Source organism: Methanoculleus sp. UBA374 (assembly GCA_002508705.1).
GTDB classification, from domain to species: domain Archaea; phylum Halobacteriota; class Methanomicrobia; order Methanomicrobiales; family Methanoculleaceae; genus Methanoculleus; species Methanoculleus palmolei.
This window is the reverse complement of sequence record DAYL01000002.1, coordinates 1-50,097: the sequence shown is the minus strand read 5'-3', so window position 1 is coordinate 50,097 and position 50,097 is coordinate 1. Positions and strand designations below refer to the sequence as shown.

Sequence of the window (50,097 nt, the reverse complement as noted above, 5' to 3'; positions counted from 1 at the left end):
GGGACCGGCCGTGATATTCGGCCCCTCCCGGAGCGCACGTACAGAGGTCGTACTTAGCCGGAGAACAGCAGGGCGGGCTTAAAAGAAGAAATTTTCCAGACCCACACAGTATAAGTGGTTATAAAACCAATATATACTGTGAGTTTTGCTGTGATTCTGGACGCCGCCTGTTTTGCGGAGGTCATAGATGACTGATACCTACGATGCTTCTCATATCAAGGTACTGGAAGGTCTGAAGCCGGTGCGGGAACGCCCCGCCATGTACATCGGCAGCACGGATACCCGGGGGCTGCACCACCTGGTCTACGAAGTTGTGGACAACGCCGTAGACGAGGCTCTCGCCGGGTTCTGTGACCTGATACTGGTTATCATTAACCGGGACGGCTCGATAACGATCGACGACAACGGGCGAGGTATCCCGGTTGACATCATGCCCCATTACGGCAAGAGCGCTCTTGAGATCGTCCTCACCGTGCTCCATGCCGGCGGAAAATTCGACAAGAATACCTACCAGGTATCCGGCGGTCTGCACGGCGTCGGTGTCTCGGTCGTCAATGCTCTTTCAACCTGGCTCGATGCGACGGTCTTCCGGGACAGCAGCGTCTATACGATGCAGTTCCGGCAAGGCCTGGTCGCGAAGCCGCTCGTGAGCCGCCCGGAGACCGAGCGCGAGATGGAGATACGGTATGAGGAGCGGTACGGCAGCCAACCCGGGCAGCAGCTCGACTACGAGCGCCTCCAGGGGACCCGGGTCACGTTCCTGCCCGACCGGTCGATATTCGAGACCGTCGAGTTCGACTATGACGTGCTGGACCACCGGCTCCGTGAACTTGCCTACTTAAACAGCGGCCTTACGATCGTCCTCCGGGACGAGCGCACCGGCGATTCGGCCGCCTACTGTTTCGAGGACGGCATCCGGCAGTTCGTCGCCCACATCGGTGAGGGAAAAGAGCGCCTCCACGACGATATCATCTACTTCCAGAAGAGCGACACCGAGAACATGGTCGAGGTTGAGGTGGCCCTGCAGTACAATAACTCCTACACGGAGACGATCTACACCTACGTCAACAGCGTGAATACCCGGGAAGGGGGCACCCACCTCGAGGGCTTCCGGAGCGCTCTCACCCGTGCGATCAACAACGCCGCGCACCGTAACAACCTCCTCAAGAACAACGATGCCCAGGTCAAGGGTGAAGATGTCCGGGAAGGGCTCGCCTGCGTCATCAGCACCCGGGTGGCGAACCCGCAATTCGAGGGGCAGACCAAGATGCGCCTCGGGAACAGCAACGTCCGGGGCATTGTCGACTCGCTTGTCTACTCCTCGCTCACCGAGTACTTCGAGGAGCACCCGGGAACTCTCAAGGTGGTCGTGGATAAGGCAATGACGGCTGCCCGGGCCCGGGAGGCCGCCCGGACCGCACGTGAGCTCGCACGGCGGAAGAGTACGCTCGAGTCGGCCGGCCTTCCCGGAAAACTCGCCGACTGCCAGGAGCGGGACCCGGCGAAGAGCGAACTCTACATCGTGGAAGGAGATTCTGCAGGCGGTTCCGCAAAGCAGGGCCGGGACCGGAAGTTCCAGGCGATCCTCCCCCTGCGAGGAAAGATCCTGAACGTCGAGAAGGCGTCGGAGCACAAGATCCTGAAAAACGCCGAGATCCAGGCGCTGATATCGGCTATCGGTACCGGAGTAGGGGACAATTTCGACGTGGAGCGGGCCCGCTATCACCATGTCATCCTGATGACCGATGCGGATGTCGACGGTGCACACATCCGGACGCTCCTCCTCACGTTCTTCTACCGCTATATGATGGAGATCATCAAGAACGGATACGTCTACATTGCCCAGCCGCCGCTCTACCGGATCGCCAGAGGCAAACAGGCGCAGTACGCCTATCGCGAGGAGGAACTGCGGGAGATCGTATCCGCGCTGGGCGAGAAGAGCATCACCATCCAGCGCTACAAGGGTCTTGGTGAGATGAACGCGGAGCAGCTCTGGAGCACCACGATGGACCCGGAAAATCGGATCCTCAAACAGGTGAAGATCGAGGATGCCGCCTACGCGAACGAGATATTTGAGAAACTGATGGGAGAGAACGTTGATGCCCGGAAGGACTTCATCCGCCGGCATGCAAAGGAGGTGAACAACCTTGACATCTAAGCGGGTCGTTCCGGTTAATATCGAGAACGAGATGAAATCATGCTACATCGACTACGCGATGAGCGTGATCATCGGCCGCGCCATCCCCGATGCGAGAGACGGTTTGAAACCGGTTCACCGCCGCACCCTCTACGCCATGTGGGAGATGGGCAACACGAGCGACAAGCCCTACAAGAAGAGCGCCCGTGTTGTCGGAGACGTGATGGGTAAGTACCATCCCCACGGCGATGCGGCCATCTACGATACGCTCGTGAAGATGGCTCAGCCGTTCTCCTACCGCTATACGCTGGTCGACGGTCAGGGGAACTTCGGCTCAATCGACGGGGACTCCGCTGCCGCCATGCGGTACACGGAGGCGCGGCTCACAAAGGTCTCGGAGGAACTCCTCGCCGATATCGACAAAAAAACCGTCGATTTCGTTCCGAACTTCGACGAGTCGCTCCAGGAGCCCAATGTCCTCCCGGCACGGGTTCCGAACCTCCTCGTCAACGGTTCAAGCGGGATTGCGGTCGGCATGGCGACGAACATGCCGCCCCACAACCTCCGGGAGGTCTGTGAGGCAACCTGCCGCGTCATCGATGAACCCGGCGTATCCACGGAGGAACTGATGCAGATCATGCCCGGTCCGGATTTCCCGACCGGCGGGGTGATCATGGGCACCGAAGGAGTCCGTGACGCCTACCTTACCGGGCGCGGGAAGTGTGTGGTCCGGGGCGTTGCGGAGATCGTGGAAGAGGGCCGGACCCAGCAGATCATCATCACCGAGATCCCCTTCCAGGTGAACAAGGCGCGACTGATCGAGAATATCGCCGGCCACGTCCGCGAGAAGAGGGTCGAGGGGATCGCCGACATCCGCGATGAGTCGGACCGCGACGGCATGCGGGTCGTGATCGACCTCAAACGGGGTGCCGCACCCCAGGTGGTGCTGAACTTCCTCTACAAGCACACGGCCCTTGAGTCCGTCTTCGGGATCATCAACCTCGCGATCGTCGACCGTCAGCCCCGCGTCCTGAACCTCAAGGAACTCGTCCACGAGTTCCTCAAGCACCGGGTGAACGTGGTCAGGCGCCGGAGCGAGTTCGATCTCGCGAAGGCGGAGGAACGGCGGCATGTCCTCAACGGCCTCCTTGTTGCGCTCGACAACATCGACGCCGTCATCGCAACCATCCGGGCTTCCGCGACGACCGAGGAGGCTCAGACGGCGCTGATAACGAAGTTTGCCCTGGACGAGGTGCAGGCGGACGCCATCTTAAAGATGCAACTCCGGCGGCTTGCGGCACTCGAACACCAGAAGATCCTGGACGAGCGCGACGCCCTCGGGAAAGAAGTGGAGCGGCTGAGCGATCTTCTCGGAAGTGAGGCGAATATCCTCGCCGAGATCAGAAAGGAACTCGTTGATATCAGCGCCCGTTACGGCGATCCCCGGAGGACCGAGATCGGGCACGCGACCGAGACGATCGAGAAGGACGACCTCATCGAGGATAAACCGGTGCTGGTCTCGCTCACCTCTTCGAACTATATCAAGCGGATCGACCTCGACACCTACCGGAACCAGCGGCGCGGGGGTCGCGGCATCATCGGCATGGCCACCAAGGACGATGACGGCGTCGAGAACGTCTTCGTTGCGAGCATGCTTGAGACGCTCCTCTGCTTCACCGACAGGGGAAGGGTCTACTGGCTGAAGGTCTACGACCTCCCGGAGGGGCAGCGGACGGGCAAGGGCAAGGCCCTCGTCAATCTCCTCTCCCTTGACGGGGAGGAGCGGGTGACCGCGGTGATCCCGGTCAGGGAGTTCCGTCCTGACCGCTACCTCTTCTTTGCGACGAGAAGGGGAACGGTTGCGAAGATGGCGCTCGACGAGTTCTCGCGGCCGCGGCAGACCGGGATCAACGCCATCAACCTCCGCGACGGCGATGCCCTGGTCGACGTGAAGGCGACCGACGGGGGCCAGGAACTGCTCCTGACGACGAAGTTCGGGCAGAGCCTCCGGTTCCACGAGGAGACCGTCCGCCCGGTCCGCCGGAACGCGATGGGGGTGCGGGGGATCAACCTCCGCAACGGCGATGCCCTGCAGGCGATCTCCGTCGTCGAGGGGGACCACCTCCTCACCATCACGGAGCAGGGCTTCGGGAAGCGGACGGATTTCGATGAGTTCCGCGGGCACGGCAGGGGCACGATGGGCGTGCGGAACATCGTCGTCGATGCCCGGGGCGGCGGTGTCGTCGGGTCGATGGCGGTCTCCGACGACGACGAGATCATCGTGATGAGCGCGTCCGGCATCGTGATCCGGACGAAGGTCTCGGAGATCTCGGTCCAGAAACGGGGCACCCGCGGTGTCCGGATCATGAAACTTGACGACGGCGACCGCGTCATCGGGTTTGCGATCCTCAACGCCGAAGACCGGGAAGCGGCGTAGCCGGCTTCTCCCCTCTTTTTTCACGTTCGCCCTGTTTGCACCTCCCGCATCGAATTCTGTCTTTTGCGATCACTCCGGAAGCGCAGGGACCGGACGATGATCCTCTGCGACCGCCTGACCAGGGTCTACCCTTGAGGTGTCCACGCGGGCGAGGTCTTCGGGCCCCTCAGCCCGAACGGCGTCGGCAAAACACCACCATCCTGATGCTCGTCGGGCTCATCCAGCCGACCTCGAGCGCGTGTTCCATCGACGGGACCGAGGTCGCCGCCCACCCGATCGAGGTGAAGAAGATCGGCTACATGCCCGAAGACGTCGGGTTCTACGCCGACCGCACCGCCGAAGAGAACCTCGACTATGCAGCGAGGTTTTACGGGTTAAAGGAGAGAGAACGACGAACGCGGGTCGACGAACTCCTCGCCCTCGTCGGGCTGGACGGTGTCGGGACAAAGGTCGGTGGCTACTCGAAAGGGATGAAGCAGCGCCTCGGCATCGCCCGGGCGCTCATCAACGATCCCGCCGTCGTCATCCTCGACGAACCCACGGCAAACCTCGACCCCCGGGGAGTGCTCGATTACCACAGGATAGTTAAGGGTCTTGCCGACCGGGGAACGACCGTGCTCGTCTCCTCTCATATCCTCTCGGAGGTCGGCATCCTTGCACGCGGAAGACTCATCGCGTCCGGCGACCGGGAGATGCTGTCGCGCGCCGCAACGCAGGACCGGGTGGTGATCGACGTCGAGACCCTGACCCCGATGCCCCGGCTCACGAACCCGGAGGTCCTCTCCGCAGAGTATTCGCAGGACTCCTGCTCCGCCCGTATCGTCGCGAGAAAGGATATCAGCAATCTCGTCGCAGAGACCCTGTATGCCGAAGGCGTCCTTCCCCGGCGGCTCGCGATCGAGAAGCCCGACATGGAGGAGATCCTGCTCTCGTATTACACGGAGGAGACCGCATGACGCGGGCGGCTTTGCACATCATCGGGGGCAAGGAGTTCTCCGACCATCTCCGGAGCAGGCGGTTCCACCTGCTCTTCGCGATCCTGGTCGTCATCGCCGCCGTCGGCATGATCACCGGGGCGACCCAGTACTCCAGAGACCTCTCCGATTACAACGCGGTCCAGGTGCTTGCCCAGAACGAAGACGACCCGACGCTCGCCGGCAACCTTGACGGTTGAAACCCTCCATCCTCTCGGCGTACTCCCAGATGGGGGTGCTGATGGCCGGTATCGGGGTGGTGCTCGGGATCGCGATGGGGGTCGATCTGGTGACCCGGGAGAAAGAGAGCAAGTCTTTGAAAAGCCTGCTCGCCTATCCAGTATTCCGGGACGAGATGATCAACGGAAAAGCCCGGGGGGGCGTCGGCGCACTCGCGATGGGGGCCGTTCTGGTCGTCTCCCTTGCGATCATGACCCTGTTCGGTATCATCCCGAATTTTGACGAGTTCATCCGCATCCTGATCTTCGGGGTGATTTCGTTCCTCCTCGTCTTCACGTTCTTTTCCCTCGCTCTCCTGATGTCGACGGTCACGAAGGACAGCGGAAGCGCTCTCCTGTACTCCCTGATCGTGATGATCGTCCTCTCTTCGTTCATCCCGATCTTTGCTTACGGCCCGGCCTACTCGGCTGTCTTCGGCGACCCCCCGACCCCGCCGGGCATGTCCACCTACTCCTACCAGCAGAGTTCTTCGGCCTACTCGGTGACATCGGTCGCGGTTGCATACAGGTCCGACGATCCCGTAGACCCGGAAGAACTCGCGGAGTACGAGCGGGCGTCGAGAGCGTATACGGAGCAGAAACGGATGATCACCGATCTCGTCACGCTCGTCTCTCCGACCGGCAACTACCAGACGGTTCTCGGCGCCGCATCACAGCCTGCAGGGGATAATGCACCGGGCCTTTCGAGCCTCCTCGGCGCCCTCACCTGCAACATCATCGCCCTGCTTGCGATGCTGCTAGCCTTTTTCGGTCTGGCATGGGCCCGGTTCATGCGAGAAGATATCCGGTGACGGGGTCCGCTGCCTGATCCTATTTATCCTTCCGCGGGTTTTATCCGGATAGGGGACAACAGGACATTTCGACGAGGTATCCGTAATGTTTTTTCATACGACGATTCAGGTAGATACGCACGGTGAGGGAGATGTCGTCAACCTCACACCCCATATCGAGCAGGCGGTCGCCGGGAGCGGCGTGCGGGAGGGGCTGGTGAACATCTTTGCCACCGGCTCGACCGCCGCCGTCACCACCATCGAGTATGAGCCCGGCGTGCTCGCCGATCTTTCCCGGGCGCTCTCGGTCCTCGCCCCAGCCGATATCGCCTACGCGCACGATGCGGCATGGGGCGACGGCAACGGGCGGTCCCATGTCCGGGCGGCGATTGTCGGACCGTCGCTCTCCGTTCCGGTTATCGATGGCAGGCTCGCGTGCGGCACCTGGCAGCAGCTCGTTCTCTTAGAACTCGATGTGCGGGAAAACCGTCGGAGAACGGTCCACGTCACCGTCCTCGGCTGAACATGGGAAATAAGGAGGACTCAGGGCGCCGTGCAACGAGCAAGAGGTGATACGGTGCAGATAGGCGCCGTAAAATATCACTCTGCTCGGATGTTGCCGGAATCGTTCAAGAATAAGCGGCTCAGTCGAGAGGTACCGTTTCCAGCTGCGATACCAGTTCCCAGATGCGGGTCCGTGCGTGGACCGGCATGTTCGGGTCGTTGCTGATCTCATCGATCATAGAGATTGCGGTTGCGGCGCGCAGACCAATCGTCCGGGATTCGTCCTGGAGAACCGCCTTCGTCTCATCTGCGACGCGCCGGATATTGCGTGGGATGGTGGAATCCTCGCTGATATTCTGCAGCATCTGGATACAGAGCCGTATTGTTTCGTCTGGACTTGCCATTGCATTTACCCCTCTATTATTAATGGCATCCAGACATATATAAGTTCATTAAGGGTGTTCGACGAAATGGCGGCTGATAAGGCTGACGAAGTCATGGCTGAGTATCTCCTGAAGGGCGGAAAGATGCTCGCGAAATCCTGTAAAGTCTGCGGGTATCCCCTGTTCGAGTACAAGGGAAAGACACAGTGCGTCATCTGCCCGCTCACGACATCCGAAACCTCTCTTTCTGCACCGGCCTCCCCCGAGCCGACGCAATCACCGTCGCCTGCACCGGCTGTCCCGACACCTCAAAATCAGGTTGCCGCGGAGATCGAGCAGACGATCATCCGCCTCTGTGAGCGCATCCAAAACGAGCAGAGAGCCGATGAGTGCCTGGCCCTGATGACAGCGGTCGAGAAGGGCGCAAAGGCGCTCAAGAGACTGGGTCAGCGATAAGGCCTGCGGGCAAGGTCCCATATGCCGTGTGCGGTCTTTTCCCCGATCCCGTGCACGGATGCCAGTTCTTCCGGCTCGGCATCGATGATTGCCTTGAGCGACCCGAAGTGTTCGAGCAGGAACCGCGCACTCTTAAGACCGATGTTCGGGAACGCAGCAAGTGCGTACTCCTGCTCTTCGCGGACCGACCGGTAGGACTTCTTCGGATGCACTTTGTGTTCTCCCCGCTCGCTCCTCTCCCGCTGTGCGAGGACGTAGAGCACCTCGGCGGTGTCGTCGGCATCCTTCGTGCGCAGCAGCGCGACCCCCATATCGACCGTGATGGCGGCAAGCGTGCCGCGGACGGCGTTCGGGTGGATGTTCCGCACCGCATACAGGTCGTCTTCCCCCTCGATGATCAGGACGGGACGCGGCACCGCCTCGGCCATGGCCCGGATCTGCCCGAAGAGATCCCGTTCGACAAGGGTGTTCATGAAGTCCTGCACGGTCTTGCGCTCGACGAGGATACGGTCGCCGATGGCGTAGTCGCCGGATTCGAGACGCTCGATCGTTATCGACGCCCCGAGTTCGTGCAGGCGGCTGGCGACCCTCGATGCCGTCTCCCGGTCGTCGACGGTGATCGCCGGCCCTGCGGGAGCAAACTCCAGGATATTCACCTGTCTGGTAGCAGCCGGGACGGCCGGTGCGGGTGCGGGCGCCGTGCTCATGCTCCGGATCCCCGTCACCATGGCCCGCTCCCGGGTCTGGCTCACGTACCGAAACGCCTCGTCCGACGTGCCTTTCGTCACCAGAACGACGATTGTCCCGCTGCCGCTTCGTCCGGTCCGCCCCTTCCGCTGAATGCTCCGGATCTCCGAAGGGACGGCTTCGTAAAAGATCACCATGTCCGTCGAGGGGACGTCGAGCCCCTCCTCGCCCACCGAAGTCGCGATCAGGCACTTGAACGCACCCTCCCTGAACCGGGCGAGACTCGCGATCTGCTCCTTCTGTGAGAGGCCCCGTTCCGCATCCCGGGAGGCCTGGCCGACGAACCGTTCGCAGGCAATCCCGTCCGCGGAGAGGGCGTCGACAAGCGTCTGGACCGTGTCGCGGTAGGTGGCAAAGACGATGATCCGGCTGTCCGGGTGCGCCGCAAGTTGCGCCCGCACCAGCTCGCGGACGATGCCGACCTTGGGATGGAGTTCCTCCTTCCAGCCGCCGGCGACCTCGACGAGGTGCCGGTAGGCGGGGTCGCCGACGAGCCGCCTGCTCGCCTTGCTCCCGGAACTCGAAGCCCCTTCCGAACCGAGCCGGGCGAGGTAGAGTTTGAGCGCCTCGCTCCCTTGAGTTTCAGTAAGCGATATGGCGTGGCGGAGTTTCATGCACTCGGCGTGCAGGGACGCTGCGATGAACGCCGAAGGGTCGCGTGCCCGAATACGCTGCTGGATCTGGGCATTGAGGGCGTTGAGCGCCTTTATCGAGAGGTGGTCCGGTTTCGGGACCCGGAAGTGAAGGTTCTCGAGCCGGGTAAGGCGCGACTCCACGAGCCCCCGGAGGACGACCAGCGCCGCCTGCAGTTCTTCGGGCAGGTAGACGTCGACGTAGTGGATATCGCGCTCGTGGATGTAGGGACGGACGTCCTCGTCGGTCTCGACCCGTGTCTCGACCGCCCCGATATGGAGGTTGCTGCAGACCTCCTGCACCTTCGCCGGGTCGCCGCCGGGAGAGGCGGTCATCGCGAGCAACAGGGGATCCCTCGCCGTGGTGCAGTAATGGTCGGCGAGGAAGACGTAGGCGTAGTTCCCCACCGCCCGGTGGCACTCGTCCACGACCAGCAGGACGACGTCGGCGAGGCTGTACCGCCCTGCCAGGCAGTCGTTCTTGATCACCTGCGGGGTGGCGAAACAGACCCGGCACGCTTCCCAGGCCCGGGTCCGCTCCTCCGGGGAAGTGTCCCCGGTGAACATGGCAAAATAGGTCTCTTCCGGCTCGGAGCCGTCGGGAGAGAGCAAGAACTGCTTGAAAAAACGGAGGTGTTGCTCGACCAGGGGCTTTGTGGGCGCAAGCATGAGCACTCTCCCCGGATGAGAATGAAGGCGGGAGGCAGCGACGATGAGCGCGACGGCGGTCTTCCCGAGACCGGTCGGGAGGACGACCATCGTGTTCGCGTCAAGCGCCCGGAGCGCAATGGAGAGTTGGTATCGCCGTTCCTCAATGCTTTCCGACCGGATCAGCGGGTGAGAGAGATAGGTCATGCCTTGAGTTCATGGAACGTGGCGGCGCCGGAGATAAGTGCGGAGAGGATCGCGGGCAGGCGTTCGATAGGCACCCGGACCTGCTCCATGCTGTCGCGGTCCCTGACGGTGGCGGTGTTGTCCTCGAGCGTATCGTAGTCGACGGTGACGGCAAAAGGCGTCCCGACCTCGTCCTGTCTCCGGTAACGCCTGCCGATGGCACCGGAATCGTCATACTGCGCGAGGACGCGGCACCGGGCGAGCCTTTCCGTGATCGTCTGTGCGATCGTATCGAGACCGTCCCGGTTCATCAGCGGGAAGACGGCGACCTGGACGGGCGCCACCGCCGGCGGGAGCCGGAGCACCTTCCGGGTCTCGCCTTCGACCTCCTCCTCGGCGTAACTGTGCTCCAGCGCAACGTAGATCATCCGGTCGATCCCGTATGACGGCTCGATGACGTGGGGCATCACCTCTTCGCCGCGGACCTCCACCTCCTCCTCCCGGACCTGGTAGAGGTCGGCGGGGATGAAGATCTCTTCGCCGTCGACGGTGACCCGCGCGCCGTCCTCCCCGGGGTCCGAAGCGGCCAGGGCATCCGCAATCGCCTTCGCTTTGCCGCGGTACCGGGGGCCGAGGACACCCATATCGGCTACGATCCGCCGTTTCGTGACCCGTTTCGGCTCGTCGTAGGGGATGAAGACCGTCATCGAGGTGCCGGAGTGCTCCGCGTGCGAGCGCAGGTCGTAGTTGGTGCGGTCGGCGATGCCGACGACCTCCACCCACCCGAACCGCCCGGAGTAGACCTCGGCGTCCCAGCAGTCGGCCGCATAGTGCGCCCGTTCGTCGGGAAGGTGCTGGCGGAACCGGAGTTTTGCCGGGTTCACGCCGATGGCGGTCAGGAGCTGGTGCGTGAGCGCGACGTAGTAGGCGACGTACTCGTTTGCGATCAGCCTTTCGGCCACGGCGGCGCGCATCGTGGTGGCGGCCGGCTCCTGGCCGGCAAATTGCCGCGCGATGGTGAGGAGGGGCACTTCATAATCCGCGTAGCGGTGGAAGGCGGGGTGGTTCTTCTCGTCGGGGTGGACGAAGATCTCGGCCTCGGCCTGGGAGAACTCCCTGAGCCGGATCATACCCTGACGCGGAGAGATCTCGTTCCGATAGGACTTCCCGATCTGGACGGCGCCGAAGGGGAGTTTGTCCCGGTAGAAACGCAAAAGCCGGGGGAAGTCGGTGAAGATGCCCTGGGCGGTCTCGGGGCGCAGGTAACCCTTTCGTTGCGACCCCGGACCGACGGTGGTCTGAAACATCAGGTTGAACGCAAAGACGCCCGCATCTCCCAGCCGCTCCTTGCATGAGGGGCAGGGCAGTTCATAGAGTACCGCCTGAAGCGCCTCCGCCGGGAGCGTGCCGGCATTCTCGATGCCGTTCTCTGCCGCGACGTGATCAGCGCGGAGGTACTCGCCGCAGTGGGGGCACTGCACCATCTTATCGGCAAATTCTTTAACATGACCGGATGCGACGAAGGTTGCTTCACTCCCAACGGTGGGGCATTCGATCTCGTAGTAGCCTTCCTGAAAGACGTAGAACGACCGCCAGAGGTTCTCGATGTTCCTCTTCATCATCGCGCCGAGAGGGCCGTAATCGATGAACCCGGCAACTGACCCGTATATTTCGGATGACGGCCAGACAAAACCGCGTCTTCTGGCTACTTCCATGACTTTCTCGTAGATATCGCTCATCTCGGCCATAGTTCTGCAGTACACTTGAGCGCCGGTGCTAATAAAGAATGGTTCTCCTCCGCGCGAGATCACAATCATCCCGGAAACGGGGTGAATATGGAGTTTCTTTTTCACGGTCGGCAATATCCCGGAAGAAATAATTACATCGACCGAAATGATCTTTCTCTTTCAACGGATTAGATAGCAAGTTTTAAATGTTAGCGATTGTAATGTAGGGAACGTTACGCCCCCGGGTGGGGAGAAACTATATATACTTGAGATGGTCCATGACTGGACCCTCAGGACCAGACGGCGGAATACAGGACGAGAGAGACACGGACATGGCAGAAGACACCCGCAAGCAGCAGCTCCTTGAGCTGTTCACGACCATCACGAACAAGAAGAAAATCGTTGAACCGATGAGGAAGGTTCACGGTACTCTCCGGGATCGCGACGCAGTTGAGCGTGAAATTGCCCTGATCATGCGGGAGATTCTCGATCAGGGGTATTTCAAGACCAAACTGACCCCCCGACAGCTCGCAAAACTCGTGGTTGCGTATTATGACGGCAAGAACGATACCGAGATTGCACGGGCGCTCGGCGATGAGAAACTAAGCAAGACCGTGGCACGCGCCCGGGTCCGCCTCAAACTCTTCAGGGAGCTCGATTTCAAGATGCCGTTCGATCAGCGGGCGGTGTCGGACCTTCTTGATTCGGGGAAGACAATGAAGGAGATCAGCGAGGAACTTGACGTGAGTCCCTCCACACTTCGTGAGTATCGTCATGTGATCGAGCAGCAGAAGGACACCACACTCGACCCGTATCTGGAGCGGATCCGGGACGTGATGGAAGACCGTGATCTTTCCGAAATGATGACGCGCGGTGTCGCCAACGATGGCCTTTCCGAGGCGATAGACATCACCGAGGCGATCGATCTAGGGGAGTTTTAACCTCCCCGGTCCACCCTCCTGCTTATTCTCCTGAACATTTTTTAACGGACAAGGTCGATCTTTTCTCCATGATGTTGACCTGGCTTGGCCACGCATGCTTCTCGCTCGCCGGATCGCGGACGGTCCTCATCGACCCCTTCATCCCGGGAGGCTCGCTCCCCGTGGAGCCCGATATCGTTGCTGTGACGCACGCCCATGCCGATCATCTGGGCATTGCGGCACAGTTGAGAAAGAAGACGGTCGCCATCAACGAGGTGGCGAAGTACCTGGCAGCGAAGGGCGTTCCTGCCGAACCCATGAACATCGGCGGCAGCATCTCCGTCGACGGCGTCCGGTTCACGATGACCCCCGCGCTTCACTCCTCATGGCTGGAAGACGAGGGGATGGGCTTTTACGGCGGTGCCGCCGCGGGGTTCGTCATCACGATGGACGGCACCAGCGTCTATCACGCCGGTGATACAGCGCTCTTCTCGGATATGCAACTCATCCGGGACCTCTACCGACCAGATGTGGCGCTCCTTCCCGTCGGGGGGCGCTTTACGATGGGCCCCGAGGAGGCGATGGTCGCGGCCCGGTACACCGGGGCGCGGCTGGTGATCCCGATGCACTACGATACCTCCCCCGCCATCCGGCAGGACCTGGAGAACTTCAAACGGACCATCGAGCGGACGACGGCGATCCGGGTCAGGATTCTCTCGCCCGGGGAGAGCATCGAGATCAGCCCGGAGACCTCCGGGGCGTGAGGGAGGGTTTCAGTTTTCAGGTTTGTTGAAACCGCCTGCCTGCTCCGGATGGTCGCAGTCTGAAGGCATTACGAGGCTTGCGTACCTCCGGCGCCCCTGCTCTGACCCTGCGGCCAGCCGCAGTTCGAAAACGCTTTGCGTTTTCTCAAGTTCCTGCCCTGCGGCCAGTCGCATATCGCCCCGACTGCCGGGCGCGTAGCGAACGCCGGATGTACCTTCCCGGTTCCCCGACTGCTGTGGTTGATACCCCCGCGCTTGAGACCTCCCTTTCAGGAGCGCCAGGAGTTGCCATACCACATCCTGCACAAGGTATATGTGATCTCAAAGCCGGAAAGAGACCGGACTCACTGGCCTCCAGTGGGAATACCAGCGAATCAGGTGATGGAAATGGAAGAGAAGATGTTTACCCCCGGCGGCATAGAACGTCTCCAGGCCTCAAGCGACCGGCAGAACGTTCCTTATCCCCGCGGCGAGGGGAAGGTCAAACTGGTGAACACGGACTGGCTGGCCGACCACCTGTACGACAGCAACCTGACAATCGTCGACGTTCAGCCGGACGTGCACGACTACATCAAGGAGCATATCCCCGGTGCCGTCTACCTGACCGAGGGGTTCCTGCGGGTATCCAACCATGGCTTCCCGACGACATACAGCCCGAACGCCTGCATACAGGAGGCGTTCCGGCGAGCGGGGCTGTCGACCGACTCACCGGTCGTCGTCTATACCGGGAAAGGCGTGTTCTCCGGCAGGGGCGAGGGGCTTGCGCAGACGATGATGGCCTATTCCCTGGCAAAGTACGGGCACAACATGGTTTATATTCTTGACGGCGGGATCGATACGTGGAAGAGTGAAAATCGGGAACTCTCGCAGGAGTATCCCTCCGTCGAACCGTCCGATTTCATCGTCGAGCCTCGCGACGACTACGCCATCGGATACGAGGAGTTCCTGCAGGTCAAGGACGATGACGACGTGATCGTGCTCGATGCACGGCCGACAAAGTTCTATGAAGGGCAGGGACCCTGGCGAAAGGCAGGCCATATCCCCGGCGCGCTCAGCCTGCCCTGGAGAGGCCTGATGGACGACACAAACCCGACACTGCTCAAATCCAACGACGAACTCGATATAATCCTGGAGGAACACGGCATCGACCGGAGCAGAAACATCATCTGCTCATGCGGGACCGGTCGGGAGGCCACGAACGAGTTCGTCCTCTTGAAGTGGTTTTACCTCTACCCAAGCGTCCGGCTTTACGAGGGATCGTTCACCGAATGGACTGCACATCCGGAAAACCCGGTTGTAGAGGGGCCGGAACCACGAGCAGCGAGAACCAGGGCGGCTCCTGCACGTTGATTCGTTAACGCCGGGCAACCGGGCAAAACCGTCCTCTTTTTAATCCCTTCTATTGAGAAATATTTAAATAATAAACCGGGCCAAGTAACCATAGAGAGATCTGGATCCGCACAAGACACTTCCCCCCTTGACGTCGTCTTTTCGCGTGTCCTCTTCTCTCTAACCGCATTATTTCCGCTGTTCTCAGGAGAGCCCCTTACCTTCGACGCCCCACTCACTCCTGCGCGCCCGATATGCTTCACTTCACCGGCCGAGACCGTAAGACGGCGCTGTCACCGGGCGGGACGCGGGTTTTGGGACACACAAGCACTCACGAAAAAGAAGACGGCGGAGCCGTCGCATCACTTCACTTCCACCCGCTCGCCCGTGACCATATAACAGACCTGTTCGGCGATATCACAGGCGTGATCGGCACAACGCTCCAGGTAACGTGCGATCATCACGTAGTCGATACACCGGGTGATCGTCTGCGGGTCCTCCATCATATGCGTGAGGCCCTCCCGGAAGATGGTGTACCGAAGTTTGTCCACGACATCGTCCCGGCGCGACATGTCAACGACGGGCCCGACAGTCTCGGTCCGGTAGGCATCGAGGGCATCGGCGATCATGGCAGAGACCAGGTCGCCCATGTGCGGCAGGCTCATCAGGTCCCCCACATGGGGGCTTGTCGAGAGCCCGTCCAAGAGTTGTGCGATATCCTTCCCGTACCGGCCGATCCGATAGAGCGCGTAGTTCATCCGGAGCGCGCAGACGATAGAACGGAGATCGCGTGCCACGGGCTGGTAGAGCGCGATGAGGCGGAGCGCCGTCTCTTCGATGGCCTGACTCCGGTCGGCGAGTTCCCTCCTCTGTTCGTATACGCGCGCGGCAAGCCCGGGGTTCTGGTTCTGCAGGGCGATCATCGAGTCCGAGAGCATGCCGTGGGCAAACGCCCCCTGTTCAAGGACAAAGTCCTTTAAGCCGTTGAGTTCTTCGTGAAATTTTTCTCCCATGAGATCTACCCGAAACGTCCCGTTACGTAGTTGTTGGTCAACTCTTCCTGCGGGTTCTCAAAGATCCGGGTGGTCGGCCCGAACTCCACCAGCCGCCCAAGGTACATGAACCCCACAAAGTCGCTGACCCGGGCCGCCTGCTGCATGTTGTGGGTCACGATGACGACCGTGTAGTGTTCCTTGAGGGTATTGATGAGGCTCTCAATTTTTGAGGTGGCGATAGGATCGAGCGAGGAGCAGGGCTCGTCCATGAGGATGATCTCGGGCTCGACCGCAAGCGTTCTTGCGATGCAGAGCCGTTGCTGCTGTCCGCCCGAGAGCCCCATCGCGGAGTTGTTGAGCCGGTCGGCCACCTCATCCCAGAGAGCAGCCTTCTTCAGGCTCTCCTGCACGATACCATCCAGGGTATCCCTGTTGCGGACCCCATGGACACGGGGCCCGTATGCGATGTTGTCGTAGATGGACGAGGGGAAAGGGTTCGGCTTCTGGAAAACCATCCCGATCCGTTTCCGGAGGTCCACGACATCGCAATCGGGGTCGCGGATATTCCTGGTCCCAAAGAGGATCCGGCCCTCGATCCTGACGTTCTCGACAAGGTCGCTTAACCGGTCGAAACAGCGCAGGAGGGTCGATTTCCCGCATCCGGACGGCCCGATCAGCGCGGTGACCCGGTTTTTCGGGATCGAGATCGATATGTCGTAAAGGGCCTGGTTGTCGCCGTAATAGAAATTCAGGTGTTCCGTTGTAAGGATACTGTCGTCTCTCTGCATCGAAGATCACCAGCGAACTGATTTCTGGTAGTGGTTTCGGATGACGATTGCAATAAGGTAAATGGCCACCACCAGTACGAGGAGCACCAGCGCCGTCCCGTACTGGTTATCCCGTGCCCCGGGGACGCTGGTTGCCAGGATGAAGAGGTGATAGGGGAGCGCCATTACCGGTTCCAGCACCGACGTGGGGAGGAGCCGCCGGGAGAACACGACCGCGGTGAAGAGGATCGGTGCGGTCTCTCCGGCGGCCCGCCCTATGCTGAGGATCGTGCCGGTCAGGATTCCCGGCACCGCCGGGGGGAGCACGACCCGCCGGATGGTCTGCCAGGGCGTCGCCCCGAGGGCGAGGCTCCCCTCCCTGACACCGCCGGGGATACTCTTTAACGCTTCTTCGGTCGTCCGGATGATGGTGGGGAGGATCATCAGCGCCAGCGTGATCTGGCCGGCGAGCAGCGATACCCCGAGGTCCAGGTAGAGCACCAGGAACGCGAACCCGAAGAGGCCGAAGACGATGGACGGTGTGCCGTTCAGAAGGTCGACGCCCGTTCTGATGATCTCGCTGATCCGCCCTTTCCGGGTGTACTCGTTCAGGTAGACGGCGGCACCGATGCCGAGAGGGAGGGCAAAGAGGATGGCGCCCCCGACCAGGTAGAGGGTCCCAAGGATTGCCGGGCCGACACCGCCCGCCCGACCGAGGTTGCTCGGCGGGGCGGTCAGGAACTCCCAGGAGAGCGCCGGCATGCCGTTGTAGACGACGTCGAAGAGAATGACGCCGAGGATGAAGAGCACGACGCCGGCGGCAGCATACAGGAACCCGAACGCGATCTTTTCGCTGATTTTCGGGGATATCCGGTTCCGGGCGTACATCGCCCCGAGCAGAGCGACCGCGACGACGGCGGCAACCAGGATATCGGTGGCTGCCGTAAGGACCCCGAATGCGCCGATGCCAAGACCCACGTAAGCATAGGACGTTGTCGTACCGTTCCCCCTCCACCGGACCCCGCGCGATGCAGTCGCGGTGTGCCGCTCGCTCATCCGCGCAAGGATGCCCCGCGCGAGGAGATTAACCAGGAGAGTGATCGCGAGAAGGACGACCGCGACCCCGAAGAGCGCGTGGTAATGGGCGCTGCCGACGGCAACCTCCCCCATCTCGATGCCCAGCGTCCCGGTGAGCGTCCGAACCGGAGAGAGGACGTTCCAGAGCGGTTCGGGAACGATGCCTGCGTTGCCGGCGACCATGATCACCGCCATCGTCTCACCGATGGCCCGTCCCATCCCGAGGATGATTGCAGCGGTGATGCCGGAGAGCGCCCCGGGGATAACGACCCCGGTGATCGTCTGCCAGCGCGTTGCCCCGAGTGCAAGGGACCCCTCCCGGTATGACCGGGGCACGGCGCTGATTGCATCCTCCGAGACGCTGACAATCGTCGGAAGAGCCATGATGCCGAGCAGGACGGAGGCGGCAAACCAGGACTCGCCGGATGGGACATCGAAGGTAATGCGAATCCAGTTGGTCAGGACGATGAGACCGAAGAACCCGTAGACCACTGAAGGTATCCCCGCCAGGAGTTCAATGGCGGGCTTCATGACAGCACGAACCCGGGGCGGCGCAAGTTCGGCGAGGACGACGGCAACCGCAATTCCGAGCGGGATGGCAAGCGCCATCGCACCAAGCGTAACAAGGAGCGTGCCGGCGATCAGCGGAAAAATACCATACTGCGGAGGCGCTCCCGTCGGGTTCCAGACCCCGCCGGTCAGAAAGTTCCAGACTCCGGCCTGCTCAAAGATCGGATAGCCGTTCCGGGCCAGGAAGAAGATGATGAAGAAGACGGCAACGACGGCGAAAACTGCAGAACAGAACAGGAGTACCCGCGCGGTCCCCTCGCGGAGCTGCCGCCGGAAACGGTTACGAGCAGTGCCGGACCCGGCGGACCCGAGATTTCCGTCGGGCGGCATGGTGTCCGAAGGGATCGTGTGGGTGTCTTTCCCATCCGCAATACCGGACCCGGTCCCCTCTTCTCCGGTGTGACAGTTCTCTGAGTGCGACACCGTCGGCCGCCCCTCCATCACCCGGACCATGCTCATTACGTCCGTATGCCGGATGGATAGGCGTTCCCGAAGGAGACCATGGAGGTATATATACCTCAAATAAAAAAGGGCGACGTATATAAAAAACAGAATACATATATCATCGTGGCGCCAACGCTTATCAATTCATGGAGATCAGAAAGGTTCAGATCACCGGGGGTTCGTCGTACATCGTATCCCTGCCGAAACAGTGGATCAAGGCTGCGAACATCCAGAAGAACGATCCTGTGGGGCTGGTTGCGCAGCCCGACGGGTCGCTCCTGGTCATCCCGAAGATCAACGGGGAGCCGACCTACCGGACCCGGGTCTTTGAGGTCGGCCCCACCACAGATCGCATCTACCTGCTTCGCCTTCTTGTAGGGGCATACGTCGCCGGGTTCACGGCCATCCGCCTCGAGTCGAAAGGAAGGCTGCCCCCGTTTGTCCTGCAGTTGGTCCGGGAGTTCACGCAGATGGCGATCGGGCAGGAAGTGGTCAGCGAGACGGACTCCTCGATAACGATCAAGGATCTCCTCAACCCCGCAGAGATGCCGTTCGAAAATACTATAAAACGGATGCATCTGCTGGCACGGGGCATGCAGCAGGACGCCATGACCGCCATACGGGGACAGGACGCGGCGCTTGCCCGGAGCGTCATCGAGCGGGATACGGAGGTGGACCGACTGCACTGGCTTATTACGCGGCAGGACAACCTCATCGTGATCGATGCTGCACTCTCCCGCCGGATGGGCATCCCGATAAACCAGGCGGCGTATTACTATCAGGTCAGCAGGATCATTGAGCGGATAGCCGACCACGCGACCCGGGTGGCGTATAACGCTCTCAACCTGATCGACCGCGATGTCGAGGCGGCGACGCTCGACCTCATAGAAAAGGCGAGCTCGCTTGCCCTGGACATCTTCTCCTGGAGTATGGAGGCGTTTCATACGGGAGACACCAGGAAGGCAAACGCAACCCTTCAGAGGGTGCACGACCTCGAGAAGCTGACCCGCGAGATCAATACCCGGGTGCTCCTGCTCGATGCGGTGACGGCGATCCCCATGGGGCAGATTACAGACAGTATCCGGAGGATCGGGGAATATTCGGGCGATATCTCTGAGAGCGTCATCAACTATACCGTGGGAGAGGAGGCCTGAGAGGCCGAATGTCCCCGGGCATCTTTTTTGGTAGCGTGTGAACTCTCGATAACCGCACCCCTCCCGCCGGCGATACCATGGGCTCCCTCATTCCGCTCGTCGTTCTCATCATTGTCTTTCTCCTGATCGCGGTCCGCAGGATCGGGAACGTCAACTTCCGCATCTGGCAGGTGATGCTTCTGGGTGCCGCCGCCGTTCTGGTGACGGGAGCGATCACCCCGGAGGATGCGCTCGCGTCCATCAACCTCGACGTGATGCTCTTCCTCTTCTTTATGTTCGTTATCGGGGAGGCGCTCACGGAGAGCGGTTACCTCTACCACCTCTCCTTTCACCTCGTCTCCCGGGCGGCATCGGTCCGGCGCCTGATCTTTTTCATCCTCATCGGCGGCGGCACGCTCTCGGCGCTCTTGATGAACGATACGCTCGCGGTCGTCGGCACCCCGCTGATGCTCTATCTCGCCCGGCGGCACGGCATCTCTCCAAAACCCCTGCTGCTCGCACTTGCATTCGCCGTCACGACAGGAAGTGTCGCAAGCCCCATCGGGAACCCGCAGAACCTGCTCATCGCACTCTCGGGCAGTGTTCCGGACCCGTTCATCACGTTCCCGCTCTACCTGGGCGTTCCGACGGCGATCTCGCTCCTGCTCGCCTACGTCTTCCTTGCCAGAGCGTTTCCGGAGGAGTTCAACGCTACCGCCCCGCTGGTCCACCGCAAAGAGGAGATCCGCGACCCGACCCTCGCGGCCCTCTCCCGCCTCTCGCTCATCCTGCTCGTTCTCCTGATCGGGGTCATGATCGCCGCGGCCCTCCTCGTCCCGGGGTTCGAGATCCGGCCGACCTGGATCGCGGTCGTTGCGGCCATACCCGTCCTCGTCGGGAGCCGGCGACGGCTCGGGATCGTCCGCAGGATCGACTGGCCGACACTGGCTTTTTTCGCCGGTCTCTTTGTCCTTATGGCGAGCGTTTGGCAGTCCGGGTTCTTCCAGCCGCTCATTGAGGAGAGTTCGCTCGATCTCACTGCCGTCCCGGTCATCGCCGCAACAAGCGTTATCGTCTCCCAGTTCGTCTCGAACGTCCCTTTCGTCGCCCTTTCTCTCCCCGTTCTCGCGCACCTCGGGACCTCCACGGTGGGCATGATGGCGCTTGCGGCCGGCAGCACCATCGCCGGGAACATGCTGGTCCTCGGGGCTGCAAGCAACGTCATCGTCATCCAGGGTGCGGAGAGGGACGGCGAAACGCTGACGTTTGGAGAATTTGCCCGGATCGGCATCCCGCTCACCATCGCCCAGACAGCGGTGTACGTACTCTTCCTCTCGTTCTTCCCGGCATGAGGAGGCTTCAGCGCCAAGAGGACGCCATCGAACCGGGATTCGCATCAAGGTTCAGGAAGATTGATCCGAACCGGACCGATGCGACGGCGGCCGGGTCGAAAGGTGGAGCAAAGACCTCAAATCGGTCTCCTCCGGGGGAGAGGTCTTCGACGATGCCGAGGGCAATAACGAAGTTGTCGGGGTCGTTGAAGGAGACCAGCCGTCCTTCGACAGTGCGGGGGTTCCTCACATCGGGCACCCGGCCCTGGAGCCCGAGCCCCCGGAGCAGGACGTCCTGAGACCGGGCATCGGCAAAATAGGCTCTGAAACGCTCCTCACGGTAACGACGCCGCCCGGCGGCCGTCCGGGCCACAGCCGCAGGGGAGACGGGGAACCGGTGGACCGTCATTGCACCGTTCCGGGCGAAGTTCGCAAGCAATCGTTCCAGTTCCCGCCCGTGCTGGAGAGCGACAATCCGGGTGGGCCGGAGCAGGTCAACCATCTGGAACTGAAATTCGGCGCCTACCCCGCCGGAGATGAGCCCGGGCGAGTCGATGACGGTGACGCCGGCCGAGAGTTCGGCGGCCTTCTCGACAAGGCGCTTTGCTCCCGTCAGCGTCTGGATGAAGTGGCCTCCCGGAGACGTTGAACCGACGAATCGGAGGTAGGGCCGGTCGGGCGGCGCCGGCGTGCCGGAGTGGAGGATCATTCCCTCGGTCGTCGGCGGGCCGATCCGGGACTGCCCCATATCGCAGTCGACGTATGCCGTCCTCATGTGCGCTGCGGTCTCGTCGACGAGGTAACGGCAGAGCGTCGTCTTTCCGCTGTCCGTCGCCCCGACGACGTATACCCGCTCCGGTGAGTCCGCCCGCGCAAGCGCCGCGACGAGATCGATCCACTCTTCTTCGATACGGATCATGACCCGGATACGCCTCTTTGCGAAAAACCGTTGGGACTCATGGCTATAGAGCCCGGCGGAACGTTCCCGGCCTCATCCCGGAGGCGTTGCCGGGGGGGCACGGGGAGGTTCTTACGGCGCGGCATCATCCGCCGGGTGGAGAAGGGAACCGCCCCACCGGGGGGGCTTCGTCTATTCCCGGTACTGTCCGGAAGGAATCGGATCAGAGGTTTTTTAAGGCGACGATATCGGTTACGCCGGTGAGTTTCCAGATATTCGAGCGTTCTTCGGAGGCAATCACCTCAATCGGCTCTTCGGGCTTGTGGCCGAGCGCGGCAAGGATGTTCGGGGAGAGGTTGTGCGCCTTGATCATGTTCACAAACTTTTCCCTGATGATCTTCTTCTCAATCGCGTCCTCAAGTTGCACGAGATACCCCTGCATGGTCACGAAAGTGTAGCAGGAGAGGTCGCTTGAATACTTTTCAATCTCGACGGAGACGTAGGGGTGCTGCCGGAAGAGGTCGTTCTTCCTGCCGTATCGGGTCGCCAGAAAGTAGAGAAATTTTCCGTCAAAGACGTACATGAACGGGGCGATGTACGGATATTTGCTCCCCTGAAATGCGATACGACTGATGTATCCCTCTTCGATGAGCTCGTCGTACTCCGCTTTATTCATATTTGGAATCTTCACGATCTCCATAGGTCGTCCTCTTATTCCCGGTGACCCGTAAGAGTACATATAGGTTTCCCCGGGCTGGCGTACCTTCCCCCCGGAAAACGGAAGAAGTCAGGAATTAAGATTTTATCGAAAGACCGTGAGTTTATCGCTCGGACCGGGAGCAGCACCTCTCTCGGAAAGAGTTTTTCCTCCTCTTCGCCCGAAACCTGGCCCAACGGGATGATTCGGGCAGAAGTGCGGCCGGTTGTTCCTGGTGCGAGCCTCCGGAAGCGGAGTTCCGTCTCTTTCGGAAACGGTTGTGCCGGAGAGCCTTTTTTTGCAATATTAAATATAATAATATTTATATTAAATGAGTTAAAGAAAAATCTCCATGAGCAAGCACCCTGCGAACGTTCTGGTTTTCTTTGGGATTGCCGTCTGTGCGGCTTTCCTCATCGCCGTACCAGCCGGTGCCGACTCAGGCCAGGGGTTCACGGCGCTGGAGTCGGGGGAATTCTTATCGTTCTCACCTGCCAGCCTTCCGGCGGCGGAGAACGCAACGGAACCCTCCGGAGTTTCACCACCCCAAAACGGGGAAAACGCCTCAGATGAAGAGGAACTCTCTGATGCCGCCTCAACCGGAATCGAGGTTTCCGGAACCGAAACAGAGTCCCTGACGTCTGCCGGGTCGGAGAACGACAGCCCGGCTGTTGCACACCCCGGGGGAACCGGCAGTCCCGGCGACGAGCGGTTAATCAAATTGATCAACGCGAACAGCATCCGCCTGATGAGGCTCTCGATGGAGCATGCCCACGCTCTCTACCGAGGGGACACAGACGCTGCCTCCAGCGCGGCGGACGACCTGCATGCGTTCTCCACCAGGCTGCTCGGCGAGGTGCAGCCGCTCCAGGTACCTCTGGAGCAGCAGCCCATCAAGGACGAGTTCGTCAGGTCGCTTTCGGCATACTCCACGGCAAGCGAGAGCCTTCTTGACCCCATGGATGCCGACGAGGACCCGGTTCCGACGGCGCTCAACGACCTTGACACGGCATCAAAAGGCCTTGAAACAGTCAGCCAGCAGGCTGTCGAGATGCAGCCTGCGAGCACCGGCGCCGGCGTCCTGACCCGGGAGGCGCCTGCCGTTCCGGACAAAACCGACCCGGTCGTTGTCGCACCGACTCCGGTAAGACTGCCTCTCATGGAACGGTTCACCTACGACGACCCATCCGGGGAGAACATGGTCTCGCTGCTCGTTGAGTCGACCCGGACCGCAACGGCATACGAGGAGGTCCCGAACAATGAATCAACGGCGGAAGTTGAGGCGGGAGACGGACGTAAGTTCCTCCTTGTCGTCGTCAAGTCGACAAATCTCGGGCACAGGGGTGACTCCGACCTCTATGCCATCGAGACGCCCGGACGAGAGGCGTTCGTCCTTGAGTGCCAGGGGACCGCGTACGAGCCCCTGGAGGTCCCGTCGTTCACTTCGCTTGGCGAGTCTTTTGACAGAAAGACGCTGGAGCGATATGAGTCGCTGAAAGGCTATCTCTACTTTGATGTGCCCGCCGCTCTCGACACTTCAGAGGCGATCCTCAGAGTGGATCTCGGGTATGCCGGCACTCCGGCCTGGGATATCGGGAGAGAACTCGGCAAAGAGCCCGACGGACCGGCTGCGCCATAACCCGCACCACACTTTTTCATCTTTCCCCTCAGAGGGAGAGCAGTTCCACGTCCCGGGTCACCGTATCCAGCACGGCGACGGTCGGTCGGCCGGTCAGGTAACCGCAGGCCTCCCCGGGATTCACGACCACGGTCCCGCCAGGCGTCCGGACTTCCGCCTGGTGGGTATGGCCATGGACAATGACGTCGAAGGCTTTTCGCCCGATGAGCGCCTGCAGAAGTTCCCGGTCATCACCGTGGAGCAGCCCGATCGTCATGCCGCCCGCGGTGACGGCAGCAAAGGCCCCCCGCAGGCTGAGGTGTTCATGCTCTGCGAACCGTGCCGAAAGAAGGTGATGATCGCCGTCGTTGTTCCCGAGAACTCCGATCATGGGCGATCTCAGCCTCGCCAGCCGCGGGACGACAAACGGCGACACATAGTCCCCGGCATGGAGCGCCAGGTCTATCCGCTCCTGGTTCAGGTGCTCGACGGCCGCATCCACCATCTGGAGATTGTCGTGTGTGTCGGAGAGGAGCCCGATGCGCATGTATGCACTTCCTCGCCGCTGTCATGATATAGATGACGGTGCAGTCAACCCGGCGGCGGTTGGGGGGCCGCGACAAACACAGGATCCGACTGCTCTCCTGGAGATTCGGGAGAGGTGCCGTTCTCCGCCGACCGTCTGTCCTGCGCTTTTGCGCACGACAGTCCTGAAATCTGGAATATGCAGTGATTTTATGGTATTTGATACAGGAAACTCTTTATTTGACTATTATCTGATACTGGAGTAGGAGTATGCTCTCGCAAGTGCACCGGGTTTGAGGTTCCTGTCCGGGTCCGGTGCTACCCGGGAGCCCTGAAGAAATGGACTCATGGAGATACAGTATGTGGGCGTATGTCAAGCGTTCCGATGGCAGAACAGAAGAGCGAGAGTTTCCTGCAGGGATATACCTCGAGATAGGCGATATCCTTGAGGACGGTGCAGTCGTCGTCGATCTCCCGTACGCAGGCGATATCGACGACGACGCAGAAGTCCGTGTTCTTTACGACGATTGAGCCGGACAGGGTAGCGTATATTGACTGGATGTTCGCCCCTTTCATCTCACCCGGGGCGAACCGTGACCGGACGGTCGGTCGTCCTCCGGACATACCTTCGCCCCCGGAACCGGACCGGGGTCCCGGGAGAACGACGGTATGCAAAAGCATATCCCGTCATTTTCAGTATTATTAATCAGGACGAACCGGGAGAAACCATGAAGATCGCACTCCTCCAGGTGGATACAGTCGTCGGCGACCTTTCCGGAAACGCCGACCGGATGGCGACAGGGGTTGCGGAGATATCCCGCTTGCGGCCGGACCTGATCGTGACTCCGGAACTATCCCTGCCCGGATGCCCGTGCCGCGACCTGCTCCTCGATCGGGGATTCATCAAGCGAGGCCGCACCGTCCTCGAAGACCTGGCCGTCGATCTTGCCGGCTCACCGCCGGTGCTCGTTGGTTTTGCCGAGCCGAATACCTCCGGCAGAGGCAGGCCGCTCTTCAATGCCGCCGCCCTCATCCGGGACGGGGCGGTAGAGGAGCCGTTCCGAAAATCCTGTCTCTCCCCGGGCCTCTTCGACGAAGACCGTTATTTTGAGCCGGCACCCGGGTCTCCCGGGGTCTTTTGCCTCGGCGGGAGGAAGGTCGGAGTCGCTATCGGCGAGGAGTTCGGGTGCGGCCGGTCCTGCTCCACGGCGGGGGAACTGGTCCGCGCCGGCGCGGAGGTGATCGTAAACCTCGCCGCATCGCCGTTTACCGCGGGCATGCAGGGCCGGCGCGAAGAGGCGCTCTCCCGCAGCGCAAAGGACCACCGGGTTGCAATCGCCAGAGCGAACCTCGTCGGCGGGAACGACGACCTGATCTTTGACGGCAGGAGTTCCGTCTTCAGTGCCGACGGGACTCTCATCGCCCGCGGCGCAGCGTTTGCCGAGGATACCGTGACTGTCGATCTCGCCCGCCCCGTCCCGCAGACGGTCACCCCCGAAGACCCGGCACCCGAGTCCGAGATCTGGCGGGCGCTGGTGCTCGGCACCCGCGACTATGTTCATAAGTGCGGCTTTACATCGGCTTTCCTCGGCCTCTCCGGAGGGATCGACTCATCGCTCGTGGCAGCAATCGCTGCCCGGGCGCTCGGGCCGGAAAACGTCGTCGGGGTGCTCCTTCCCTCTCCCTACACCTCCTCCGAAAGCATCGAAGATGCGCGGGAGGTTGCGGAGAACCTTGGTATCCGGGTGGAGTGCATCCCGATCGCGCCGATGATGGAGGCGTTCGACGGGGCCCTCGCGGGGGTCTTCGCCGGCAGGCCCCGGGACATCACCGAAGAGAACCTGCAGGCCAGGATCCGGGCGACGGTCCTGATGGCCCTCGCAAACAAATTTTGCTCCATGCTGCTTTCGACCGGAAACAAGTCGGAGGCGGCGGTCGGCTACGCCACCCTCTACGGGGATATGGCGGGAGGACTCTCTGTAATCGCCGACGTACCTAAGGGGGCGGTCTACCGGATAGCCCGATGGCTGAACGCGAAGCGCCCCGTCATCCCCGTGCGGGTGCTTGAAAAGCCTCCCTCCGCGGAGCTCCGGCCAGGCCAGATCGACCAGGAGGTCCTCCCCCCCTACGACATCCTCGACGCTATCCTGCACCGCCACGTTGACTGCTTTGAGTCTCTAGACGAGATCGTCGCCGCCGGGTTCCCCGCGGAGAGCGTCCGCGAGGTCTTCCGGATGATCGGGCAGGCTGAGTTCAAGCGCCGGCAGGCTGCCCCCGGGCTCAGGGTGACCCCACGGGCCTTCAGCACCGACTGGCGGATGCCGATCGCCGCAAAACCCTGGTGGCAGGAGGATGCCCGTCGATGACGGCATCCCTTGCCGAAGACCTGCTCGATACCTACGGCGCCCTCCTCGCGGCGTTCGGTCACCAGCACTGGTGGCCTGCAGAGACGCCCTTTGAGACGATGATCGGGGCGATCCTCACCCAGAACGTCTCCTGGACGAACGCGGCGCAGGCCGTCCGCGGCCTCGCGGGGGCCGGGTTGCTCGACCCACACCGTCTCGCCGCGGCCGACACCGAAGATATCGCCCGCCTGATCGTCCCATCACGGTATTATAACCAGAAGGCGGAGCGGGTCCGGGAGTTTGCCAGGGTCTACGTTGCGGAGTTCCGGGCCGATCCGGCGGTGATGGCGGCCGTGGAGACCGGTGCCCTGCGCGAGCGTCTGCTCGCGATCCGGGGTCTCGGGAAGGAGACGGTGGATACCATCCTGCTGTATGCCTGCAAAAAACCGGTCTTTGTCGTCGACGCCTACACCCGGAAAATATTCTCACGCTACGGCCTCCTCCCCGAAGGGGCGTCGTACGACCGGATGCAACGCCTCTTCTCGGAGAACCTCGAAGCGGACGCAGACCTCTTCAACGACTACCATGCCCAGATCGTGCACCTCGGTAAGACCATCTGCAAAAAATCGCCCCTCTGCGACCGCTGTCCCATCCGGGCGGTTCACGGATCGCTCCGGTGCGCCGGCGCCCGGACGTGAGGGCATCGATCACTTTTTTCGGTAGATGTTTAAGCCGATCTTGATATCCTCGTGCCCCGGCACCGCAACGTTGCCCTCGGTGGAGGCGATCGTGATCGACTTCCCGCTCTTCGATTCGCCGAACTCTTTCCCGAGATCCACGCGTATGGTGAGGACGTTTCCCTCAATCGCCATATCGACGTTCTTCATACCCATCCGTCGTATGTCCGGACAAATATGTTCTTTGGTCCGGCAGGTAGAAACCCGCGCGGGTAACGGCGATGCCCGGTTGAAAATAACTCTTTTCGACCGGAGGTAACAAACACTATCCCGGCAAACCATATTGTAAAATCGGACCCCGTGACGCAATGGACACCAAATACAGCGTTCTTGAGAGATATTTCGGCTACACGTCGTTTCTCCCCCATCAGGAAGCGATTATCGATGCCGTGCTTGCCGGGCGCGACGTCCTCGCCGTCATGGCGACCGGGGGCGGCAAATCCCTCTGCTATCAGCTCCCGGCCCTCATCTTCGGCGGGCTTACGGTCGTCGTCTCGCCGCTCATCGCCCTGATGAAGGACCAGGTCGACGGTCTCCGGGCAAACGGCATCCCGGCAGCGACGATCAACAGTTCGCTCGGCTACGGGGAACAGCGGATCATCGAGCGGGTGATTCTCGAAGGCCGCATCCGGGTCCTCTACGTCTCTCCCGAGCGGGCAGTGCAACCGTTCTTCCTCTCGCTCCTTGCAAAAGCGGACGTCCGGCTCATCGCCATCGATGAGGCGCACTGCATATCGATGTGGGGGCATAACTTCCGGCCGGAGTACCGCCGGCTCCGGGTGCTCAAAGAACGGTTTCCTGCAGTCCCCATCGTCGCCCTGACCGCGACCGCCATCCCCGCCGTCCAGGACGACATTGCGGTGCAGCTTGCCCTGAAGGACCCGGCACGGTTCGTCGGGAGTTTCAATCGGAAGAACCTCACCTACCGGGTGGTGCCCAAAGCCCGCTACTTCCAAAGGCTTGCCGCGTATCTCAACGAACACCGGGGCGACGCCGGCATCATCTACTGCTTCTCCCAGAAGGCGACGGTAGACCTCGCCGGAAAACTCCAGAACATGGGTTTTTCGGCGCTTCCCTACCATGCCGGCCTTCCCGACGCCGTCCGCGCCGGGAACCAGGAGGCCTTCTCCCACGGTGACGCCAGCATCATCTGCGCCACCGTCGCCTTCGGCATGGGCATCGACAAACCCGACGTGCGGTTTGTCATCCACACCGACCTCCCGAAGGATATCGAGTCCTACTACCAGGAGACCGGTAGAGCGGGCAGGGACGGAGAGGCAAGCGACTGCATCCTCTTCTACAGCCGGGGCGACTACGGCACGATTCGCTACCTCATCGAGAAGGAGTGCACCGACCCGATGCAGAAAGACGTCGCCTACCGGAAAGCGGGGGCGATGCTCGACTACTGCGCGACCACCGGGTGCCGGAGGAAGTTTCTGCTCGCCTATTTCGGCGAAGTTTATCCGGAGGAGCGGTGCGGCGGGTGCGACCGGTGCGAGACGCCGGTGAAAGTCTTCGACGGGACAGAGGCTGCATCGACGGTCATCACCTGCATCGGCGAGGTCGGGGAGCGGTTCGGGGCATCCTACATCGGCGATGTGCTGACCGGGTCGAAGAGCGCGAGGATCCGCGAGAACGGGCACGACGCCCTCTCTGCCTACGGCTCCGGAAAGGGGTACACCCGCGACCAGTGGCTGCTCTTTATCCAGGAGATGGTCCGAAACGGGTTCGTCACGTCGACCGGCGGCCGGTATCCGGTCCTCATGCTGAACGACCGGAGCCGGGCGGTGCTCGCAGGCAACCTTCCGGTGCCGCTTACAGAACCGCGTCCGGAAGGCATCGCCGCGCCGGAAGTCGAAAACGACTACGACGAAGCCCTCTACCTCCGTCTCCGGAACCTCCGGAAAGCCCTTGCCGACCTCGAACACGTGCCGCCGTTCGTCGTCTTCCACGACCGGAGCCTCAAAGAGATGGCGAAGAACCGCCCGCGCACCGGTGTAGAACTCCTCCGGATCTACGGTGTCAGCGAAGGAAAACTGAAACGTTACGGCAGGCGGTTCCTTGACGCTATCGACCGGTACTGTGCCGCACAGGGGCCCGGACCTGAGCGCGGCGGCAGGTGATCCCGAACTGGGATGGACCTCGACTCGATGCGTTAATGAGCATGAAACGCCAATGCGCAATCAGGCACTATGCGGCTCATCTCATGGAACGTGGACCTCTTCCGCTCCGGCACAAGAGGCGTGGAGAAGAAGGTCGAAGCAGTCTGCCAGTACTCTCCGGATATCGTCGCCTTCCAGGAAGTGACGGACCGGGCCCTGCCGCTCTTCCGGGAAGAGCTGGAGAATTACGGGTTGTTCTACTCCGTCGACAGCCTGGCTCTGGTTGAGATCGCACGGGTGGCCTATATGGCCGAGCGGTTGAACGAGCTTCGCGCACGAGGCGCGAACGATCCTTTCCAGTTTGCATACGGCGTCTCGCGGCTCTCGGACCGGTATTCGCCGGCCGGCGAGGCAAAAGATTTCGGGTGCCTGATAGCGAGTCGATACCCTCTCACGCCGCAAAATCCGCTCGACTTCGATATCCCGTGGAAGCAGCGGGTGGTCTCCGCCGTCGTCAGCGCGCCCACGGGCGAGTTCGAGGTCCACAACGCCCATGTGCCCACGGCGATAGGCGGTCGGAGGAATGAGATCGTCAAGGCGGAGACGCTGGTCGGGATCTACCGGCGCCTTGCTGCAAGGTCGATGAAACCCCGGGTTTTTTGCGGCGATCTCCACATCCCGGAAGCGGAACTCCCCGACGGGACGATTGTTCCCTTTTACAAAGATATCGTTCCGAACGAGAACAACGACACTGGGATCTCCGAGAACGACGAGTACCTCGGGCGGCCGAGAAAGTGGTGGTATAACGCCGAGATGAACATCCTTTCCGGTCTTGCAGAGTACGACCTTCCTGATGTCTTCCGGAAACTGCACGGCTACCGGGCGAGGGAGTACAGCTGGTGCCCCGACCGCGGGCCGGAGGACGTCCCGAAGTGCAAGCGCTACGACCACGTCTTCGCGTCCGGGCGCCTCAATCCGACGGCGTGCTGGTACCTGCACAGCCTGCGGGGGCAGGGGCTGAGTGATCACTCCGCCGTGGTGGTGGACTTTGATCCGTGAGATTCAGGAACTCCTGCCGGGGTTTTTGGGCCGATAGCCCGGTGCGTGCTCCGGGTCACGGATCTGTAGCAGCGCCGCTGAAACTACAGTTTTCTAACAAATTGCTATATAAATGTGTAGTTCAGAGAGTATAGTGGTGAAAACTGATGGTTGCACTCACTGAAGAGATGAAGACGGCATTCCGGACAATGAAGATCTTTCCGGTCGCCACAGCCTCGAAGGACGGGTGGCCGAACGTGGTGCCGATCGGGTTTGTCGAGCTCGTCGACGACGAGACGATCTGGATTGCGGACAACTTCATGAAGAAGACGCTCGCGAATGTCCGGGAGAACCCGAAGGTCTCCATCTACATCTGGGGGGCCGAGACGAAGGGCTGCTTCCAGATCAAGGGCGACGTCGAGGTCAAGACGAGCGGCCCGGAATTTGAGAAGATGCAGTTTACCGTCCGGTCGAAGATGGCGCAGGCCCCGGCAAAAGGCCTTCTCGTCGTGAAGATCCGCGAGGTCTACGAGTGTTCTCCCGGCCCGAAGGCGGGCGAGAAGATCGCTTAACTCTACTGTTTTTTTCGGGTTCGCTCCAGATCATCCGCCGCCTCCAAGAACAGTCAAAACTCTGTTTCAGGGGGTGCGGCGATAGAGAACCCGATCTCCTTGGAGAGGAACGGGAACCATAGGTCCCTTAAATTTGAAAAACCTGCACAAAATCGAGAGCGCCGGGAGGGAGATTTGAACTCCCGAGGTGCCGAGCACCAGAGGCTTTCAAGGCCACCGCCTTCCCGGACTAGACTATCCCGGCCCGCCTTAACCTATTGGTCGCCGGTTACAAAAAGGTTGTTCATCCCCGGCGCGCGAGGACGACGACAAGGAGCGCGAGAAGTGCCAGGGCTACCGGGAGCGGCGCAGCCTGTGCAGGGGTGGGGGTCGCGTCCCCGAAGAGATCGGGCGCGGTCTGGCTCACCCTGACAGAGTCGGCATTCGCGACCGAGACCTGCACCGTTCCGCTGTCGTTGTAACTCATGGGGTAGACCTTGACATAGACGAGGCCGCCCTCTGCAACAAATTCTGCGGTCTCGGGCTCGAGCATGCCCTTATCGTTCACTTCATGGCGACCTCCCTCCTCATCGATGTACTCGACCACCCAGTCGATCCCCGCCGACGTTGTGATCTTCACGGCGCCGCTCCGGGTATCGACCTCGAAGTATGCCGGAGCGGACCGCGTAGCGGGGGTGCTCGCCGAGATCATCGCCTGCGTCGGCGTGGGGGCCGGGGTGCCCATCACCATGAACTCCCTGGTGTCGATGTAGCCTTTCGCGTCGGAGAAGGTGACCTCGTACGAACCCGCAGCGGAGACGGGCACCTCCACAGAGAATGCTCCGTTTGCGTCGGTACTGATGAATTCAGGGCCGTAAACAGCAGCTCCGTCATGCGTAACCTCGATTCGCACGCCCGCATCTCCGAGATCGCCAATCATGCCGCGGACGTCGAGGCTACCGTCGAAGTTCTGGTTGGGCGGAGAGGTGATCGTGACGCTCCCGGTACGGTCGACCAGGGTGACCATCCGTTGCGTTTTCGAACTACCCCCGAAGGTGGACTTCGTGGGATCGACGATCTCAATGGAGTATGTCCCGGGCCGAAGACCGCTGGTATCGAATGTTGCAGAGAAGGTGCCGTCCTCCTGAACGACAATTGTCTTTCGGGCCACCTCGCTCTTTGCGTACTGGGCGTAGTACAGGATAACTTCCGTGCTGAACCCCGGGTTGAGCGACGGTTTGGCGAGTCCCTCCACCAGCGTGGTGCCGGTGACATCGAATGAGTCGCCGATGTACACCGTCTGTGGAGCACTGATTGCGACGTACGCGGCCGATGCCGTACCGACGAGCAGCATCGCAACGATGAGTGTCAGCCATGCGATCCTTTTCATACCAGTACATCAACGAATATGAGGTATAATGCTATCCAAATTGACCGAGAAGCCGCTGGCGTCCTGGCGGGGGAAAGACCTCCATGAGGGGCGGATCCTCGATACGCTGACGGTAATCTTTCGGAGCGGCGGGTGTTCCTGGAACCGATGCCGCATGTGCGGCTACCGGCACGAGCGCTATCCGGACCTTGCCCGAGACGAACTGGCCGAACGGCTGATCCGCCAGGTCCGCTGGGTGAAAGAGAACTTCCGGGACGAAGACTACCAGGTACTGAAGGTCTTTACATCGGGAAGTTTCTTCGATCCCGACGAGGTCCCCCCCGCCGCCCGGCGCACTGTTGCGGAGGCGTTCCGGGGCAAGGTCGTGATCGCCGAGACAAGGCCCGAGTATGTCGACGCAGAGGTGCTCCGGGAGTTCCGGGAGGGCATCGATACCGGCGCCTGGGCAAGACCGCTCTCCGTCGCCGTGGGCCTTGAGACCACAAACGACTTCATCAGGGAGAGGAGCATCGACAAGGGGTTCACGTACGCCGATTTCCTCCGCGCCGCAGCGGCCGCCCGCACCGCCGGCGTGGGCACAAAGGCTTACCTGCTGATGAAACCGCCGTTCCTGACCGAACGCGAGGCGCGCGACGACATGGTGCGCTCCATCAGGGACGTCTCCTCCGTTGCGGACAGCATCTCCATGAACCTCTGCACCGTCCAGGGCAGGACCGAGGTCGAACGCCTCTGGAAACAGCACGCATACCGGCCGCCGTATCTCTGGAGTGTCCTTGACGTGCTGATCGGATCGCCGGTGCATATCCTCTGCGACCCTGTCGGCGGGGGACAGATCCGGGGGCCGCACAACTGCGGCGCCTGTGACGGCCAGATCGTGAAAGGGATCGGCGACTACTCGCTCTCCGGCGATGTCGGGCTCCTGCGCGCCCTTGCGGAGACGGAGTGCAAGTGCAAAGAAGAGTGGGAGTTCGTGCTGGACCAGGAAGAGCCGTTCTGTATGCCGCTCACCCGTTAACACTCTTTTTTCTGTTCCACGAGCTGTTTTGCGAGCAGCGGGAGGAACGTCCCTGCATCGCTCACGACGCCGATCGCCTGCGTCGTGCCCCGGTCCATAAGTTTTGTCACCGATGCGGGGTTGATATCGACGCAGACGGTCTTGACGTATGACGGGAGGCAGTTCCCGACGGCGATCGAGTGGAGGAGCGTCGCGACCATCAGCACCATCCCGACGCCCTGGAGATTGCGGCGCATGGCGTCCTGTGCCTCCACGACGTTCGGGATCACGTCGGGGAGCGGTCCGTCGTCACGGATGGACCCGGCAAGCACAAACGGAATGCCCTTCTTCACACACTCATACATAATCCCCCCGGTGACGACCCCCTGATCGACCGCATTCTTGATGGACCCGGCACGCATGATCTCGCTGATGGCGTAAATATGGTGCTTATGCCCGCCGGTGATGAGCTTACCCGTCTTGATGTCCATTCCGAGCGATGTCCCGAAGAGGTTCGACTCGATATCGTGGGTGGCGAGCGCATTCCCCGCAAAGAGAACGTCGATGTAACCCTCGCGAATCATCCTCGCAAGGGCCCCTGCCGCTCCCGTGTGGACAATGGCCGGGCCGCCGACGAGCGCGATCTTCTCTCCTTTTTTCTTCATCTCGAGGATTTCGTGGGCGATCCTTGCGATGAGCGCCTCGCTCGGCCGCTCCGACGAGACGGTCCCGTGCATGAACTCAAACGCGCTGGCTTTCCTCGGCCGCTCCGGAAAGATCACCCTGACCCCGTTCTCGCTGACAACAACGGCATCGCCGGCCTTGATCTTTGAGATCGGGATGCAGTACGCTCGTTTTTCTTTCTCGTCGACGACAATATGGCAATCCATCTCGATATGCTCGACGGGCAGCCACTCATTTCGGTATTTGACGAAAGTAGGGTGGTTGGTGGTTGAGTAGAACCCTTTCGGAAGGATCCGGTCGCCCTCTGCCGGTATGAGGGTGACGTCGCTGATCTCGGGGGTGCGCGCGCCGAGCCGATGCAGCTCGGAGAGGATGGCGTCGAGTTGCTGGTCGGTGGGTGCGGCCACGCGCAGCCGCGCGTAACTGGTGTCCGTCTTCAGCTTCCCGACATTAAATGTGAGGATCTCAAATTCCCCACCCATATCCATGATCTTATCGAACACCAGGGTCATAATGCCTGAATCGATAATATGACCTTCAAGTTCGATTTCCCGGCAGAATTCCATATATAGAGATCGGTGATAGTCCGATAATACAGTTTCTCCCGAGAATTGACGGTGAAGGTGGGTGGCCTCATGGAGGCCAGGGCAGCCGCTTCCGACAGAGGTAATCCTGTACCAGTGCCAGTTCTTCGCGCGTGTTGATGTTGAAGACGAGCCGTCGATCCGAGAGGAGGAGGCGCAGTTCCTCCTCCGGGGCGTCGAGACCGCCTGCCGTCAGGATGTTGATCCCGGCAGGACAGGCCGCTATGCCGTCGATTGTCTCCGTGTATTGTGTGCGGCAACCGTGCTCTTCGCAGAGGGCGCGGGGCACCCATGTGGAGCAGGCCGGGGTTCCCGCCCGGCGCCAGGCGTCCTCGACGCCTGCAATGATCTCTGGCGCAAGGCAGGGGAGGTCGGATACGCAGGTGAAGACAGGTGTTCCTTCTTCCCCGAGGTCCTCCACCGCCGCACGGATATCCTCAACGTAGCCGACCCCTTCGGCTTCGTAGAGCGTGACCCCCTGTGCCCGGCACCAGTTTTTGGTAAAGGGTGTTTTGTGTGAGGCGATCACGACCACCTCGTGCCCGGCGGACGAAAAGGCGTCGATGACGTAGGCGAGCATCGGTCTTTCACAGACGGTGACGAGCGGTTTCTCGCCCATCTGGAGCCGGGAGCCCTCTCCCCCCGCCATGATCAGGGCAAGCATGCTTCGAGCGCCTCGACAAGTTGCATGTTCTCCTCCCGGGTCCGTACGGCCACGCGGATGTGACGGGGAAGCCCGAACGAACGACAGTCTCTGACCAAGATGCCGCGGGAGAGGAGCCGCCCGGTCAGCACCGACACCTCCATCGGGGCTTCTATGAGGATGTAGTTCGCAGACGGGGGCTCATACGTAAGGCCGAGGCTGTCCAGACGGTCGGAGAGCCATCCCCGTTCCCGGGCGACCCGCGCCCGCGACTCATCAAGCCTGTCATAGTGCCGGAAGGCCTCGATCGCAAAGGATTCGGCGAACGCGTTCACCGTCCAGGGGAGGCGCGCCGTCTCCACCCTCTCAATGAGTTCAGGCGTGCCGAACCCGTACCCGAACCTGATGCCCGGCACGGCGAAGCTCTTCGTCAGGGAGCGCAGGACAAAGAGGTTCTCGTGAGAGACGCCGACAAAACTCTGGCGGGGGTCGGCAAGTTCGATGAACGCTTCGTCGAGGAAGAGGCGCGCTCCCTGCCCGGCGGTCTCGTCAAGCAGCTGCAGGACCTCCGGGCGGGAGTAAAGCGTGCCTGTCGGGTTGTTCGGATTGCAGAGGAACCAAACAGCAGCCGCGCCGTCATCGACGGTGCATCGGGCGCCGGCAAGCCTTACCGCCATCTCATACTCGGCAAACGTCGGGGGCCTGATACAGGCAGCATCCCCTGCCCCGAGCACGGCAGAACAGAACGCGCGGATCAACTCGACGGACCCGTTGCCAACAGCAACCTCCGCCGCATCGCGCCCGAATGTCCGCCCTATCACCTCTTTAAGTGTCTCATATCGGTCGTCCGGGTAATCTTTCAACGCCGAAGGGTCCGGCGTCCAGGGAATTTCCGGTGGGTAGGGGTTTATGTTAGCGCTGAAATCAAGCAGCTCGCCCTGCTCCCGGGTGCGATACCACCGCACCCGTCCGCCGTGTTCCACCCTTTCGGGAAGGTTCTCTCTCATATTTCTGGCAATCCTGTGAAGGTACGTTGTCGGTCGCTATTCATAAAACCGTTATGTCGGACTCAGATTCATTTCATAAGTTTTTTATACTATCCGGTGATTATTATGGCTTATCTGATGAAGTCAGACGAGGAGATTACGATTGTCTGACAAATGGCAGACCCTTGGCTGCTAAATGTCAGATATAAGTGATTGAGATGATGGATCGGATAACAATCAGATTGCCCCGGCAGCAGGTTGAGATGCTCGAGAAGTTGGTGGAGGCTGGCGAATTCCCCACGGTATCGGAGGCCGTGCGCTATTCCGTCAGAGCACTTCTAGAAAGGCATGGAAACCGTGTTCTACACGAGGCCGACCAGATTTCATTCCAAGTTTAGGAGGTATATGATGCAGACGATCATCAACGAGGCATTGAAACATGCAGAACGCGATAGGTATCAGAAGGCAGACGCGATCGAGGATGAAGACGACATCCTCGGTCAGCCGCGTATCGTCATCGTAGGATGCGGCGGTGCAGGCAACAACACGATTAACCGCCTGTACCACATGCAGGTCAATGGTGCAGAGACGATCGCGATCAACACGGACAAGCAGCACCTGGACATGATCCAGGCTGATAAGAGGGTGCTTGTCGGCAAATCGCTCACCAAAGGCCTTGGAGCCGGCGGTTTCCCGGATGTCGGCAAACGCGCAGCCGAGATGGCCCGACCGACGCTCGAGGGCCTGCTCAGCGACGCGGACCTGGTTTTCATCACTGCCGGCATGGGTGGAGGCACCGGTACGGGAACAGCCCCGGTTGTCGCACAGATTGCAAAAGATCAGGGAGCAATCGTCGTCGGCATGGTCAGTTACCCCTTCCAGGTCGAGAAAGCCCGTCTTCTCCGTGCGGAAGAGGGACTGGAAGCTCTCTCGGCTTCCGCCGACTCGGTGATTGTGCTCGACAACAACCGCCTCATCAAATACGTGCCGAACCTGCCGCTCGGTCAGGCGTTCTCGGTCATGGACCAGCTCATTGCGGAGACGGTCAAGGGCATCAGCGAGACAATCACCGAACCATCGCTCATTAACATCGACTACGCGGACGTGCGTGCTATCATGAGCAAGGGTGGCGTCGCCGTGATGCTCGTCGGAGAGAGCAAGCAGCAGAACAAGGCCGAAAGCGTCGTCCATGAGTGCCTGAACCACCCCCTGCTGGATATCGACTACCGGGGAGCAACCGGGAGCCTCATCCACATCACGGGCGGCAACGACCTGACCCTCCAGGACGCCGAGGAGATCGCAAGTTCCCTGACCTATGAACTCGATCCCCACGCGGACGTCATCTGGGGAGCGCGGGTGAACAGCGATTATGAGGGGAAAGTTCGCGTCATGGCGGTCATGACCGGCGTTAAGAGTGCACAGATCCTCGGGAGCCAGCGCGTCTACGAACCGACAGCGCAGCGGTCCAGCGCACCCATCGGCAAGCGCGTGGCGGGGGACGCGCAGAGTGGGCATCTCATTGACTTCCTCTAATCCCATCCTCTCTTCTCATATCTTTCTGGCTGGAACCGGTCGGCGGTATGCCCTCCGGTCCATCTACGAAATACTTAATAGTAGAGATGACGTTTGAATTATAGACGTTCTTGTATAATCCCTCCAGCACGGGTGTATTGTGCAGAGCGCAGAACCTGTGGGCCTCTGCGATTGCCAGGTATCGGGGTTGAACACATGAGCAGACAGATGAACGACGGTCTCGATTACGAGCCGGGAAACGTCTTTTCTTGTGGTGTAGCCGCTTACATGAGCCTCCGGTATACCTGCAGCGCACGGGAGCGGTCCCGCTGGCGGGAATATAGGATTGGTACCGAATGTCGAGGATTGGTTGAGAATGCTGAACGATCTGATTGAGAAGAGAAAAAAAGTCCTTGCGGAGTCTGAACAGCACAAAGATCGGCGTAATGAGTTGAATGCCCTTGCCAGCAAAAACGCCCGTGAGCGCAACGCGTTAAACACGCAGACCCGCGAATTCGTTGAGGAGGCGCAGCAGCACAAGGAGCAGCGGGACAAAATCAACGAGGAAGTTCAGGCGCTGAAGGACCAGAGGAACGAGTACAACGACAAGGCCAACGCGCTTTTCGAGGAGATCGAGTCCTTTAAGAAAGAACACGGCAATCTCCGGAACCGGGGCATCAGGGAACTGCAGAAGCAGATCGAACTCCTGGAATTCAAGCAGCAGACCGAGGTCTACAGCACCGATAAAGAGCGTGAACTGATCGAGAAGATCAAGCAGCTGAAGACGGCGGCGAAGGACCAGGAAGCTGAATTTGAGCAGAACAAGGAGATGCGGACGAAACTCACCGATGCCCGGGAGTTTCGCAGATTGGCCTCGGAGATCCACAAAGAGGTCACGGAGAAGGCCGAGGCCGCACAGCAGCATCATGACCTGATGGTGGAGTCCTACCGGAAAGCCGACAAGTCCCGAGAAGAAGCGGATGCGGCCCATCAGAAGTTCGTTGAAGCCCAGGAGGCAGCGGACGAGGAGCACAGGCAGTTCATTGCCTGCCAGAAAGAACTTCGGGACTACGACAAGGTGATCTCGGGCCTGCGGAAGAAGACCAAGAAGACCAAAGTCACCAAGGAACAGAAGGCCGTCCGGAAAGAGGCGGAGCGTGTCTTCCAGCAGTTCCGTGATGGTGAAAAGATCACGACCGACGACCTGCTCCTGCTGCAGCGTGCAAAACTTATTTAATACTTTTTTACTCCCCGCTGCAAATTATTTAATAGGAGCGGGGGAGATGTTCTAGTGGATGGCAAAAGAGCGGACGCTCGTCCTCTGTGTTGATCGTGACGACGATCTCGGGTTCAAGGCCCAGGTAGACGGTCCCATCGTAGGCAGAGAAGCATGCCTCCATGCAGCGACCGCTCTTGCCCTTGCCGACCCTGAGGACTCCGACAGCAACGCGATATTCGAGACAATCAAAATTTATGACCATCTCACCGAGAAAGGAGAAGAGGTTGCCGTCGCCGTCATCTGCGGCAATCATATGAATATGCTTGAGGGAGACCGGCGGGTAGCGTCCAGTCTCGATGCGATCCTGCAGGCGACGAACACGACGAACTGCATCCTGGTGACGGACGGCGCGGAAGATGAGTATGTCCTGCCGATCATCCAGTCCCGGGTGCCGGTCAGCAGTGTGCGGAAAGTTGTGGTCAACCAGATGCCGGACCTCGAGGGGACCTACTATATCCTTAAGCGCCTCCTTGACGACCCGAAAGTCTCGAAGATCGTGCTCGTGCCGCTCGGCCTCGTCATGCTCTTCTATGCCGTGGGATACCTGCTTGGATACCCCGAGGGCGCAACCATCGTTGTTGTCGGCGTCATCGGCACGTATCTGCTCTTTAAGGGTTTCGGGATCGACGAGGTCTTCGGGTATTTGATCAACTCGTTACAGGCGTCGCTGCACGGCGGGAGGTTCACCTTTGTCGCCTACATCGCCGCAATACTGCTCGGTATCGTCGGGGTCATTCTCGGGCTCGTCAGCCTCCTCAGTTATTATACCGCCTCCGGCATCTTCTTCCAGGTGCTCGCGTTCATCTACGGTTCCATCGCCTGGTTTACAGCCGCCGGCCTTGTTGCAGCGGGGGGAAAGATCATCGACGTCTTCTTGAACGAGCGGGAGGCGCTCCGGAGGGTGATCGCCCTGCCGTTCTTCGTGCTCGCCATAGGGGCCATCGCCTACGGGGCAAGCATCTATATCCTCTCGATCAGCAGCGAGATCTCCGGGTTCCCCGTAACGAACCCGGATGGCGTAAAGTACATCATCTTCGCCACAATCGGGGGCCTCTTCTGTGCCTTCCTCGGCGTCTATCTCCAGTCGCTCCTTGGCCGGTGGGTGGACGAGCGTGGACTGGTCACGCTGAAGAGAGAAGCATGAACCACTCCACCCGGCATTGATGGGCCGGTATAGTGCCAGCACTGCGGTGGGAGCCGCGAGATGCCACCCAGGAAGGGCCCGCGAACCTCTGCCATATCCGGAGCACTTGTGTACGACACTTCGACCGGTTAGACACATGAGGTCAGAATCCGGAACCGACTTTTCCCGAGGTTGCCCCAAAACGCCTTGCCGGGGGGACGCCCTCTCCCTATCCCTTCCCGAGTGGTGATATATTGTCTTCCTGCGGAAGATAGCAGGAGGCACCGTGAAAGTGTGACTCCCAATGGAAAGTTGTTTCACCGTCCTTGCCTGAATATGGTTCAGATGGTAAAAACTTTAGATATAAGTGTTCCGATCGGGGTGTACCGAAGGTTCAGAGATCTTTTTAGGACGACCTCATGGAAAATTGTATGGGGAATTTCGATCGAGGTGGATCAGCGGTTCGCAAACGGTGAAGTCGGCCGCACTCATCAGGGTTAATCGGGCAACAATCCTATCGTCAAGGGCGGGGCACGAACGGGGCCTTATCCGGCCCCGTTCATAGCCTCATGCAAAATAGCCGAACCCGTCGGAGATCTCGCTGACCTGCTCATAGTGCCGGACATCCTGCGGCGCTTTGATGGTGAGCGAAGGCACAACCACCCCGAACCGGTGCCCCGGGAACCAGTATGACCCATCTCCGTAGTCTTCTGACACATTGGCCACGCGCACCACAGCGTGATCAAGATCGAGCTGCTGAACCTCAGTGTCGTTGAAGTTGAGCACATCGAGCGCTTTCTGTTTCAGATCGTCCTTTCCGAGGAGGAGGACAAGGATACCGACGCCGTCGTCTATCGTATAGTTCATGGTGACGACGGCATCCTCTTTCTCCAGTTGAACGGTGATATTCTGCACCGTAATGTAACTGTATCGCTCATCGTCCCCGGCCACAGCAGGAGCGACGAGAGCGGACATCAGCGTCAGCACCAATCCGATCGTCACCCACTTCATAGTGTATACAATGTAGGGGTATGAGTCATAAAACCTTTATGGTTGGTTGGGGGCAAGGAGTGACCGGATATTACACTATCCGCTGAATCGCTCCTCTAAAACCGGGTTTTGAGGAGTTCCGGCACTTCCCAGCGCAACCGCAAGGAACGCCGAAGCGACGGAAAAAACCACCCCGGAGGGCGGTTTCACCACGCTTTTATCCGTCGCGCCCCCGGCCGGACTGCCCAAAAAGAGTGAACCCGGGGTGTCTCACTTTGCATGAGTGAGGACAATCTCGATACTCGATACGTTCGTCTTACCGGTATCGGTATCGATCATCTCGGTCGAGGTAAAGATCTCTTTCTTGTTCACGTTCTCCAGGAACCGGTTGAGCGCGATCTCCGCCGTATCAACTGCACGGGAGATAGCCTTTCCCCGGGCCTTGATTGCAACTTCCTCCGCTCCGTTGTTGAACTGGGTGACTACCGCAAGCACATAGTTCATGACTGGTTTGTTTCCCACGAATACTGTGTTATCCTTTATCATTAGCCCACCTCGTCTAAAGATACTTCTTCGAGTGTATCAGCTCGGCGTTGAGGACGGATGCGCCTGCAGCTCCGCGGATGGTGTTGTGCCCGAGTGCAACGAACCGTAATCCTTCCCGGATTCTCCCAACAGACACTGTCATGCCCCGCCCCCGGTTACGGTCAAGCCGTGGCTGCGGACGGTCGGACTGGTCGAGGAGCTCAACTGCCTTTGCCGGCTGTAAGGGTAGATTGCTGAAAGGCGACTTAAAGGTTGCGTAAACTTTTTTCACTTCCGCCACCGGCTCCTTCACGTCGACCCAGACCGCAATGGTATGCCCGTCGATGACAGGGACCCGATGACAACTTGCACTCACCCTGAACGGGGCCGGGGTCACCTCGGAACCGTCGAACGTTCCCATGATCTTCAGAGTCTCGGTCTCCAACTTCTCTTCTTCAGAGCCGATGTAGGGGATGACGTTGTCGTAGATGTCCATCGCGGAGACACCGGAAAAGCCGGCTCCCGAGATCGCCTGCATGGTCGCCGCACGCACGTCGTGGAACTCGAACGATCTGAGGGGTGCAAGGGCCAGTGTAAGGACGATTGTCGAGCAGTTCGGATTGGTCACGATAAACCCGTCACGTCCCCGGTCCCGCTGGACGTCGATCAGGCCCAGGTGGTCCGGGTTGACCTCCGGGATCACCAGCGGGACATCGGGGTCCATACGGTGCGACCGGGCGTTGCTGCAGACGGCAATGCCCGCATCGGCAATCTCGGTCTCAAGGGGTGTCGCTACCTCCGCAGGCAGCGCCGAAAAGACAAGGTCGCAGTCCTTCAGGCTCTCGACGGTCGTGGGGGTGACAACAACATCGCCGACGTTGTCCGGGTACGGCGCATCGAGGCGCCAGTTGACCACCTTGCCATACGGTTTTCCTGCACTCCGTTCAGAGGCGGTAAGCGTCTGGAGATGGAACCAGGGATGATCCGCTAACAGTTGAACGAAGCGCTGTCCCACAGCTCCTGTGGCACCAAGCACTCCTACATTAATCATAGACAAAAATATCTGTAGTGTTGGTGGTATTAAAGAGTATGTTTCTTTATTCCATTGAGATTGCCTCAGACGGACACTCGTCGACGCAGGTCTCGCACTCGACACAGAGATCGATATCCACTTTTGCTTTGCCGTCTACCATGCTGATGGCGGAAGCCGGACAGACATCTACGCAGGTTTCACAGGCGGTACACTTCTCAATATCAACAACTGCTGGCAACTTCGTTCCTCCGAATACCCATACTTTATGTGCGTGTCAAAAAATAAATTTTGCTTCCCCTTTCACAGTCCGAGGACTTCCTGCATGGTGTAGATGCGCGGTTCTCTGCCGACAACCCACCGGGCGGCCCGGACCGCACCCTGGGCGAAGACCGCCCGGTCGTAAGCCCGGTGGGAGATCTCGATGCACTCATAATTCCCTGCAAAGAGGACGGAGTGATCGCCGACGATATCGCCGCCGCGGACGACGTGCACTCCGATCTCATCTTTTCGTTCGGTCTCGCCGACACGGCCGTAGACCTTCTCGCGGGTCCCGAGTTCCTGGTCCAGGATCTCAAGAATGGTCTTTGCCGTGCCGCTCGGGGCGTCCTTCTTGTAGCGGTGGTGGGCTTCCGTGACCTCGATATCGTAGTCGCCGAGTTGTCTGGCCGCCTCCCGCACGAGTTTCCAGAAGATATTGACGCCTACTGAGAAGTTGCTCGATATCACCGCAGGGACGTTCCCCTCAACGGCATCTCGGATAACTTCTCTCTGTTCGGGGGAGAATCCAGTCGTCCCGACGATGAGCGCCACATGATTTCGGGCTGCCGCCCTGACGTTCTCGACCGCGGCAGCCGCAACGGTGAAGTCGATGAGGACATCCGGCTTTTTTTCGTTGAGGAGCGCGTCAATCCGATCGGCCGGAACCACTTCTCTCCCAAAAAGCGTCCCTGCCCGCACGTCGCTCCCGCCGACGAGTTCCATGTCGGGGGCTTCGTTCACGATCCGACCGATGGTGGTGCCCATTCTCCCCAGGGCTCCGGATACGGCAACCTTAATCATAGTTCACCAGCACTTTTCTCAGTTGTTCCGTCTTCGCTTCGTCGAGTTCGTCGAGCGGCAGCCGGACCGAACCCGCGGCCATCCCGAGGAGTCCCACCGCCTTTTTCACGGGTATGGGATTTGTGTCGATGAACATCGCCCGTATGAGCGCGGCAAGTTCGTAGTGCAGGTCCTGTGCGCGGGCAAGATCGCCTGCACGGAAGGCGTCGTACATCTGCACCATCCGGCCGGGGTCAACGTTTGCTGCAACCGAGATCACGCCCGCGCCCCCCAGCGCGAGGACCGGGAGGGTCATCGCATCGTCCCCGGAGAGCACGATGAAGTCTTCGTCCCGCGTCCCTTCGATGATACGGGAGATCTGGGTGATATCCCCGCTTGCCTCCTTGATCCCGACGATGTTCGGGTGCCGGGCCAGTTCAATCACGAGATCGGGCTGGAGGTTCTGTCCCGTCCGGCCGGGGACGTTGTAGAGGATGACCGGCAGGTCGAGGTCGGCCAGCTTCGTGAAGTGCTTGATGAGCCCGGAGCGGTTCGGCTTGTTGTAGTACGGGCTGATGACGAGCGCACCGTCCGCGCCCGCGTCCTTCGCCGACCGGGTCAGGTGAACCGCCTCTGCCGTGTTGTTCGATCCGGTCCCTGCAAGCACCGGCACCCGCCCGTCGACAACCTCGACGGTCTCACCGATCACCCGCTCGTGCTCCTCAAACGTGAGCGTCGCCGACTCCCCGGTCGACCCGCAGGGGACGATACCGTGGACGCCATGCTGCAACAGCGACTCTATGTTGGACCGTAATCCTTCAATATCGAGACTCGCCCCGGAGTCCCGGTGAAAAGGGGTAATGATTGCCGGAAGGATTCCCTCAAACATATAGTGAGGTTTACCGCTTCTTTGTATTTATCTTTCGTGAGATGTACCCGGCAACCCTGTTCCGGACATCCTTGCTGTCGATCACGGCAACTTCGGCGACGGCATGCTTATTTTCTTCAAAATCTCCGCTGAACCTGTCGCGATGCTTGACAATGAGCTCCTCACCGAGGTTCTTGATATACGATGGTTTTATTCCCATGTGGACCTTCCCTTATAATTGTGCATAGGTAATGCGATTTGACAGTTTAAGAATATTTTGTGCGACCTGGGCCGGGTCCTCCGCGAGGACCCTGATCATCGGCTCTTTCCCTACGGCTCCCCGGTCGTAGATGATATCGGGAACGCCTTCCTTGCAGCAGGACGCGACGCCCCAATCCATCGTCTGAACCCCCGGCGGCTCTCTTGCCCGGTCAAAGGAGCAGACCTCGAAGAAGAGGTTCTCCAGTTCCTGAAGGACCGCTGCGGAGAAGCGGATGTTTGCCGCGCTCCGGATCCGGGGGTCAAAGTGCATTGTCGTAAGGACGACCCGGGCCACGTGGTCGCTTGCTCCGAACGCGATCTCCCCGACGGGGTGGACCCGGTCGCCGAGCCTGACGATCCGGCCGAGGACCCCGGCGACATCGTCCCTGCCATGCGCGTCGGGCAGAGCGTAGACGATGTTCATTCCGACCTCCGGGATGAGCCGGATGTCCATCCGCTCGGTAAGAAGCACTACGGCCTGTTCCAGCCGGTCGATCACCCTTTCGCGGTCTTCCTGTGTCATGCTCCCGATCTTCGTTCCGGGTGCCATATATGGGTTGCGCTCGGGGCAGTCATGCATGTCGCCCCCCCGCTCGCCCCGGGGATAGAGATATACCTGCACGTATCCAACCTCTCTGCATGGATTTACGGATTCTTGAGGTTCTGGCTGCAATCGGGTCCCTCGCACTCTTCATCGTGGTGCTGGTGATGCTGCCCGCACAGATGGAGGGGATGACGGGACTCTCATACATCGTTGCGCTGGTCATCTTTATCGCCGCGCTCAGCGTCGCGGGTTATGCGATCGATAACATGGCCGCCTGATCTCTGCCCGGAAAAAACCCCTCGCTTACACAATACCGTTTTTCCCGGTCCCCTTGTCCGACAGGGGCGGAAAAGAGGTCAACTTCGTTTTTTCCGGATGTTCTTCTTGAACCGGTAGTAACTTAAGGGGTGATTGACCCGCTCGCAGTCCTTATTCCGGTTGGCGCAGAGTCCGAAGGTACGCATGGTGGCGCAGGAGGGCGGGGTATACTCGGTGCCGCCCCGGCCGGAGATGTGCTCCACCTGGTACATCGTCATATCCAGGTCGAAATCGGGAGCCTGCGCGAAGACCTCCGCAATCCGGGTGGTGTCCATCCCGATGGTATGGAGGAACGACGTGATGGCGAACCGGCCCATATGCGTCAGGTTCGCCCCGGTAGTGATTGCCTGGATGAGCGCGTTGATGCAGGGCGGAAACGCCTCCTCCTTGATCTCGCCGAACTCTTCGAGGACCTGCTGCTGGCGCAACGCGGCGATCTCTTTTGTAACCGCTGCGAGACGTTCACAGATCGCGGGAGGGACGCGGAGCGGCAGTTGATCGACGAGGATGACCCGGATCCGCTCCCGGATAAGTTCGTCGATCTCGCCCGGCTCAAGCGTCACATTTCCCTGCTGCACGTCCCTGTTGACGAGCCGCCAGCGCTGGTCGCGCAAGTGGGGCACCAACTCCACGTACGCGGTGACCGGCAGGGTCGAAGTCCCGGCATCGATGCCGATGCTCCAGGCGACGAACCGCCGTATCTCCGGGTCCTCGGTCGCAAGGAAGAAGGATGCGCGTTCCGCTTCGTAGCGCGCAAGGCGGTCGATGAGGGACCGGTCGCCCAGGCAGGAGACCAGCATCCGGGCAAGCGCGTAACTTGCAATCTCAATTTCGGGTTTGAGGTTCGGCGTCTTCTCGTCCTGGAACTCCTTCTTCGCCATGAGCGCAGCGCTGACGCGCTCCTTTGCCCGTTCGAGCGCCACACCTCCCTGGCTGCTTGAAAGGAACTCTTCGAGCGACTCAACGTGTCGGCGTGCCAGCTTCTGCGACTCTTTCAAAAATGGGTATTTCGTGAGTTCTTTCTGATCAAGGACAACATCCATTAATCGGCCTCAATCCGAGGGGCAAGGAGGTACTCAACGCGGCCGTTGCCGTCCGCAATAGTAAAGGCAAACCGGACCGGGTGATCGATGCCGAGGTAGACCTCCACCTCATCCGCGCGTGCCATGACCCGGCCCATGTCTTTGAGGTAATCGATCGAAAAGAGCGAACGGGCCCGCACCGGGTTGAGTGCGACGAGTTCGTCTTCGCCGAGCGCGAGTTTGATGTGGTCGGTGTCGCCCTCCGCCTCCATGTAGAAGGTCATGGTATCGGGGTCGATCCCGAGAGCAATCTTGTCGGAGATGACGGCAGCCGCTTTGATGGCGTTGTTCAGCGCGTCGCCCGAGAGGACTGCTTTTCCGGGGAGGTCGATCCCCGGCGGGTTCGGGTCCTTCCGGATGGTGTTGACGTCGAGGAGTGTGATCGAGTAGCGGTAGCCGCCAAAACTCAACTCCAGTTTTCGCTCTTCATCAAGCAGGCTCAAGGTCAGCGCATCGCCTTTTCCCATCATCCCGAGGATGTTCTTCATCTTTGCGATGTCCAGACCCAGTTCTCCGGCGGTTGCCGAAAAAGTGTTGAACGCCGTACTCTGGAGTTCCAGGGAGACCATGGCCACATTGGCAGTATCAACTGCTCGCGTCCGGATCTGATCCTCGGCTGTGTGCAGACGGCACTCCGTCACCAGTGCGGCGATCGCGTCAATGGATTCCCGAAAAATTTCTGCATCAATCGTTGCCTTTAACATTGTGACCCCTTATCAAACTCTCGTTTACGTATATAATCGCGTTTTACATTATAGTGTTTTACGTTTATCCTCCAGCCGGAGTGAGGCGGCTGGAGTTACATACATTCATAGTTTACTGCATCGAACACATACATATATTACTCCTGATCATGCTGATAGTATATAAGGTGCCGTCTATCATCTTCAAACGGAGGGTTATCTCGCAATGGGTTCTCAATGGACAAAAGACAGCGTCTATAGAAAGGCGATGAAAGCAGGGTATCGGGCGCGGGCGGCCTACAAACTGCTGGAGATCCAGCAGAAGAACGGGATCATCAGGCCGAGCGACAACGTCGTCGACCTCGGGGCGGCGCCGGGGAGCTGGCTGCAGGTGCTCCGCGACCTGACCGGGGGAAACGTCGTCGGTGTGGACCTCAATCCGATTGCGCCGATGGAGGGCGTCACCACCATTGTCGGGGATTTTACCGACCCTGCCGTTCAGGAACGCATCCGCGAGGAAGCCGGGGGAATCGTCAATGTCATCGTCTGTGACGCCTCTCCGAAACTCTCCGGCCAGAAGAGTTACGACCAGGCCCGGGCGATCGGGCTTGGCGAGGAAGCCCTGGCGTTTGCGTGTACGATCTTAAAGCCCGGCGGCAACATGGTGGTAAAATCGTTCCAGGGGGAACTCTTCGGGGAACTGCTCGCCGAAGTAAAGAAACGCTTCTATTCCGTCCGGGGATATCGGACGAAGGCGTCGCGGAGAGGGAGCGCCGAGACCTATATTATTGCAAAGAATTTCAAGGGAACCTGCGATGGTGCTGAAGGACCCGTATAACAGGACCGTGACCAACCTCCGGATCAGTCTGACCTCCCGGTGCAACCTGCGGTGCATCTACTGTCACGCGGAAGGTGAGGTGAACCCGGAGGAGCAGATGAGCGCCGAGGATATCGCCGAGCTGATGCGGGTGGGCGTGCGGTTCGGTATCAGGAGCATCAAGTTCACCGGCGGAGAACCCCTGCTCCGCCGTGACCTCACGGAGATCATCCGCTCGGTGCCGCCGGGCGTCGAGTCATCCCTGACGACGAACGGGACGCTCCTCGCCGCAAAAGCTGCGGAACTCAAAGAGGCCGGGCTTGCCCGGGTGAACGTCAGCCTCGATACGCTCCGCCCCGAACGCTACCGGGCCATCACGGGGAAGGACTGTCTCGCGGACGTTCTCGCCGGGATCGATGCGGCGATCAAGGTCGGCCTGACGCCGGTCAAACTCAATATGGTCCTTCTCGAGGGCATCAACGAGGATGAGGTCGACGATTTCATGGCGTTTGTCCGGGGCAAGCGCGACCTCATCCTGCAGGTCATCGAACTCATGGAGTTCAACGAGTGCAAGTTTCACGGGGACGTGGACAGCGTCGAGCAGGAATTGAACGAGCGGGCAACCCAGGTCATCACCCGCAGGATGCACCACCGGAAGAAGTACTGCCTCGACGGCGCCGAGGTCGAGGTGGTCCGCCCCCTCCACAACACGGAGTTCTGCGGGTTCTGCAACCGCCTGCGCGTGACCTCGGACGGGAAACTCAAGCCCTGCCTCCTCCGGAGCGACAACCTTGTCGACACCCGGGGAAAACACGGCAAGGAACTGGAAGACGCGTTCCGGGAAGCCGTAAGCAGGCGTAAGCCGTTCTTCACGTGACGACCCGTCAGGCGCGAATTCAAGCCCCGGACCTATTGGTCCGTCGGCACGCGAAAACGCTCCGCGGTTTCTCAAGCTCCGGACCCATCGGTCCGCCGGCACTCGCAAAACACCCCGCGTTTTCTCAAGCTCCGGACCTATCGGTCCGCCGGCACTCGCAAACACTCCGCGTTTTCTCAAGCTCC

Annotated in this window: 51 protein-coding genes and 1 tRNA gene; 26 read left to right on the top strand and 26 right to left on the bottom strand. The window is 60.4% G+C overall.

All coding sequences use genetic code 11. From position 1 onward, the window contains the following. Positions 1-187: 187 nt before the first annotated feature. From gyrB to BRA42_RS00480, 6 genes are all read left to right on the top strand, one after another. Complete coding sequence (gene gyrB / locus BRA42_RS00505; protein ID WP_342770388.1) at positions 188-2,158, top strand: DNA topoisomerase (ATP-hydrolyzing) subunit B; 1,971 nt, start codon at positions 188-190, stop codon at positions 2,156-2,158. After that, positions 2,148-4,574 carry a DNA gyrase subunit A gene (gene gyrA / locus BRA42_RS00500; RefSeq protein ID WP_394339225.1) on the top strand — a complete coding sequence of 809 codons (2,427 nt, stop codon included), beginning with the start codon at positions 2,148-2,150 and terminating at the stop codon, positions 4,572-4,574. Before gyrB ends, gyrA begins: the two co-directional genes overlap by 11 nt. Positions 4,575-4,777: 203 nt before the next feature. Beyond that, positions 4,778-5,530 carry an ABC transporter ATP-binding protein gene (locus tag BRA42_RS00495; RefSeq protein WP_342770389.1) on the top strand — a complete coding sequence of 251 codons (753 nt, stop codon included), beginning with the start codon at positions 4,778-4,780 and terminating at the stop codon, positions 5,528-5,530. Continuing rightward, a complete protein-coding gene (locus BRA42_RS00490; RefSeq protein WP_292407907.1) occupies positions 5,527-5,748 on the top strand; it encodes a hypothetical protein in 222 nt (73 codons plus the stop codon). Before BRA42_RS00495 ends, BRA42_RS00490 begins: the two co-directional genes overlap by 4 nt. Next, the gene (locus BRA42_RS00485) at positions 5,745-6,578 is read left to right on the top strand and encodes an ABC transporter permease (RefSeq protein WP_342770390.1); all 834 of its coding nucleotides are present in this window, start codon (positions 5,745-5,747) and stop codon (positions 6,576-6,578) included. The genes BRA42_RS00490 and BRA42_RS00485 overlap by 4 nt, the downstream gene beginning before the upstream one ends. Before the next feature lie 85 nt (positions 6,579-6,663). Beyond that, positions 6,664-7,080, top strand: a complete 417-nt coding sequence (locus tag BRA42_RS00480) for a secondary thiamine-phosphate synthase enzyme YjbQ (protein WP_292407904.1) — start codon at positions 6,664-6,666, stop codon at positions 7,078-7,080. Positions 7,081-7,201: 121 nt separating this feature from the next. On the opposite strand, the gene BRA42_RS00475 is transcribed toward BRA42_RS00480, so the two are convergent. Then, positions 7,202-7,465, bottom strand: coding sequence for a UPF0147 family protein (locus BRA42_RS00475; protein ID WP_292407902.1), 264 nt, complete (start codon positions 7,463-7,465; stop codon positions 7,202-7,204). Between the two features lie 66 nt (positions 7,466-7,531). Here BRA42_RS00475 and BRA42_RS00470 point away from each other — a divergent pair, with 66 nt between their 5' ends. Beyond that, a complete protein-coding gene (locus tag BRA42_RS00470) occupies positions 7,532-7,900 on the top strand; it encodes an Sjogren's syndrome/scleroderma autoantigen 1 family protein (RefSeq protein WP_292407899.1) in 369 nt (122 codons plus the stop codon). Here the strand turns inward: BRA42_RS00470 and BRA42_RS00465 are convergent. After that, positions 7,891-10,134: a DEAD/DEAH box helicase gene (locus tag BRA42_RS00465; protein WP_292407896.1), complete on the bottom strand. Its 2,244-nt coding sequence runs from the start codon at positions 10,132-10,134 to the stop codon at positions 7,891-7,893. The genes BRA42_RS00470 and BRA42_RS00465 overlap by 10 nt on opposite strands. After that, entirely contained in the window at positions 10,131-11,852 is a 1,722-nt protein-coding gene (gene glyS, locus BRA42_RS00460; RefSeq protein ID WP_292408032.1) for a glycine--tRNA ligase, read from the bottom strand. Before glyS ends, BRA42_RS00465 begins: the two co-directional genes overlap by 4 nt. A gap of 320 nt (positions 11,853-12,172) precedes the next feature. Here glyS and BRA42_RS00455 point away from each other — a divergent pair, with 320 nt between their 5' ends. From BRA42_RS00455 to BRA42_RS00445, 3 genes are all read left to right on the top strand, one after another. Next, entirely contained in the window at positions 12,173-12,781 is a 609-nt protein-coding gene (locus BRA42_RS00455) for a response regulator receiver protein (RefSeq protein ID WP_292407893.1), read from the top strand. 68 nt (positions 12,782-12,849) lie between these two features. Next, the gene (locus BRA42_RS00450) at positions 12,850-13,524 is read left to right on the top strand and encodes a metal-dependent hydrolase (RefSeq protein WP_292407891.1); all 675 of its coding nucleotides are present in this window, start codon (positions 12,850-12,852) and stop codon (positions 13,522-13,524) included. Between the two features lie 387 nt (positions 13,525-13,911). Next, positions 13,912-14,874, top strand: a complete 963-nt coding sequence (locus BRA42_RS00445) for a sulfurtransferase (protein WP_292407889.1) — start codon at positions 13,912-13,914, stop codon at positions 14,872-14,874. 341 nt (positions 14,875-15,215) lie between these two features. On the opposite strand, the gene phoU is transcribed toward BRA42_RS00445, so the two are convergent. Genes phoU through pstA form a run of 3 tightly spaced genes read right to left on the bottom strand, consistent with a single transcriptional unit; the run spans position 15,216 to position 18,592 of the window. Next, positions 15,216-15,866: a phosphate signaling complex protein PhoU gene (phoU, locus tag BRA42_RS00440; protein WP_342770391.1), complete on the bottom strand. Its 651-nt coding sequence runs from the start codon at positions 15,864-15,866 to the stop codon at positions 15,216-15,218. Between the two features lie 5 nt (positions 15,867-15,871). After that, a complete protein-coding gene (gene pstB / locus BRA42_RS00435; RefSeq protein WP_292407884.1) occupies positions 15,872-16,636 on the bottom strand; it encodes a phosphate ABC transporter ATP-binding protein PstB in 765 nt (254 codons plus the stop codon). 6 nt (positions 16,637-16,642) lie between these two features. After that, positions 16,643-18,592 (bottom strand): phosphate ABC transporter permease PstA, encoded by a 1,950-nt coding sequence (gene pstA / locus BRA42_RS00430; protein ID WP_394339227.1) that lies wholly within the window; start codon positions 18,590-18,592, stop codon positions 16,643-16,645. A 260-nt stretch (positions 18,593-18,852) separates the two neighbouring features. Here pstA and BRA42_RS00425 point away from each other — a divergent pair, with 260 nt between their 5' ends. Then, positions 18,853-19,860, top strand: coding sequence for a phosphate uptake regulator PhoU (locus BRA42_RS00425; protein WP_292407879.1), 1,008 nt, complete (start codon positions 18,853-18,855; stop codon positions 19,858-19,860). A gap of 77 nt (positions 19,861-19,937) precedes the next feature. Beyond that, positions 19,938-21,191, top strand: coding sequence for an SLC13 family permease (locus BRA42_RS00420; RefSeq protein ID WP_292407874.1), 1,254 nt, complete (start codon positions 19,938-19,940; stop codon positions 21,189-21,191). A 7-nt stretch (positions 21,192-21,198) separates the two neighbouring features. Here BRA42_RS00420 and BRA42_RS00415 read toward each other — a convergent pair whose 3' ends face one another. Both BRA42_RS00415 and BRA42_RS00410 read right to left on the bottom strand, forming a co-directional pair. Continuing rightward, positions 21,199-22,089: a polynucleotide 5'-hydroxyl-kinase gene (locus BRA42_RS00415; protein ID WP_292407871.1), complete on the bottom strand. Its 891-nt coding sequence runs from the start codon at positions 22,087-22,089 to the stop codon at positions 21,199-21,201. Positions 22,090-22,291: 202 nt separating this feature from the next. Then, positions 22,292-22,768, bottom strand: a complete 477-nt coding sequence (locus BRA42_RS00410; protein ID WP_292407868.1) for a pyridoxamine 5'-phosphate oxidase family protein — start codon at positions 22,766-22,768, stop codon at positions 22,292-22,294. 349 nt (positions 22,769-23,117) lie between these two features. Here BRA42_RS00410 and BRA42_RS00405 point away from each other — a divergent pair, with 349 nt between their 5' ends. Further along, positions 23,118-24,404: a hypothetical protein gene (locus BRA42_RS00405; RefSeq protein ID WP_342770392.1), complete on the top strand. Its 1,287-nt coding sequence runs from the start codon at positions 23,118-23,120 to the stop codon at positions 24,402-24,404. 28 nt (positions 24,405-24,432) lie between these two features. On the opposite strand, the gene BRA42_RS00400 is transcribed toward BRA42_RS00405, so the two are convergent. Both BRA42_RS00400 and BRA42_RS00395 read right to left on the bottom strand, forming a co-directional pair. Beyond that, entirely contained in the window at positions 24,433-24,930 is a 498-nt protein-coding gene (locus tag BRA42_RS00400) for a metallophosphoesterase (protein WP_292407862.1), read from the bottom strand. A gap of 323 nt (positions 24,931-25,253) precedes the next feature. Further along, the gene (locus BRA42_RS00395; RefSeq protein WP_292407860.1) at positions 25,254-25,532 is read right to left on the bottom strand and encodes a hypothetical protein; all 279 of its coding nucleotides are present in this window, start codon (positions 25,530-25,532) and stop codon (positions 25,254-25,256) included. Between the two features lie 104 nt (positions 25,533-25,636). Here BRA42_RS00395 and BRA42_RS00390 point away from each other — a divergent pair, with 104 nt between their 5' ends. After that, entirely contained in the window at positions 25,637-27,274 is a 1,638-nt protein-coding gene (locus BRA42_RS00390) for an NAD+ synthase (RefSeq protein WP_292407857.1), read from the top strand. Next, positions 27,271-27,951: an endonuclease III domain-containing protein gene (locus tag BRA42_RS00385; RefSeq protein ID WP_292407853.1), complete on the top strand. Its 681-nt coding sequence runs from the start codon at positions 27,271-27,273 to the stop codon at positions 27,949-27,951. Before BRA42_RS00390 ends, BRA42_RS00385 begins: the two co-directional genes overlap by 4 nt. A gap of 9 nt (positions 27,952-27,960) precedes the next feature. On the opposite strand, the gene BRA42_RS00380 is transcribed toward BRA42_RS00385, so the two are convergent. Beyond that, positions 27,961-28,140, bottom strand: a complete 180-nt coding sequence (locus BRA42_RS00380; RefSeq protein WP_292407850.1) for a hypothetical protein — start codon at positions 28,138-28,140, stop codon at positions 27,961-27,963. A gap of 158 nt (positions 28,141-28,298) precedes the next feature. Here BRA42_RS00380 and recQ point away from each other — a divergent pair, with 158 nt between their 5' ends. The 3 genes from recQ (at position 28,299) to BRA42_RS00365 (ending at position 31,702) form a co-directional block, all read left to right on the top strand. Then, entirely contained in the window at positions 28,299-30,113 is a 1,815-nt protein-coding gene (recQ, locus tag BRA42_RS00375) for a DNA helicase RecQ (RefSeq protein ID WP_292407848.1), read from the top strand. Between the two features lie 69 nt (positions 30,114-30,182). Continuing rightward, positions 30,183-31,151, top strand: a complete 969-nt coding sequence (locus BRA42_RS00370; RefSeq protein WP_342770393.1) for an endonuclease/exonuclease/phosphatase family protein — start codon at positions 30,183-30,185, stop codon at positions 31,149-31,151. Between the two features lie 146 nt (positions 31,152-31,297). After that, complete coding sequence (locus BRA42_RS00365) at positions 31,298-31,702, top strand: pyridoxamine 5'-phosphate oxidase family protein (RefSeq protein WP_342770394.1); 405 nt, start codon at positions 31,298-31,300, stop codon at positions 31,700-31,702. A gap of 159 nt (positions 31,703-31,861) precedes the next feature. Here the strand turns inward: BRA42_RS00365 and BRA42_RS00360 are convergent. Beyond that, positions 31,862-31,946 (bottom strand) — tRNA-Ser (locus BRA42_RS00360). A gap of 39 nt (positions 31,947-31,985) precedes the next feature. Then, positions 31,986-33,071: a hypothetical protein gene (locus tag BRA42_RS00355; protein ID WP_292407841.1), complete on the bottom strand. Its 1,086-nt coding sequence runs from the start codon at positions 33,069-33,071 to the stop codon at positions 31,986-31,988. A gap of 28 nt (positions 33,072-33,099) precedes the next feature. Between BRA42_RS00355 and BRA42_RS00350 the strand changes: the two genes are divergently transcribed. Beyond that, positions 33,100-34,086: an archaeosine biosynthesis radical SAM protein RaSEA gene (locus BRA42_RS00350; protein ID WP_292407838.1), complete on the top strand. Its 987-nt coding sequence runs from the start codon at positions 33,100-33,102 to the stop codon at positions 34,084-34,086. Here BRA42_RS00350 and BRA42_RS00345 read toward each other — a convergent pair. The 3 genes from BRA42_RS00345 to BRA42_RS00335 all read right to left on the bottom strand — a co-directional run bounded on the left by BRA42_RS00345 (position 34,083) and on the right by BRA42_RS00335 (position 36,983). Beyond that, positions 34,083-35,315 (bottom strand): TIGR00300 family protein, encoded by a 1,233-nt coding sequence (locus tag BRA42_RS00345; RefSeq protein ID WP_292407835.1) that lies wholly within the window; start codon positions 35,313-35,315, stop codon positions 34,083-34,085. The two genes, BRA42_RS00350 and BRA42_RS00345, sit on opposite strands and share 4 nt — an antisense overlap. Before the next feature lie 67 nt (positions 35,316-35,382). After that, a complete protein-coding gene (locus BRA42_RS00340; RefSeq protein WP_292407832.1) occupies positions 35,383-35,997 on the bottom strand; it encodes an NTP transferase domain-containing protein in 615 nt (204 codons plus the stop codon). Further along, on the bottom strand, positions 35,985-36,983 hold the full coding sequence (locus tag BRA42_RS00335) for a pyridoxal phosphate-dependent aminotransferase (RefSeq protein ID WP_292407829.1): 999 nt from the start codon (positions 36,981-36,983) through the stop codon (positions 35,985-35,987). Before BRA42_RS00335 ends, BRA42_RS00340 begins: the two co-directional genes overlap by 13 nt. A 197-nt stretch (positions 36,984-37,180) precedes the next feature. Between BRA42_RS00335 and BRA42_RS00330 the strand changes: the two genes are divergently transcribed. The 4 genes from BRA42_RS00330 to BRA42_RS00315 all read left to right on the top strand — a co-directional run bounded on the left by BRA42_RS00330 (position 37,181) and on the right by BRA42_RS00315 (position 40,897). After that, a complete protein-coding gene (locus BRA42_RS00330) occupies positions 37,181-37,360 on the top strand; it encodes a ribbon-helix-helix domain-containing protein (protein WP_292408028.1) in 180 nt (59 codons plus the stop codon). Positions 37,361-37,370: 10 nt separating this feature from the next. Next, positions 37,371-38,495: a cell division protein FtsZ gene (ftsZ, locus tag BRA42_RS00325; RefSeq protein ID WP_292408025.1), complete on the top strand. Its 1,125-nt coding sequence runs from the start codon at positions 37,371-37,373 to the stop codon at positions 38,493-38,495. Between the two features lie 355 nt (positions 38,496-38,850). Further along, a complete protein-coding gene (locus BRA42_RS00320; RefSeq protein ID WP_292407827.1) occupies positions 38,851-39,711 on the top strand; it encodes a coiled-coil protein in 861 nt (286 codons plus the stop codon). 58 nt (positions 39,712-39,769) lie between these two features. After that, positions 39,770-40,897, top strand: a complete 1,128-nt coding sequence (locus BRA42_RS00315) for a DUF373 family protein (protein WP_292407825.1) — start codon at positions 39,770-39,772, stop codon at positions 40,895-40,897. A 546-nt stretch (positions 40,898-41,443) separates the two neighbouring features. On the opposite strand, the gene BRA42_RS00310 is transcribed toward BRA42_RS00315, so the two are convergent. The 8 genes from BRA42_RS00310 to BRA42_RS00275 all read right to left on the bottom strand — a co-directional run bounded on the left by BRA42_RS00310 (position 41,444) and on the right by BRA42_RS00275 (position 46,114). Next, positions 41,444-41,887 carry a hypothetical protein gene (locus tag BRA42_RS00310; RefSeq protein ID WP_342770395.1) on the bottom strand — a complete coding sequence of 148 codons (444 nt, stop codon included), beginning with the start codon at positions 41,885-41,887 and terminating at the stop codon, positions 41,444-41,446. Positions 41,888-42,136: 249 nt separating this feature from the next. Beyond that, positions 42,137-42,412 (bottom strand): DNA-binding protein Alba, encoded by a 276-nt coding sequence (gene albA / locus BRA42_RS00305; RefSeq protein WP_292386048.1) that lies wholly within the window; start codon positions 42,410-42,412, stop codon positions 42,137-42,139. 13 nt (positions 42,413-42,425) lie between these two features. Next, a complete protein-coding gene (asd, locus tag BRA42_RS00300) occupies positions 42,426-43,442 on the bottom strand; it encodes an aspartate-semialdehyde dehydrogenase (protein ID WP_292407821.1) in 1,017 nt (338 codons plus the stop codon). A gap of 46 nt (positions 43,443-43,488) precedes the next feature. Further along, on the bottom strand, positions 43,489-43,662 hold the full coding sequence (locus BRA42_RS00295; protein WP_292407819.1) for a 4Fe-4S binding protein: 174 nt from the start codon (positions 43,660-43,662) through the stop codon (positions 43,489-43,491). 62 nt (positions 43,663-43,724) lie between these two features. Beyond that, positions 43,725-44,483 carry a 4-hydroxy-tetrahydrodipicolinate reductase gene (gene dapB, locus BRA42_RS00290; protein WP_292407817.1) on the bottom strand — a complete coding sequence of 253 codons (759 nt, stop codon included), beginning with the start codon at positions 44,481-44,483 and terminating at the stop codon, positions 43,725-43,727. Then, positions 44,476-45,351: a 4-hydroxy-tetrahydrodipicolinate synthase gene (gene dapA, locus BRA42_RS00285; RefSeq protein ID WP_342770396.1), complete on the bottom strand. Its 876-nt coding sequence runs from the start codon at positions 45,349-45,351 to the stop codon at positions 44,476-44,478. Before dapA ends, dapB begins: the two co-directional genes overlap by 8 nt. 10 nt (positions 45,352-45,361) lie before the next feature. Next, on the bottom strand, positions 45,362-45,550 hold the full coding sequence (locus tag BRA42_RS00280) for a 30S ribosomal protein S17e (RefSeq protein WP_292407812.1): 189 nt from the start codon (positions 45,548-45,550) through the stop codon (positions 45,362-45,364). A gap of 12 nt (positions 45,551-45,562) precedes the next feature. Beyond that, a complete protein-coding gene (locus tag BRA42_RS00275) occupies positions 45,563-46,114 on the bottom strand; it encodes a thiamine-phosphate synthase family protein (RefSeq protein ID WP_292407810.1) in 552 nt (183 codons plus the stop codon). 116 nt (positions 46,115-46,230) lie between these two features. Between BRA42_RS00275 and BRA42_RS00270 the strand changes: the two genes are divergently transcribed. After that, positions 46,231-46,413, top strand: coding sequence for a hypothetical protein (locus BRA42_RS00270; RefSeq protein WP_292407808.1), 183 nt, complete (start codon positions 46,231-46,233; stop codon positions 46,411-46,413). 78 nt (positions 46,414-46,491) lie between these two features. Here the strand turns inward: BRA42_RS00270 and priL are convergent, their stop codons facing one another. Next, positions 46,492-47,496, bottom strand: coding sequence for a DNA primase regulatory subunit PriL (gene priL, locus BRA42_RS00265; protein WP_342686179.1), 1,005 nt, complete (start codon positions 47,494-47,496; stop codon positions 46,492-46,494). Then, positions 47,496-48,239 carry a DNA polymerase sliding clamp gene (locus BRA42_RS00260; RefSeq protein WP_292407797.1) on the bottom strand — a complete coding sequence of 248 codons (744 nt, stop codon included), beginning with the start codon at positions 48,237-48,239 and terminating at the stop codon, positions 47,496-47,498. The genes priL and BRA42_RS00260 overlap by 1 nt, the downstream gene beginning before the upstream one ends. A gap of 205 nt (positions 48,240-48,444) precedes the next feature. Between BRA42_RS00260 and BRA42_RS00255 the strand changes: the two genes are divergently transcribed. Continuing rightward, positions 48,445-49,056, top strand: a complete 612-nt coding sequence (locus BRA42_RS00255; RefSeq protein WP_292407794.1) for an RlmE family RNA methyltransferase — start codon at positions 48,445-48,447, stop codon at positions 49,054-49,056. Then, on the top strand, positions 49,034-49,912 hold the full coding sequence (gene moaA, locus BRA42_RS00250; protein WP_292407791.1) for a GTP 3',8-cyclase MoaA: 879 nt from the start codon (positions 49,034-49,036) through the stop codon (positions 49,910-49,912). The genes BRA42_RS00255 and moaA overlap by 23 nt, the downstream gene beginning before the upstream one ends. Positions 49,913-50,097: the final 185 nt, after the last annotated feature.

Coding starts and splice junctions, on each gene's coding strand:
- BRA42_RS00380 (WP_292407850.1), bottom strand. CDS start 28,140: ATGAAGAACGTCGATATGGCGATTGAGGGAAACGTCCTCACCATACGC.
- BRA42_RS00315 (WP_292407825.1), top strand. CDS start 39,770: ATGGCAAAAGAGCGGACGCTCGTCCTCTGTGTTGATCGTGACGACGAT.
- BRA42_RS00475 (WP_292407902.1), bottom strand. CDS start 7,465: ATGGCAAGTCCAGACGAAACAATACGGCTCTGTATCCAGATGCTGCAG.
- BRA42_RS00450 (WP_292407891.1), top strand. CDS start 12,850: ATGATGTTGACCTGGCTTGGCCACGCATGCTTCTCGCTCGCCGGATCG.
- BRA42_RS00320 (WP_292407827.1), top strand. CDS start 38,851: ATGCTGAACGATCTGATTGAGAAGAGAAAAAAAGTCCTTGCGGAGTCT.
- BRA42_RS00455 (WP_292407893.1), top strand. CDS start 12,173: ATGGCAGAAGACACCCGCAAGCAGCAGCTCCTTGAGCTGTTCACGACC.
- BRA42_RS00345 (WP_292407835.1), bottom strand. CDS start 35,315: ATGGAATTCTGCCGGGAAATCGAACTTGAAGGTCATATTATCGATTCA.
- BRA42_RS00355 (WP_292407841.1), bottom strand. CDS start 33,071: ATGAAAAGGATCGCATGGCTGACACTCATCGTTGCGATGCTGCTCGTC.
- BRA42_RS00410 (WP_292407868.1), bottom strand. CDS start 22,768: ATGGAGATCGTGAAGATTCCAAATATGAATAAAGCGGAGTACGACGAG.
- glyS (WP_292408032.1), bottom strand. CDS start 11,852: ATGAGCGATATCTACGAGAAAGTCATGGAAGTAGCCAGAAGACGCGGT.
- BRA42_RS00395 (WP_292407860.1), bottom strand. CDS start 25,532: ATGTCCGGAGGACGACCGACCGTCCGGTCACGGTTCGCCCCGGGTGAG.
- BRA42_RS00480 (WP_292407904.1), top strand. CDS start 6,664: ATGTTTTTTCATACGACGATTCAGGTAGATACGCACGGTGAGGGAGAT.
- BRA42_RS00470 (WP_292407899.1), top strand. CDS start 7,532: ATGGCGGCTGATAAGGCTGACGAAGTCATGGCTGAGTATCTCCTGAAG.
- BRA42_RS00385 (WP_292407853.1), top strand. CDS start 27,271: ATGACGGCATCCCTTGCCGAAGACCTGCTCGATACCTACGGCGCCCTC.
- BRA42_RS00420 (WP_292407874.1), top strand. CDS start 19,938: ATGGGCTCCCTCATTCCGCTCGTCGTTCTCATCATTGTCTTTCTCCTG.
- BRA42_RS00370 (WP_342770393.1), top strand. CDS start 30,183: ATGCGGCTCATCTCATGGAACGTGGACCTCTTCCGCTCCGGCACAAGA.
- pstB (WP_292407884.1), bottom strand. CDS start 16,636: ATGCAGAGAGACGACAGTATCCTTACAACGGAACACCTGAATTTCTAT.
- BRA42_RS00365 (WP_342770394.1), top strand. CDS start 31,298: ATGGTTGCACTCACTGAAGAGATGAAGACGGCATTCCGGACAATGAAG.
- BRA42_RS00335 (WP_292407829.1), bottom strand. CDS start 36,983: ATGAGAGAGAACCTTCCCGAAAGGGTGGAACACGGCGGACGGGTGCGG.
- BRA42_RS00405 (WP_342770392.1), top strand. CDS start 23,118: ATGAGCAAGCACCCTGCGAACGTTCTGGTTTTCTTTGGGATTGCCGTC.
- phoU (WP_342770391.1), bottom strand. CDS start 15,866: ATGGGAGAAAAATTTCACGAAGAACTCAACGGCTTAAAGGACTTTGTC.
- BRA42_RS00330 (WP_292408028.1), top strand. CDS start 37,181: ATGATGGATCGGATAACAATCAGATTGCCCCGGCAGCAGGTTGAGATG.
- BRA42_RS00350 (WP_292407838.1), top strand. CDS start 33,100: ATGCTATCCAAATTGACCGAGAAGCCGCTGGCGTCCTGGCGGGGGAAA.
- BRA42_RS00465 (WP_292407896.1), bottom strand. CDS start 10,134: ATGACCTATCTCTCTCACCCGCTGATCCGGTCGGAAAGCATTGAGGAA.
- BRA42_RS00425 (WP_292407879.1), top strand. CDS start 18,853: ATGGAGATCAGAAAGGTTCAGATCACCGGGGGTTCGTCGTACATCGTA.
- priL (WP_342686179.1), bottom strand. CDS start 47,496: ATGGATGTTGTCCTTGATCAGAAAGAACTCACGAAATACCCATTTTTG.
- BRA42_RS00445 (WP_292407889.1), top strand. CDS start 13,912: ATGGAAGAGAAGATGTTTACCCCCGGCGGCATAGAACGTCTCCAGGCC.
- BRA42_RS00390 (WP_292407857.1), top strand. CDS start 25,637: ATGAAGATCGCACTCCTCCAGGTGGATACAGTCGTCGGCGACCTTTCC.
- recQ (WP_292407848.1), top strand. CDS start 28,299: ATGGACACCAAATACAGCGTTCTTGAGAGATATTTCGGCTACACGTCG.
- BRA42_RS00275 (WP_292407810.1), bottom strand. CDS start 46,114: ATGACACAGGAAGACCGCGAAAGGGTGATCGACCGGCTGGAACAGGCC.
- BRA42_RS00340 (WP_292407832.1), bottom strand. CDS start 35,997: ATGCTTGCCCTGATCATGGCGGGGGGAGAGGGCTCCCGGCTCCAGATG.
- moaA (WP_292407791.1), top strand. CDS start 49,034: ATGGTGCTGAAGGACCCGTATAACAGGACCGTGACCAACCTCCGGATC.
- BRA42_RS00310 (WP_342770395.1), bottom strand. CDS start 41,887: ATGAAGTGGGTGACGATCGGATTGGTGCTGACGCTGATGTCCGCTCTC.
- BRA42_RS00280 (WP_292407812.1), bottom strand. CDS start 45,550: ATGGGAATAAAACCATCGTATATCAAGAACCTCGGTGAGGAGCTCATT.
- BRA42_RS00400 (WP_292407862.1), bottom strand. CDS start 24,930: ATGCGCATCGGGCTCCTCTCCGACACACACGACAATCTCCAGATGGTG.
- ftsZ (WP_292408025.1), top strand. CDS start 37,371: ATGCAGACGATCATCAACGAGGCATTGAAACATGCAGAACGCGATAGG.
- gyrB (WP_342770388.1), top strand. CDS start 188: ATGACTGATACCTACGATGCTTCTCATATCAAGGTACTGGAAGGTCTG.
- BRA42_RS00495 (WP_342770389.1), top strand. CDS start 4,778: ATGCTCGTCGGGCTCATCCAGCCGACCTCGAGCGCGTGTTCCATCGAC.
- BRA42_RS00255 (WP_292407794.1), top strand. CDS start 48,445: ATGGGTTCTCAATGGACAAAAGACAGCGTCTATAGAAAGGCGATGAAA.
- BRA42_RS00490 (WP_292407907.1), top strand. CDS start 5,527: ATGACGCGGGCGGCTTTGCACATCATCGGGGGCAAGGAGTTCTCCGAC.
- BRA42_RS00260 (WP_292407797.1), bottom strand. CDS start 48,239: ATGTTAAAGGCAACGATTGATGCAGAAATTTTTCGGGAATCCATTGAC.
- albA (WP_292386048.1), bottom strand. CDS start 42,412: ATGATAAAGGATAACACAGTATTCGTGGGAAACAAACCAGTCATGAAC.
- dapA (WP_342770396.1), bottom strand. CDS start 45,351: ATGTTTGAGGGAATCCTTCCGGCAATCATTACCCCTTTTCACCGGGAC.
- asd (WP_292407821.1), bottom strand. CDS start 43,442: ATGATTAATGTAGGAGTGCTTGGTGCCACAGGAGCTGTGGGACAGCGC.
- BRA42_RS00270 (WP_292407808.1), top strand. CDS start 46,231: ATGGATTTACGGATTCTTGAGGTTCTGGCTGCAATCGGGTCCCTCGCA.
- BRA42_RS00415 (WP_292407871.1), bottom strand. CDS start 22,089: ATGATCCGTATCGAAGAAGAGTGGATCGATCTCGTCGCGGCGCTTGCG.
- dapB (WP_292407817.1), bottom strand. CDS start 44,483: ATGATTAAGGTTGCCGTATCCGGAGCCCTGGGGAGAATGGGCACCACC.
- pstA (WP_394339227.1), bottom strand. CDS start 18,592: ATGCCGCCCGACGGAAATCTCGGGTCCGCCGGGTCCGGCACTGCTCGT.